52 protein-coding genes and 1 pseudogene (1 of these 53 running past the window's edge) are annotated in these 56184 nt (G+C 66.8%); 29 read left to right on the top strand and 24 right to left on the bottom strand.

Going from position 1 to position 56184, the window contains the following annotated elements; translation table 11 throughout:
• The 3 genes from V3B64_RS01215 to V3B64_RS01205 form a co-directional block, all read left to right on the top strand.
• Window positions 1-535 carry the 3' portion of a response regulator gene (locus V3B64_RS01215; protein WP_253143204.1) on the top strand. The gene continues 179 nt to the left of window position 1, outside the view, so 535 of the gene's 714 nt are visible here — the last part of the coding sequence; the start codon falls outside the window, past its left edge; its stop codon occupies window positions 533-535.
• Window positions 536-538: 3 nt separating this feature from the next.
• Window positions 539-1615: an ATP-binding protein gene (locus V3B64_RS01210; protein ID WP_121503630.1), complete on the top strand. Its 1077-nt coding sequence runs from the start codon at window positions 539-541 to the stop codon at window positions 1613-1615.
• A 189-nt stretch (window positions 1616-1804) separates the two neighbouring features.
• Entirely contained in the window at window positions 1805-2731 is a 927-nt protein-coding gene (locus V3B64_RS01205) for an ABC transporter six-transmembrane domain-containing protein (RefSeq protein ID WP_329913416.1), read from the top strand.
• Between the two features lie 761 nt (window positions 2732-3492).
• Here V3B64_RS01205 and V3B64_RS01200 read toward each other — a convergent pair.
• A complete protein-coding gene (locus V3B64_RS01200) occupies window positions 3493-4101 on the bottom strand; it encodes a TetR/AcrR family transcriptional regulator (protein WP_329913415.1) in 609 nt (202 codons plus the stop codon).
• Window positions 4102-4271: 170 nt separating this feature from the next.
• On the opposite strand from V3B64_RS01200, the gene V3B64_RS01195 reads away from it, so the two are divergent.
• The 5 genes from V3B64_RS01195 (at window position 4272) to V3B64_RS01175 (ending at window position 9715) form a co-directional block, all read left to right on the top strand.
• Window positions 4272-5108, top strand: coding sequence for a siderophore-interacting protein (locus V3B64_RS01195; protein WP_329913414.1), 837 nt, complete (start codon window positions 4272-4274; stop codon window positions 5106-5108).
• 195 nt (window positions 5109-5303) lie between these two features.
• Window positions 5304-7481 (top strand): TonB-dependent siderophore receptor, encoded by a 2178-nt coding sequence (locus tag V3B64_RS01190; protein ID WP_329913413.1) that lies wholly within the window; start codon window positions 5304-5306, stop codon window positions 7479-7481.
• A gap of 52 nt (window positions 7482-7533) precedes the next feature.
• A complete protein-coding gene (locus tag V3B64_RS01185; protein WP_032129500.1) occupies window positions 7534-7833 on the top strand; it encodes a DUF3649 domain-containing protein in 300 nt (99 codons plus the stop codon).
• The gene (locus tag V3B64_RS01180) at window positions 7830-9440 is read left to right on the top strand and encodes a PepSY-associated TM helix domain-containing protein (protein ID WP_329913412.1); all 1611 of its coding nucleotides are present in this window, start codon (window positions 7830-7832) and stop codon (window positions 9438-9440) included. Before V3B64_RS01185 ends, V3B64_RS01180 begins: the two co-directional genes overlap by 4 nt.
• Window positions 9437-9715 (top strand): DUF3325 domain-containing protein, encoded by a 279-nt coding sequence (locus tag V3B64_RS01175; RefSeq protein WP_248857725.1) that lies wholly within the window; start codon window positions 9437-9439, stop codon window positions 9713-9715. Before V3B64_RS01180 ends, V3B64_RS01175 begins: the two co-directional genes overlap by 4 nt.
• 350 nt (window positions 9716-10065) lie before the next feature.
• Here V3B64_RS01175 and V3B64_RS01170 read toward each other — a convergent pair whose 3' ends face one another.
• Window positions 10066-11178 (bottom strand): crosslink repair DNA glycosylase YcaQ family protein, encoded by a 1113-nt coding sequence (locus tag V3B64_RS01170; RefSeq protein ID WP_329913411.1) that lies wholly within the window; start codon window positions 11176-11178, stop codon window positions 10066-10068.
• 53 nt (window positions 11179-11231) lie between these two features.
• Entirely contained in the window at window positions 11232-11816 is a 585-nt protein-coding gene (locus V3B64_RS01165; RefSeq protein WP_329913410.1) for a TetR/AcrR family transcriptional regulator, read from the bottom strand.
• Window positions 11817-12055: 239 nt separating this feature from the next.
• On the opposite strand from V3B64_RS01165, the gene V3B64_RS01160 reads away from it, so the two are divergent.
• The gene (locus V3B64_RS01160; protein ID WP_329913409.1) at window positions 12056-14251 is read left to right on the top strand and encodes a TonB-dependent siderophore receptor; all 2196 of its coding nucleotides are present in this window, start codon (window positions 12056-12058) and stop codon (window positions 14249-14251) included.
• A gap of 115 nt (window positions 14252-14366) precedes the next feature.
• On the opposite strand, the gene V3B64_RS01155 is transcribed toward V3B64_RS01160, so the two are convergent.
• Both V3B64_RS01155 and V3B64_RS01150 read right to left on the bottom strand, forming a co-directional pair.
• A complete protein-coding gene (locus V3B64_RS01155) occupies window positions 14367-14723 on the bottom strand; it encodes a hypothetical protein (RefSeq protein ID WP_329913408.1) in 357 nt (118 codons plus the stop codon).
• A 463-nt stretch (window positions 14724-15186) separates the two neighbouring features.
• Window positions 15187-15852, bottom strand: coding sequence for a TraX family protein (locus V3B64_RS01150; RefSeq protein ID WP_329913407.1), 666 nt, complete (start codon window positions 15850-15852; stop codon window positions 15187-15189).
• 114 nt (window positions 15853-15966) lie between these two features.
• On the opposite strand from V3B64_RS01150, the gene pip reads away from it, so the two are divergent.
• A complete protein-coding gene (gene pip / locus V3B64_RS01145) occupies window positions 15967-16914 on the top strand; it encodes a prolyl aminopeptidase (RefSeq protein ID WP_329913406.1) in 948 nt (315 codons plus the stop codon).
• A 153-nt stretch (window positions 16915-17067) separates the two neighbouring features.
• Here pip and V3B64_RS01140 read toward each other — a convergent pair whose 3' ends face one another.
• The 4 genes from V3B64_RS01140 to V3B64_RS01125 all read right to left on the bottom strand — a co-directional run bounded on the left by V3B64_RS01140 (window position 17068) and on the right by V3B64_RS01125 (window position 22181).
• Window positions 17068-18255 (bottom strand): hypothetical protein, encoded by a 1188-nt coding sequence (locus V3B64_RS01140; RefSeq protein WP_329913405.1) that lies wholly within the window; start codon window positions 18253-18255, stop codon window positions 17068-17070.
• Window positions 18252-20792 (bottom strand): TcfC E-set like domain-containing protein, encoded by a 2541-nt coding sequence (locus V3B64_RS01135; RefSeq protein ID WP_329913404.1) that lies wholly within the window; start codon window positions 20790-20792, stop codon window positions 18252-18254. The genes V3B64_RS01140 and V3B64_RS01135 overlap by 4 nt, the downstream gene beginning before the upstream one ends.
• Before the next feature lie 67 nt (window positions 20793-20859).
• Window positions 20860-21354: a CS1 type fimbrial major subunit gene (locus V3B64_RS01130; RefSeq protein WP_329913403.1), complete on the bottom strand. Its 495-nt coding sequence runs from the start codon at window positions 21352-21354 to the stop codon at window positions 20860-20862.
• 110 nt (window positions 21355-21464) lie between these two features.
• Window positions 21465-22181, bottom strand: coding sequence for a CS1 fimbrial subunit B flags: Precursor (locus V3B64_RS01125; RefSeq protein ID WP_329913402.1), 717 nt, complete (start codon window positions 22179-22181; stop codon window positions 21465-21467).
• Between the two features lie 291 nt (window positions 22182-22472).
• Between V3B64_RS01125 and V3B64_RS01120 the strand changes: the two genes are divergently transcribed.
• The 7 genes from V3B64_RS01120 to V3B64_RS01090 all read left to right on the top strand — a co-directional run bounded on the left by V3B64_RS01120 (window position 22473) and on the right by V3B64_RS01090 (window position 29354).
• Window positions 22473-22775 (top strand): hypothetical protein, encoded by a 303-nt coding sequence (locus tag V3B64_RS01120; protein ID WP_329913401.1) that lies wholly within the window; start codon window positions 22473-22475, stop codon window positions 22773-22775.
• A gap of 283 nt (window positions 22776-23058) precedes the next feature.
• The gene (locus V3B64_RS01115; RefSeq protein ID WP_006447714.1) at window positions 23059-23358 is read left to right on the top strand and encodes a hypothetical protein; all 300 of its coding nucleotides are present in this window, start codon (window positions 23059-23061) and stop codon (window positions 23356-23358) included.
• A gap of 62 nt (window positions 23359-23420) precedes the next feature.
• Window positions 23421-26180, top strand: coding sequence for a magnesium-translocating P-type ATPase (mgtA, locus tag V3B64_RS01110; RefSeq protein ID WP_329913400.1), 2760 nt, complete (start codon window positions 23421-23423; stop codon window positions 26178-26180).
• Window positions 26181-26211: 31 nt separating this feature from the next.
• A complete protein-coding gene (locus tag V3B64_RS01105; protein ID WP_088026119.1) occupies window positions 26212-26949 on the top strand; it encodes an MgtC/SapB family protein in 738 nt (245 codons plus the stop codon).
• 173 nt (window positions 26950-27122) lie between these two features.
• Window positions 27123-28178 carry an ATP-binding protein gene (locus tag V3B64_RS01100; RefSeq protein ID WP_329913399.1) on the top strand — a complete coding sequence of 352 codons (1056 nt, stop codon included), beginning with the start codon at window positions 27123-27125 and terminating at the stop codon, window positions 28176-28178.
• On the top strand, window positions 28171-28812 hold the full coding sequence (locus V3B64_RS01095) for a response regulator (RefSeq protein ID WP_329913398.1): 642 nt from the start codon (window positions 28171-28173) through the stop codon (window positions 28810-28812). Before V3B64_RS01100 ends, V3B64_RS01095 begins: the two co-directional genes overlap by 8 nt.
• Complete coding sequence (locus tag V3B64_RS01090; protein ID WP_329913397.1) at window positions 28809-29354, top strand: DUF1697 domain-containing protein; 546 nt, start codon at window positions 28809-28811, stop codon at window positions 29352-29354. The genes V3B64_RS01095 and V3B64_RS01090 overlap by 4 nt, the downstream gene beginning before the upstream one ends.
• Window positions 29355-29465: 111 nt before the next feature.
• Here V3B64_RS01090 and V3B64_RS01085 read toward each other — a convergent pair whose 3' ends face one another.
• Window positions 29466-30638: a low temperature requirement protein A gene (locus V3B64_RS01085; RefSeq protein ID WP_329913396.1), complete on the bottom strand. Its 1173-nt coding sequence runs from the start codon at window positions 30636-30638 to the stop codon at window positions 29466-29468.
• A gap of 9 nt (window positions 30639-30647) precedes the next feature.
• Window positions 30648-30914, bottom strand: a complete 267-nt coding sequence (locus tag V3B64_RS01080; RefSeq protein ID WP_006369821.1) for a hypothetical protein — start codon at window positions 30912-30914, stop codon at window positions 30648-30650.
• Between the two features lie 203 nt (window positions 30915-31117).
• On the opposite strand from V3B64_RS01080, the gene V3B64_RS01075 reads away from it, so the two are divergent.
• The 4 genes from V3B64_RS01075 (at window position 31118) to blaL1 (ending at window position 35959) form a co-directional block, all read left to right on the top strand.
• Window positions 31118-31642, top strand: coding sequence for an RNA polymerase sigma factor (locus V3B64_RS01075; RefSeq protein WP_049401449.1), 525 nt, complete (start codon window positions 31118-31120; stop codon window positions 31640-31642).
• Window positions 31639-32490 (top strand): FecR domain-containing protein, encoded by an 852-nt coding sequence (locus V3B64_RS01070; RefSeq protein ID WP_149908524.1) that lies wholly within the window; start codon window positions 31639-31641, stop codon window positions 32488-32490. The genes V3B64_RS01075 and V3B64_RS01070 overlap by 4 nt, the downstream gene beginning before the upstream one ends.
• 71 nt (window positions 32491-32561) lie before the next feature.
• On the top strand, window positions 32562-34991 hold the full coding sequence (locus V3B64_RS01065; RefSeq protein WP_329913395.1) for a TonB-dependent receptor: 2430 nt from the start codon (window positions 32562-32564) through the stop codon (window positions 34989-34991).
• A gap of 95 nt (window positions 34992-35086) precedes the next feature.
• Window positions 35087-35959: a L1 family subclass B3 metallo-beta-lactamase gene (blaL1, locus tag V3B64_RS01060; RefSeq protein WP_329913394.1), complete on the top strand. Its 873-nt coding sequence runs from the start codon at window positions 35087-35089 to the stop codon at window positions 35957-35959.
• Between the two features lie 139 nt (window positions 35960-36098).
• Here blaL1 and V3B64_RS01055 read toward each other — a convergent pair whose 3' ends face one another.
• The 3 genes and pseudogenes from V3B64_RS01055 to V3B64_RS01045 form a co-directional block, all read right to left on the bottom strand.
• Window positions 36099-36638 carry a DUF411 domain-containing protein gene (locus V3B64_RS01055; protein WP_329913393.1) on the bottom strand — a complete coding sequence of 180 codons (540 nt, stop codon included), beginning with the start codon at window positions 36636-36638 and terminating at the stop codon, window positions 36099-36101.
• A 116-nt stretch (window positions 36639-36754) separates the two neighbouring features.
• Window positions 36755-37090 carry a hypothetical protein gene (locus tag V3B64_RS01050; protein WP_080355387.1) on the bottom strand — a complete coding sequence of 112 codons (336 nt, stop codon included), beginning with the start codon at window positions 37088-37090 and terminating at the stop codon, window positions 36755-36757.
• A gap of 25 nt (window positions 37091-37115) precedes the next feature.
• Window positions 37116-39400: pseudogene (locus V3B64_RS01045) on the bottom strand (FdhF/YdeP family oxidoreductase).
• A gap of 243 nt (window positions 39401-39643) precedes the next feature.
• Here V3B64_RS01045 and fdhD point away from each other — a divergent pair.
• Complete coding sequence (gene fdhD / locus V3B64_RS01040) at window positions 39644-40483, top strand: formate dehydrogenase accessory sulfurtransferase FdhD (protein ID WP_329913392.1); 840 nt, start codon at window positions 39644-39646, stop codon at window positions 40481-40483.
• Between the two features lie 70 nt (window positions 40484-40553).
• Here fdhD and V3B64_RS01035 read toward each other — a convergent pair whose 3' ends face one another.
• Window positions 40554-41090, bottom strand: a complete 537-nt coding sequence (locus V3B64_RS01035; protein WP_329913391.1) for a peroxidase-related enzyme — start codon at window positions 41088-41090, stop codon at window positions 40554-40556.
• Window positions 41091-41196: 106 nt separating this feature from the next.
• Here V3B64_RS01035 and V3B64_RS01030 point away from each other — a divergent pair, with 106 nt between their 5' ends.
• A complete protein-coding gene (locus V3B64_RS01030; RefSeq protein WP_329913390.1) occupies window positions 41197-42078 on the top strand; it encodes an AraC family transcriptional regulator in 882 nt (293 codons plus the stop codon).
• A 94-nt stretch (window positions 42079-42172) separates the two neighbouring features.
• Here the strand turns inward: V3B64_RS01030 and V3B64_RS01025 are convergent, their stop codons facing one another.
• From V3B64_RS01025 to V3B64_RS00990, 8 genes are all read right to left on the bottom strand, one after another.
• Entirely contained in the window at window positions 42173-42733 is a 561-nt protein-coding gene (locus tag V3B64_RS01025) for a TetR family transcriptional regulator (RefSeq protein ID WP_110712473.1), read from the bottom strand.
• A 4-nt stretch (window positions 42734-42737) separates the two neighbouring features.
• Entirely contained in the window at window positions 42738-44270 is a 1533-nt protein-coding gene (locus tag V3B64_RS01020) for an MFS transporter (RefSeq protein ID WP_329913389.1), read from the bottom strand.
• A 152-nt stretch (window positions 44271-44422) separates the two neighbouring features.
• Complete coding sequence (locus tag V3B64_RS01015) at window positions 44423-45169, bottom strand: hypothetical protein (protein ID WP_329913388.1); 747 nt, start codon at window positions 45167-45169, stop codon at window positions 44423-44425.
• Window positions 45169-45789, bottom strand: a complete 621-nt coding sequence (locus V3B64_RS01010) for a DUF3299 domain-containing protein (RefSeq protein ID WP_329913387.1) — start codon at window positions 45787-45789, stop codon at window positions 45169-45171. Before V3B64_RS01010 ends, V3B64_RS01015 begins: the two co-directional genes overlap by 1 nt.
• Window positions 45779-46330, bottom strand: coding sequence for a DUF3299 domain-containing protein (locus tag V3B64_RS01005; RefSeq protein ID WP_032129459.1), 552 nt, complete (start codon window positions 46328-46330; stop codon window positions 45779-45781). The genes V3B64_RS01010 and V3B64_RS01005 overlap by 11 nt, the downstream gene beginning before the upstream one ends.
• A gap of 2 nt (window positions 46331-46332) precedes the next feature.
• Window positions 46333-47586, bottom strand: a complete 1254-nt coding sequence (locus tag V3B64_RS01000) for an ABC transporter permease (protein WP_329913386.1) — start codon at window positions 47584-47586, stop codon at window positions 46333-46335.
• On the bottom strand, window positions 47579-48274 hold the full coding sequence (locus tag V3B64_RS00995; RefSeq protein WP_329913385.1) for an ATP-binding cassette domain-containing protein: 696 nt from the start codon (window positions 48272-48274) through the stop codon (window positions 47579-47581). The genes V3B64_RS01000 and V3B64_RS00995 overlap by 8 nt, the downstream gene beginning before the upstream one ends.
• The gene (locus tag V3B64_RS00990) at window positions 48271-48804 is read right to left on the bottom strand and encodes a DUF2796 domain-containing protein (protein ID WP_121503409.1); all 534 of its coding nucleotides are present in this window, start codon (window positions 48802-48804) and stop codon (window positions 48271-48273) included. Before V3B64_RS00990 ends, V3B64_RS00995 begins: the two co-directional genes overlap by 4 nt.
• Window positions 48805-48836: 32 nt before the next feature.
• Between V3B64_RS00990 and V3B64_RS00985 the strand changes: the two genes are divergently transcribed.
• Window positions 48837-49313, top strand: a complete 477-nt coding sequence (locus V3B64_RS00985; RefSeq protein WP_182266165.1) for a MerC domain-containing protein — start codon at window positions 48837-48839, stop codon at window positions 49311-49313.
• 114 nt (window positions 49314-49427) lie between these two features.
• On the opposite strand, the gene V3B64_RS00980 is transcribed toward V3B64_RS00985, so the two are convergent.
• Window positions 49428-51560 (bottom strand): TonB-dependent receptor, encoded by a 2133-nt coding sequence (locus V3B64_RS00980; RefSeq protein WP_329913384.1) that lies wholly within the window; start codon window positions 51558-51560, stop codon window positions 49428-49430.
• Between the two features lie 188 nt (window positions 51561-51748).
• On the opposite strand from V3B64_RS00980, the gene V3B64_RS00975 reads away from it, so the two are divergent.
• The 5 genes from V3B64_RS00975 (at window position 51749) to V3B64_RS00955 (ending at window position 56094) form a co-directional block, all read left to right on the top strand.
• Window positions 51749-52603, top strand: coding sequence for an AraC family transcriptional regulator (locus V3B64_RS00975; RefSeq protein WP_329913383.1), 855 nt, complete (start codon window positions 51749-51751; stop codon window positions 52601-52603).
• A gap of 110 nt (window positions 52604-52713) precedes the next feature.
• Window positions 52714-53091 (top strand): copper homeostasis periplasmic binding protein CopC, encoded by a 378-nt coding sequence (gene copC, locus V3B64_RS00970; RefSeq protein ID WP_329913382.1) that lies wholly within the window; start codon window positions 52714-52716, stop codon window positions 53089-53091.
• A gap of 10 nt (window positions 53092-53101) precedes the next feature.
• Window positions 53102-53986: a copper homeostasis membrane protein CopD gene (gene copD / locus V3B64_RS00965; RefSeq protein WP_279912154.1), complete on the top strand. Its 885-nt coding sequence runs from the start codon at window positions 53102-53104 to the stop codon at window positions 53984-53986.
• 45 nt (window positions 53987-54031) lie between these two features.
• Window positions 54032-54730 (top strand): heavy metal response regulator transcription factor, encoded by a 699-nt coding sequence (locus V3B64_RS00960; protein ID WP_277778327.1) that lies wholly within the window; start codon window positions 54032-54034, stop codon window positions 54728-54730.
• The gene (locus V3B64_RS00955; protein ID WP_329913381.1) at window positions 54727-56094 is read left to right on the top strand and encodes a heavy metal sensor histidine kinase; all 1368 of its coding nucleotides are present in this window, start codon (window positions 54727-54729) and stop codon (window positions 56092-56094) included. Before V3B64_RS00960 ends, V3B64_RS00955 begins: the two co-directional genes overlap by 4 nt.
• Window positions 56095-56184 lie beyond the last annotated feature (90 nt).

Here is a 56184-nt window from a genome sequence, read left to right as displayed (position 1 = left end):
TGTGCAGATGCCAAAACTGGATGGCTGGCAGGTGCTGAGCGAACTGCGACGGATCGGCAACACCCCGGTCATCATGCTCACTGCGCTCGACCAGGACGTGGACAAGCTGACCGGCCTGCGCGTGGGCGCCGACGACTACGTGGCCAAGCCATTCAATCCGGCCGAGATCGTCGCCCGCATCCAGGCCGTGCTGCGCCGGAGTTCCCGGACCGTGGTCGAAGCGCCCAACGGGTTGATCCGCCAAGGGCCCTTCGAGATCGACCTGCGCAGCCACGAGGTGACCGTGCGCCATGGCGAGCAGGTGCACGAGCTGAACTTCACCCTCACCGAGTTCCGGCTGCTGGTGCATATGGCACGCGCGCCGCGGCAGGTGCATGCGCGGGCCGATCTCCTGCATGCCTGCCTGCCCGAAGGCGATGCGCAGGAACGCACCGTCGACAGCCATGTCAGCAAACTGCGGCGCAAGCTGGAGGATGTCGGCGTGATCGGCATTCCCGCCACCATCCGCGGCGTCGGCTACCGCTTCCTGGACTGAATGATGAACCCCAAAGGCAAGAGCATCGGACGCCAGATCACGCTGTCCATCACGGTGGCCTCGCTGTGTTCGACGGTGCTGTCGATCAGCGGCTTCTACCTGTTCTATTACCTCATGGAGGTGTTCTATCCGCGCTGGTACGACGAGCCGGAAACGATCATGCCATCCGGGCTGGAATGGCTGTGGATCGGATTGACCGCCACCGTGGTCGTCATCTTCGCCACGCTGGTCGCCTCGCGCCTGACCCGGCGCATCATCACGCCGTTGAACTCGGTGGCCGAAAGCCTGCGCCGGGTCGCCAGTGGCGATCTGGAAGCGCGTGCACGCGGTGGTGATACCACGATGGCCGAAGCGGCCACGCTGGTCAGCGATTTCAACTCCATGGCAGAACGGCTGAGCCGGATGTCCGAGAACCGGGTGTTCTGGAACGCGGCGATCGCGCATGAACTGCGCACGCCGATGACCATCCTGCGCGGCCGCTTGCAGGGCATCGCCGAAGGCGTGTTCGAGCCGGGCCCGGAGCAGTTCAACAGCATGCTCACCCAACTGGAAGGCCTGACCCGCATCATCGAGGACCTGCGCGTGGTCAGCCTGGCCGAGAGTGGCCACCTGGATCTGCGCCTGCAGCGCAGCGATGTCAGTGTGCAGGTGGCCGCGGTGGTTGAAGCGATGTCCGAGGCACTGACCGAGAGTGGTTTCTCGGTGACATTGGACGCACGACCTTCGCTGGCCGACTGCGATCCTGCACGCATCCGCCAGGCAGTACTGGCACTGTTGGAGAATGCACGACGCCATGCCATTCCCTGCCCGCTGCGGGTGTACGTGACGCTGGCAGAAGGCCATTGCACCGTCACGGTGGAAGATGGCGGCCCCGGTGTGCCGGACGACCTTCGCGACAGCATCTTCGAAGCCTTCCAGCGCACGGATGTCTCGCGTTCGCGGCAGAGTGGTGGCTCCGGGCTTGGCCTGGCCGTGGTGCGTGCGATTGCCGTGGCCCATCACGGAACAGCGCTATGCCGGGCCACCGAACGTGGTGGCAGTGCCTTCGAAATCCGCTGGCCGGTGCATGCCCGCCGTTGAGGCGGTAGACACTGCCCTGGTAGCGGCCCACCTTGGTGGGCATTCGCATCGCTGAACGGCGCCGGTTCCTCCACGCAATCTCCATCGTCCCTCCATGCCCGCTCCAAAGGGCTGCAGATACTGGGCGTGACCAGGGAGGCGGCAGGTATCCAGCCCCCTGCCCTGTCTCCACCTTGCCCAGGCATCCCCATGAAACACCCCCACGATCCGGCGGCCGCCGCCGGTAGCATCGGCCAGCAGAACGCGGCCGCCACCCTCAAGGCCATCCTGCGCACCTACCCGTGGCAGCTCACCGGCACGTTCTCGCTGGTGGCGCTGGAGAACGCGCTGCTGCTGGCGTATCCGCTGTTTGCCGGCTTCGCGGTGGACGCGATCATCCGCGGCGACATCGGCCACGCCATCTCCTACGCCGGCGTGGTGCTGTTGTTCTGGCTGGTCGGTGCCGCCCGCCGTGCGGTCGATACCCGTACCTTCACCCGCATCTATGCCGACCTTGCGGTGAATGTGGTGCAGGCACAGCGCAGGCTGGGCCACGCCACCTCCACCTCGGCCGCACGCGTGGTGCTGGCCCGCGAGTTCGTCGACTTCTTCGAAAAGCACGTGCCGATCATCGCCACCGCGCTGGTATCGATGTTCGGTGCGGCGGTGATGCTGCTGGTGATCGAACCGCTGGTGGGCGCCGCGAGCCTGATCGCCCTGCTCGGAGCGGTGTTGCTGATGCCGTCGTTCGCACGCCGCAACGAGCAGCTGCATGGGCGCCTGAACAACCGGCTGGAACATGAAATCCGCCTGGTTGACCGGGTCAGCCCCTCGGTGCTGCGTCGCCACTACACCACGCTGTCGCGGCTGCGTATCCTGCTGTCTGATCGCGAAGCCGGTGCCTTCGTGGTGGTGGGTGCGGCAGCAGCGGTGTTGTTCGCGCTGACCATCGGCCGACTCGCCACCACCGACGGTGTGACGCCGGGTCATGTGTACGCGGTGATGACCTATCTGTGGACCTTCGTCGGCAGCCTGGACGATGCACCATCGATGGTGGATCAGCTCGCGCGCCTGAAGGACATCGGCCGCCGCGTCAGCCCGGGGATGGAGGATGCGGAGCGCAAGGACGACGCGTAACCGGTAGATGCCCGCCTTGGTGGGCAACGATGTATCGCTGCGCCAACCAAGGTTGGCGACTACCGGGGCAGCGGTGCCAACCAGGATTGGCAATTACCTCGCTGAAGGACATCGGCCGCCGCGTCAGCCCCGGCATGGAGGATGCTGAGCACAAGGATGCCGCGTGACCGGTAGATGCCCACCTTGGTGGGCAACGATATATCGCGGCGCCAACCAAGGTTGGCGACTACCGGGGCAACGGTGCCAACCAGGATTGGCAATTACCTCGCTGAAGGACATCGGCCGCCGCGTCAGCCCCGGCATGGAGGATGCTGAGCGCACGGACGCCGCTTGACCGGTAGATGCCCACCTTGGTGGGCACCGATGTGTCGCGGCGCCAACCAAGGTTGGCGACTACCGGCGCAACGGTGCCAACCAGGATTGGCGGTTACCTCGCGGAAGGACATCGGCCGCCGCGTCAGCCCCGGCAAGGAAGATGCGGAGCACAAGGATGCCGCGTGACCGGTAGATGCCCACCTTGGTGGGCAACGATGTATCGCGGCGCCAACCAAGGTTGGCGACTACCGGGGCAACGGTGCCAACCAGGATTGGCCGTTACCTCGCGGAAGGACATCGGCCGCCGCGTCAGCCCCGGCATGGAGGATGCTGAGCGCAAGGACGCCGCTTGACCGGTAGACGCCCACCTTGGTGGGCAACGATGTATCGCGGCGCCAACCAAGGTTGGCGACTACCGGGGCAACGGTGCCAACCAAGGTTGGCGACTACGTTGCCGTGCGCCCGCACATCGCCAATGCACCGATGATCAACGCTTCCATGCTGCGGTCGAACTCGGCCTCCTGCGCCTTCCGATCCAGCGGGCGTCGCGTGGTATCCACCACCGCATGGCGTGAGTACACTGTGTCGGCCAACGCCACGGCGTGATAGGCCACGGTGGACAACAGCCACGCCGCCTGCTCCAGCGGCAGGCCATGCACGCGGCTGAATTCGGCATGGTGGCGCTGGATGCGCGCCAGCATCTCCGGTGTCTTCGCGCCGTGGCTGACCAGGAACGGCGCCAGGCCCGGATTCCCGTCCACCAGCGTCCGCAGTGAACGTTGGAACGCACGCAGATCCTCCTCGATGCTGCGCCGGCCAGCGGCATCCAGTGCCGGTGCCTGCCAACGCTCGAAGATCGCCTCGGCCACCAGCTCGCGCAGTGCCGCCAGATTCGCCACATGCTTGTACAGCGCGATGTGGCTGACCCCCAGCGCCGCCGCCACGCCCACGAAGCTCAGCCCCGGCAGCGTCATGACAATGCCGGCGTCGGCGATGCGCTCGCGGGTGATGGTGGGCGGCCGCCCACGGGCAGCGGTCTTTTTCGGTGCAGCCATGCGGTAACGGTTCCTGCGCGGTGCGCGGGCAAGGGCTGTCATGGTGGTCCGCAGCGACGCCGCGGTCAACGCGTCGCTGCGGTCCGTGGACAGCCCCCGGTTGCGGCACGATCAATTTAGTTTACTATGATGTAACTAATTCGCATTTGCAGTGTCCAGGATCGTTGTCGATGTCCGCGTCCCCCACTTCAATCACCCCGGCCGGGCCGCTGCGCGGCGCCGACCATGATCGCGGCCTGCAGGCGCTGCAGGTCCAGGTGGTCGCGGTTGCACAGCCGTGCGCCAGCCTGCTGCGCCTCGTGGTCCAGCTGCCGGAACATGCAGAACTCGCGCCCTGGCAGCGTGCCAACACCGCCGTGCGCATCCAGCTCGGCGCCACGTTCGGCGATGTGTCACGGATCTACACCGTGCGCAGCCTCGATCCCAACACCCGCCAGTTCACCCTGGACGTAGTGCTGCACGAGGCGCCGGGGCCGATGCTGGCCTGGGTACGTGCGCTGCGCCCCGGTGATGCCTTCGATCTGACCGGACCGCGCCCCCATCTGCACGTACCGCAGCGCGAGGGCACCTGCGCCCTCCTGTTCGCCGACCCAAGCGCCATCCCTGCCCTGTTTGCATTGCTGCAGCAGTGGCCGGCCGACCTGCGCGCAGAGGCCTGGATCGCCTCGGATGATGCATTCCCGGTAGACGAACTGCCCGCCATTGAAGGTGTCCGCGTGCTCCGCCTCGCCACCGGTGACGCGCCGTTGCTGCAGCAGGCGCGCCAACTGCGGCCGGAACCCGGCAGCACGGTCTGGGCGGCCGGCGAGCGCGAGGAAATGCGTGCCCTGCGCCGCCACTTCATCGAAACGGTCGGCCTGCCACCCAGCGACGTTGCCGTGGCCGGCTACTGGAAACGTGGCGAGACCACCACCGAGACCGACCAGCGTCGCCGCCGCAACTACGAGCGCGTGCTGGCACGCGGCGGTGGCCTGCAGGACCTCGACGACCTCGCCGACGATATCTGATCCACCCCGCAGTATCCGCGCCCCGCGCTTCGTTCCACCCAGCCACAGATCGCCCACGCACCTCGCGTGCAGCACTGCCACAGCGGCAGTGCCGTGCCCTCTGCCAGCCATTCCACAGCCCGCGTCGTCCTGCCCCTGCAGGTCACAGACGGCGCCGTGCTGGCCGATCGCACGACCCACCACACGAGAACCGCCATGTCCCTCCCCCTGCGAACCCTGCCCCTCCCACGCCGCTCGGCGCTTTCCCTGGCCGCACGTGCGGCGTTGCTGCCCACCCTGCTGATCGCCACGGCCGCACACGCCAACGATGCACCCGATGGCGCCCGCCAGTTGCCCACCGTGAACGTGCGCGCCGACAAGACCGCACCCACCGATACCTACGCCGGCGGCCAGGTCACGCGCGGCAGCGGCGTCGGCCTGCTCGGCGAGCTCGACTTCATGGACACGCCGTTCAACACCACCCGCTACACCGCCGAATTCATCGACAACATCCAGGCGCCGGACCTGGTGCGGGTCATCGCACTGACCGACCCCAGTGTCTACAACAGTGGCTCCAGCGGTGGCATCACCGACTACTTCAACATCCGCGGTTTCGGTGTCGCCTCGTCGGATATCGGCTTTGGTGGCCTGTACGGGCTGATCCCCTACTACCGCGTCACTCCCGAACTGGCCGAGAGCATCGAAGTGCTGAAGGGCCCGTCCGCGCTGCTCAACGGCATGCCGCCCGGTGGCTCGGTGGGCGGTGCGGTTAACGTGGTACCCAAGCGTGCAGGCGACACGCCGCTGACCCGCTTCACCGCCAGCTACGGCAGCGACGCGCAGTGGGGCGGTCACCTGGATGTCGGCCGCCGCTTCGGCGCGGACAAGCAGTTCGGCGTGCGCCTCAATGCCGTGCACCGCGACGGCGACACCGCCACCAACCACCAGCAGCACAAGACGCAGCTCGCATCGCTCGGCCTGGACTGGCGTGGTGAGCGCTCGCAGGTGTCGCTGGACCTGTTCAGCAGCCGCGACCATGTGGATGGCCTCAACCGTGGCGTCTCGCTGGCGCCCGGCCTGGCCGTGCCCCGCCCGCCGAAAGAAAGCACCCTGTTTGCACCGGACTGGACCTTCAGCACCGTCAAGGACCAGGCCGCCGCACTGCGCTGGTCGTTCGACATCAATGACTACCTGCAGGCGCATGCCAGCTACGGCCACGGCCATACCGATTTCGACTCCATCGCCAGTGCCACCACGCTGATCACCAACACCGCCGGCGACTTCCGCAACAACTTCGCCCACCAACGCTTCATCTACAGCAAGGACACCGCCGAAGCCGGATTGTCGGCGCGTTTCCGCACCGGCGCGGTCGATCACGCGCTGGCCATCAGTGCAGCCTGGTACCAGCACGACCAGAAGTTCGGCTTCAAGCGCAACCTGCTGGCCCGCGATTGGGTAACCAATATCTACAACCCGCAGTGGGGCCCTGCCATCGACCGCAGCTTCAGTGATGCGTCGCTGCCAAAGACCGCGGAAGTGCGCACCACCAGCTTCGGCATCGCCGATACGCTGTCCTTCATCGATGATCGTGTGCAGCTGACCGTGGGCATCCGCCACCAGACCGTGCTCAGCGATACCTTCGACGGCAACACCGGAAAACGCACCGCACGCTACGACGCCAGCGCCAACACCCCGGCCGGTGCACTGCTGTTCAAGGCCAGCGACCGCCTGTCACTGTATGCCAACTACATCGAAGGCCTGAGCCAGGGCAGTACCGCCCCGGCCACCGCCGCCAACGCGGGCGACGTGTTCCCGCCGTTCAAGACCCGCCAGCGCGAGGTCGGTGCCAAGTTCGACTTCGGCCGCTTGGCCAGCGCATTTAGCGTGTACGAGATCGAAAAGCCCAGCTCCTACACCGACCCGACCACCAATGTGTTCTCGTTCGGCGGCCAGCAACGCAACCGGGGCGTGGAATGGACCGTGTTCGGCCAGGCCACCGAACAGCTGCGCGTGCTCGGCGGCATCGGCTGGCTGCAGCCGAAGCTCACCCGTACCCAGGGCGGTATCAACGAAGGCCGGCTGGCGACGGCCACACCGCAGTGGCAGGGCAAGCTGGGCGTGGAATGGGACGTGCCGGCCGTGGCCGGTCTCACCCTCACCAGCAATGCGGTCAGTATGTCCAAGGGCTATATCACTGCTGACAACAGCCAGTGGGTGGCGGGCCGCACCGTGTTCGATCTCGGTGCCCGCTATGCGACGCAAGCGGCTGGCCATCCGCTGGTACTGCGTGCCACCGTGCAGAACCTGACCAACAAGGCGTACTGGGCGGGCAGCCTCGGCTCGGGGCTGGGTACGCCACGCACCGCCCTGCTGTCGGCCACCATCGATTTCTGATCCTCGTTTCAAGGGCGCCACGCCATTGCGCGTGGTGCCCTGGAGAAGTGCTTTGACCGTTTCCCGTACCGCCTCCGTGCTGACCTGGCTGCCCCTGGTCTCACGCATCATCGCCGCGTTGTTCGGCGGCTATGTGCTGGCCGCACTGTGCAGCATCGCGGCACTGGCGCTGCCCATCGATGGTCGCCAGGCCGTGTTCACTGGCATGCTGGCCAGCTTCCTGCTGTACGCCGGCGCCGTGGTCTGGGTGTTCGCGGTGCGCTCGGCGTGGCGCGCGTGGCTGGGCCTGCTCCTCGTCGCGTTGCCCTTGTGGTTGATCGCACAGACGGTCGGCAACGGAGGCGCAGCATGAGCAAGGTCGATCGCACTCCGAAGCCACGCGGCATCCGCCAGACCATGTCCGACCTGCATATCTGGGTGGGGCTGCTGGCCGGATGGATCCTGTACGCGATGTTCCTCACCGGCACCGCCAGCTACTTCCGCGACGAGCTCTCGCGCTACACCCGCCCGGAAATCGCCACACCGTCCGTGTTGCCGAACGCCGCTGTGGTTGCGCAGCGTACCGTCACGGCGATCATGGCCGACACGCCTGCGGCCAGCCAGATCAACCTCAGCCTGCCGAGCACGCGCATGCCGTGGGTGTCGGCGATGTGGGCCAGCCCGGGCGGGCGTGGCCGGCATGGCTTCGACTCGGGCCTGTTCGACGCCAGCACCGGTGCACCGCTGCAGGCACGTGACACCGGCGGCGGCGACTTCTTCTATGCCTTCCACTTCAACCTGCACTACATGCCGGCGATGTGGGGCCGCTGGATCGTCGGCCTGTGCGCGATGTTCATGCTGGTCGCCATCGTCAGCGGCGTAATCACCCACAAGAAGATCTTCGCCGACTTCTTCACTTTCCGCTGGGGCAAGGGCCAGCGCTCGTGGCTGGATGGACACGCGGCGCTGTCGGTACTCGGCCTGCCGTTCCACTTCATGATCACCTGGAGCGGCCTGGTGATGCTGGCGGTACTGTACATGCCGTGGGGCCTGGCCAAGCTGCCGGACAAGCGCCAGCAGGCCGAGGTCGTCAGCGAGATGCGCCTGTTCCTGCCACCGCAGAAGGCCGCCGGCCACCCTGCTCCGCTCACCAACGTCGGTGCACTGGTGCAGCAGGCCGAGCAGCGCTGGGGAGCCGGCGCGGTGGGCAGCGTGCAGGTGCAGAATCCCGGCGACGAGAACGCACGCGTGGCCGTGGTGCGTGCGCAGTCCAGCCGTGTTTCGACCACCCCGAACTATCTGCTGTTCGACGGCAGCGGTGGGCAGCTGCTGCAGCTCAAGGAACACTCGGGCGTTGCCGCCGATACCCAGGGCGTGCTGTATGGCCTGCACCTGGGCCGCTTCGCCGATGCCGCTCTGCGCTGGCTGTACTTCATCGTCAGCCTGGCCGGCACCGCCATGGTCGGCACCGGGCTGGTGCTATGGACGGTCAAGCGCCGCGCGCAGCTGCCCGATCCGCAGCGCCCCTACTTCGGCTTCCGCCTGGTCGAGCGTCTCAACATCGCCACCGTCGCCGGCCTGTCGGTGGCGATGGCGGCCTATCTATGGGCCAACCGCCTGCTGCCCATCACCATGGACGGGCGCGCGGCGTGGGAGGTGCATGTGTTCTTCCTGGCCTGGGCGGCCATGTTCGTGCACGCCACGCTGCGCACACCGAAGCGTGCATGGATCGAACAGTTCCTGCTGGCGGCGTTGCTGCTGGCGCTGCTGCCGGTGCTGACTGCAATGACCACGCTGCATCCGCTGTGGCGCACGCTGGCCGCGGGCGATTGGGCGTTTGCCGGCACCGACCTGACCCTGCTGGCATTGGCCGCCCTGCACACGCTGCTGGCCTGGCGCACCTGGCGGCATGCGCCGAAGGTGAAGCGTGCACGGCCGTCTGCCGCGTCACGCACTGCGGCACCGGAGGCCAGCGCATGATCCACGTCATTCTGTTCGTGTTGTCGCTGGCCGCGTTCGCCTGCCTGGCACTGGCGATGGAGCGTCATCAGCGGGACGTATTGCGTCGTGTGCTGAGCGCGCAGGCAACCCAGCAGCTGCGCGCGATTGGCTGGGCACTGCTGGTGTTCAGTGCCGTGTTTGCCATGCGCGGGTTGGGCGTGGGTTTCGGTCTGGCTGCGCTGTCCGGTCACACCAGCGTTGCCGCGGGCGTGGTGGTGTTGGCGATGGTGGTGCATGGGCGGTGGAATCGGTAGATGCCCACCTTGGTGGGCACCGATGGAAACCAGCGCCAACCAAGGTTGGCGACTACCGGGCCTGAGCGGTGTTGCTTTGGTAGATGCCCACCTTGGTGGGCACCGATGCATCGCGGCGCCAACCAAGGTTGGCGACTACCGGGCCTGCGCGGCGCTGCTTTGGTAGCTGCCCACCTTGGTGGGCACCGATGGAAGCCAGCGCCAACCAAGGTTGGCGACTACCGGGCCTGCGCGGCGTTGCTTTGGTAGATGCCCACCTTGGTGGGCACCGGTGGAAGTCAGCGCCAACCAAGGTTGGCGGCTACCGGGCGCGATGAACGTTGCTTCGAACAGCCGAGCATGGCTCGGCTCTACAGGAACGCGGCCATGCGCTGCAGTTCGTCTTCAAGCGCGCCACGAAACACCTTGTCGCGGGCCAGTGACTTGCCGGCGTAGCCCACGCTGGACGCCAGTTCACCGTCGCGCACGCTGAGATTGGCCCAGCCCACCACCTGGTCGTGCCACAGCACGGGCAGTGCGTAGTAGCCGTACTGGCGCTTCGGCGCAGGCGTGTAGGCCTCGAACTTGTAGACCCAGCCCCACAGCAGCTCGAAGCGGCGGCGGTCCCACACCACCGGGTCGAACGGTGCCAGCAGGCGCACCTGCTCATCCGGTGCGTGACGGCGCGAGCGCGGATTCTCGTCGGCCGGCCAGTACCAGGTGGTGCCGTCCAGCGTGCAGCTGGCCAGCTGTTGCTTGGCCAGCATCAACGCCTGCCGGGTCTGTTCGGCCAGATGCGGAGCACCGTATCCCAGCAGGCGCACCAGGTAGGTCAGGCTGGCCGACGGCAGCGGCGCGTACTTGCGTACCACCAGGTCGATCAGGGCCGCGGCGCGTTCGATCTGCGCCTGCTCGCTGGCATCCGCCTCGGCGTGGTCGGCCACCGCGTAGATGCGGGTGCCACTGTCGCGCCGTTGCACGCGCAGCAGGCCGCGGTAGTGCATGCCGTCCAGCAGGTGCGTGCTGGCATTGCTGGTGCCGCCCCAGTAGTTGGTCACCCGGCCATGCGCGAACGCCTGATCAACCTCGCGCGGATGCACGCTGCCACGTTCGCGCACGAAGGCCAGCACATCTTCCGCGCGGCGCCGGGTCTCGGCATCCCATGCGCGCTTGGACACGCGCGGGTGCATCAGTGCCAGATGCTCACGCGGCAGGAAGCCGTAGTTCACCAGGCAATCTTCTTCCACCGGCAGGCGCGTATAGCGCCGCTCCAGATCACCGGCGCGGTAGTCCTTTACCCGGTGGCGCAGGGTCAGGTCCTGCGCGCGTGCCGGTGCGCGGATCGGGTCGGCCTGCACGAAGCCCAGGCGCCGGATCGCGGTCAGCAGCGTGGTGGGCTTGAACAGCGTGCGCGCCACCGCATGGCGGCGCAGATCATCGAGGGTGGGCGTGGCAGGCATGGCCGCATTGTAGATCCACGCCATGCGTGGATGGGGCCGTGGCGAACCGTGTAACGGCATCCACGCATCGCGTGGTTCTACCGAAGTTCCAACACCTCCAGCGAACCGATCACCAGCGCACGCATGCCCTGCTTGAACTCAGTGATCACCTGGCCCTCTTCGTCGTCGGCAATCCCATAGACCGTATCCGCACCGGCAATGCAGTAGAACGCGATCGTGGCCAGCAGCCAGCGCGCCTTGTCCAGCGGCAGGCCGAACACCTCGGCCACATGCGCCTGGTGCGAGGCGATCTTGTCCAGCATCGGCGCGGTCGCCACCGAACGGCGCAGCAGGTACGGCGGTAGTCCGGGGTGTGCTTTCACCACCTCGCACAGCGAATCGACGAACCCCAGCAGGTACGCCTGCAGCCCACCCGGCGCATCGGCCGAGGCGCGCGGAATCTGCCAGCGCTGGAACACCGTATCGGCCACCAGCCGCTTCAAGGCCTCCAGGTTGGCCACGCGCTTGTAGAGCGCGGCCTGGGTCACTGCCAGTTCGGCGGCCACGTTGGCCATGGTCAGGTTCGGCAGGCCCAATTTGATGCCGATGTCGGCCAGGCGATCGGGGGTGATGGTGGGCGGACGGCCGCGGGCCGACGCCGGGATATCAGGGTGCATGTTCATACCGTAGCGAGGGTGCCAGCAAAGGGACCCTCTTGTCCGCTTCATATGGTTTAGTTTAATTTACTCAACTAATTCGGAAGGCGTGTGGTTCGCAACCCCGCCGCCGTCCGCGATCGAGCCCATGGCTCACTTCCCGCCAGGTCCCCACCCAGCCGACAACCCTGCGCTGCGCCCTCCCCCGTGCTTGCCGTCGGCAGCGCGCCAGGCGCGTTCGCACCTGCGATTCACAGGAACCTGGCATGACCGTGTACCACCTTTCCTCTCCGCTGCAGCCCGCAGCGGCCGCCGCGAGCCGCGTGCAGATGCATCCGCCGATGGCCCGGCGCTACCGGGTGTCGGCCCTGGCACTGGGGCTGCTGGCCTCGTTTGCCGCACTCGCAGAATCCGCGCCGTCCACCCTGCCCTCGGTGCAGGTGCAGGAACAGCGCCGGGTGACCGGTGACTATGCCGGCGGCCAGGTGGCTTCCGGTAGCCGGGTCGGCCTGCTCGGCGACAAGGACTTCATGGACACCCCGTTCAGTACGGTCAGCTACACCGAGTCCTTCATCCGTGATCGCCAGGCCAAGGACCTGACCGACGTCATCGCCGCCACCGACCCCACGGTGTTCAGCAATGGCGTCACCGGCTCCTGGAGTGAGAACTACGCGATACGTGGCTTCGCCTCCAACACCAGCGATACCACCTTCAATGGCCTCAGTGGCATGGCGCCGTACTACCGCACCTCGCCGGAAATGTTCGAGCGCATCGAGGTGCTGAAGGGCCCGTCCGCCCTGCTCAACGGCATGCCGCCCGGCGGCTCGGTCGGTGGCAGCGTCAACCTGGTGCCCAAGCGCGCGGGCGAGCAACCGCTGCTGCGGGTCAGCGCCAACTTCGCCTCCGATGCGCAGTTCGGCACCCATGTGGATGTGGGTCGTCGGCTGGGTACCGACAAGCAGTTCGGCATCCGCTTCAACGGCGCGTACCGTGATGGCGACGGTGCGGTCGGCAAGCAGAGCAAGAAGGTGCAACTGGGTTCGCTGGCGCTGGACTGGCGCGGCGAGCGCGCCCGCCTCTCCGCTGATCTGTACAGCGCCGACGACCGCGTCGATGGCCCCGCCCGTGGTGTCGGCCTGGCACCGGGCGTGGCGATTCCGCGGCCGCCGCGTGGCGACACCCTGATCAACCCGGACTGGGCCTACGTGGACAGCCAGGACAAGGGCGCAATGCTGCGCGGCGAGCTGGACATCAACGAACACCTGATGGCCTACCTGGCCTACGGCACCAGCAAGACCGACTACCGCTACAACGGTTCGATCAGCGCGCAGATCCTCAACCCGGCCGGTGACTTCACTACGGTGATGGGCCAGCTGGCGTTCGACATCAAGAAGCAATCCGGTGATGCCGGCCTGCGCGGCAGCTTCCGTACCGGCAGCGTGAGCCACCAGTGGGCCGCCAACGTGACCCACTACCAGCACACCCAGAACGACTACGGCCGCCGCAGCGTGCCGGGCTGGGACTGGACCACCAACCTGTACAACCCGGTGTGGGGCCCGGCCGCGCCGTTCATCGCACCGCATATCTCGCACACCGAACTGCGGCTGGACAGCATCGGCTTCGCCGACACCCTATCCTTCGCCAATGACCGCGTGCAGCTGACACTAGGCGTGCGTCGCCAGCAGGTGGTCAGCGAGACCTTCAATGTGACGAGCGGTGCGCGCACCTCGCGCTATGACGAGAGCGCCACCACCCCGGCCGCCGCGCTGCTGGTGAAGGCCACCGACACGATCTCGGTCTACACCAACTACATCGAAGGTCTCAGCCAGGGCGCCACCGCGCCGATGACCGCGGCCAATGCTGGCGATGTGTTCGCACCGTTCCGCACCAAGCAGAAGGAGCTGGGCCTGAAGCTGGACCTGGGCAGCTTCGCGCACACCTTCAGCGTGTACGAGATCAAGCGTCCAAGCAGCTACACCGACCCGGTCACGAATATCTTCTCGTTCGGCGGCGAACAACGGAACCGTGGCGTGGAATGGGGCTTCTTCGGCTCACCGCTGGATGGCGTGCGCCTGCTAGGCGGCGTGGCCTACGTGCAGCCGAAGCTGACCCGCACGGCAGGTGGCGTGAATGAAGGCCGCATGGCCACGGCCGTTGCGCAGCGGCAGGCGAAGCTGGGCGTGGAATGGGATGTGCCTGCGCTGGAGGGCTTGACCCTGACCGGCAATGCCACCGCGATGTCGAAGCAGTACATCAGTGCCGACAATCGCCTGTCGGTGCCGGGGCGCACGTTGTTTGATGTGGGTGCGCGCTACAGCACCACGATGGCGGGGCGACCGCTTGCCCTGCGCGCCAGCGTGAACAACGTGACCAACAAGGCGTACTGGGGCATGCCGTTGTTGTCGAGCCTGGCGCTGGGGGCGCCGAGAACGGTGTTGTTGTCGGCCACGATGGATTTCTGAAAGGCATCCACGCATGGCGTGGATCTACTGGAAATGCATCAGTAGAGCCAGGCCATGCCTGGCTGATGCCATGGTGATCCGCCAACAGCATCCACGCATGGCGTGGATCTACGTTTCATTCCGGGTGCAGGCGATAGATGGCATGACTGGTCAACGCCAATGCCGCCAGCTTCAGGCCTTCCATCACGCGATCGCCCACGTACTGATCCGGGCCACCATTCTGGCGGGCGCGTTCGGCCGCCAGCAGGATTTCCTGCAGGATACGCAGCCCGGCCAGCGCACCGTCGGCGTCGGCCAACGCCAGGCAGCGGCCCGGCAGCTGATGGCGCTCGGGCCAGGGCTGGCCGTCGGCGGCCGCGCCCAACCCGATGCGATGCAGCAGGGCCATCAGGCTGTTGGGATCAGTTGCGATGTCGTGCCCTTCATCGGCATTGGCCGAGGCGTGCTGATGAGGGAACTCCGATGCGTTCATGGCAGGTCTCCGTGTAAGGCATGCGGGACCACCGCCCTTAACAATCAAGGCGGCGGACGGTACGTGGCTGGAAATCCCGTGAGTCAGTGCTATACCCGGGCGGTGGGCTTGCGCCCACCTCCACGCACCGCCCGCCATGGAACGCGAACGGAATGCCAGCCGACGCCGCGCAAGGCGACGCCGGCTGGCAAGCGTAAACAGCACTTACTCAACGGGGTTTCCAGGCCCCGGCCACCCTTATTCGGTGGCACCCCATCATGTGCACAACGGGATGGCAGGCGCCAACAACCCACGTGCAAAGACAGCGACGTTTACGCAGCGATGGCATTGTCGCATATCGTCAATTGATCCAAATATTCAACAACTTGCGCCATACCATCTGCGGCATTCCCCACCAGCATTGGCACCGCGCATTCCTTGACTGCATCCGGCATTCGAGACATGCGAGATGCCAGTTCCGACATTACGCAAGCAGATGGGCAATCAACGCCAGCACCGCCAGATGCCCCACGTAGTACCCGTAGAACACCCAGCGCCAGCGCGGCAGTTCCCACGTCATCCGCGCCGCCAGCAGCACTATCGGAATGGCCAGCAGCGCCCAGCCGTTGTGGTTGGCCCAGCACACCGCTGCAAGCGCGGCCAGCAACAACCACCAGGCCCGATGCCGGAACGCGATCCAGGCCAGCAGTACGCTGCCCACACCGGCCCACTGATAGTCCACCAGCATCGGCAGCAGACCTGCGGCCAGCAACAGCTGCACCGGCCGATTGTTCGCCAACGCATGCACGGCCACCGCGGCCAGAGCGAAGGTCAACAGGATGTTGAGCGGCAGCCAGGAACCGAACGCGAGTGCGTGCAATGGCTGCGCGATCAGCCCCCATAGCGCGAGCCGGCGTATCGATTTACGCGGGTCGGCTCCGGGCTGGGCCAGGTTGCAGGCCATCACCAGCGCGAACAGCGGGAACGCGATACGCCCCAGTTCGCTGACCACCGGCAGGTAGCCGCCGAAGACCACCTTGGCCACATGGTCGCCGGTCATGGTCAGCAGTGCGATCCACTTCAACAGCTCGCGCGCGCCGCTGCCGAGAGTGAGGTTGAAGGTGGACGTCCCGGTCGTGGTCGCTTGCATCGCGGAAGCTTATGCGCATCGGCCAGCCCATTTCCAGCGTCGCGCAGGAGCCGGCCGCTGCAAGCCGCAGGCGGCGGCGCTATGCTGGCCGCCCCTGCTTGTGAGACGCCCGCCATGCGCACCCTGTACCCCGCCATCGAGCCCTACCGCGAGTTCACCCTGCCGGTGAGCGATCTGCACACCCTGCATATCGAAGAGTGCGGCACGCCCGAGGGCATCCCGGTGGTGTACCTGCATGGCGGCCCGGGCGCCGGCATCTCACCGACCCATCGCCGCTTCTTCGACCCGGCGCGCTACCGCATCGTGCTGATCGACCAGCGCGGCAGCGGCCGCTCCAAGCCGTTCGGCGAGCTTCGCGACAACACCACGCAGGATCTGGTGGCCGACATCGAGAAGGTGCGCGAGCACCTGGGCATCGAACGCTGGCTGGTCTATGGCGGCTCCTGGGGCTCAACCCTGTCGCTGGCCTACGCGCAGGCGCACCCTGAGCGCGCCACCGGCCTGATCGTGCGTGGCGTGTTCCTGGGCCGCGAGATGGAGAACCGCTGGTTCGCCGAGGCCAACGGCGGTGCACGCTGGATCTTCCCGGAGCGCTGGGACCGCTACGAGGCCTATATCCCGGAAGGCGAACGCAGCGACATGATTGCGGCCTACTGGACGCGCATGGACAGCGCCGATGAGGCCACCCGCATCGCCGCCGCGCAGGCCTGGCTGGGCTGGGAGGACAACGCCGCCACCCTGCAGCACGACGTGGATGCGGTTTCCACGGATGACCCGCTGGATACCCTGGCCAAGGCCCGCATCGAGGCCCACTACTTCCGCAATGGCATCTTCCTGGAGCCGAACCAGCTGCTGCGCGATGTCGATCGCATCCGCCACCTGCCGTGCGTGATCGTGCAGGGCCGCTACGACATCATCTGCCCGCCGCGCAGCGCCTGGGACCTGGCCAAGGCCTGGCCGGAAGCCACGCTGGAGATGGTGACCTCGGGGCATAGCGCGAACGAGCCGGCAACGGTGGATGCGCTGGTGCGCGCCACGGACGCGTTCGCCGACCACTTCTGAAGACGTGGGGTAGTGCCGGCCGCTGGCTGGCATCCCAGCAATCGAGGGTAGAGTCGACTGTTAGTCGACTATCGCGCGCAGCGCGAGGTTTTCAGTTTCCTGCCGAGAGCAGTCGACTATCAGTCGACTCTACCCAGACAGGCTGTCGGCTCGTCACGGATTGGCATCAAACACGACCGTCATGTTGCCCTGCCAATGCGAGCCGGGCGACTTCAGCATCTCCGTCACCGCTTCGCGGCCAGCTGTGAAGCGCAGCGTCGATCGCCGCTGCATCAGATAGCCGTCCGGTGTGAAACGTGGCGCCCGCGCATCATCCGGCAGCAAGGGGGTGTCCTGCGCGGGTTGTCCATCACGGACGTTGCTCATGCCCGGGATCGTCACGCCCACGTCTACCGGCACCACCGTGCCGTCGGCGGCCTTTCTGATCCCACATCGATCACCTGCATCATGCTCACACCGCAGCTTCATGCTGAAGTCCATCGAAGAGGTGAGTACAAAAGGCAGCTCCTGATGCAGTCTCTTGGGCGCCAGACCGTGATCGGTCCATTGTGACCAGCCTCCATCAGGCGCAAGTCGTGCGGTGGGAGACTCGCTGGAGAACCTCACCTCAAAGTCATGAATCACGTCGAACACGAAGTTCATTCGGATGCTGCTGGTGCCGGTGATGTTGTCACCGAGGTCGATGTCAGCTTCTGAACCACCTGTCGACCAGCTTTCGGATGCGACGTAACGTCCATTCAACAGCGTGGTCGCGCGTGGCAACTCCACATTGATGCCAAGGCCAACATTTCGGTATCTGTAGTTGCGCGAGTTCCGCGGCCTGTTGCTGAAGCACTCCTTCGGATCAGAGGGGTCACGCACAGCCCATCCTCCAAGAGACCAGCCCAGTCCACCGCCCCCACGAATTGCAGTGCAACCACCACCGACACCCCAGTACCAAGGGTCTGGGCCATTGGTAAAGTCAAGTCGCAGCGCGATGGCTACGAAGCTGATCTTCGCGGAAAATGAACGGCCACTGGTCTCTTCGGTCAGCGTTATGACGCGCGGCTTTGGGAAGCGGACGTACGTAGTGTCACGACGCGAGTCGTTATCTCCATCTCCAGACTTCCTCCACAGTTCACCACCTCCTACGCTGAAGATATATGCGCCCTTCTTCTCACATTCCGCGGGTCTCCAGCTGCAATAGCTGTCCTTGGGGGTTGTGTTCTCGAACTCGGTGTTGCCCGGATTCAGCGCGCTCGGCCTGAATACCCCGGTTACCTTAACCTCGGCGACCTGCCCCAAGGCGTCCCCTGAAACCAGAAGTATCAGCAGCACGAAGCACAATCTAATCAGGATCATTCTCTCTCTCCTACTGCACGCGGGACCAGCATTGCGCGCGATACCACCGACGCAGGGCAGCCGATCTCTCCCACCATCAGCAAGTCCCCCTCTCGCGGATACTGCCCCTCCTCCATCGTCAGCACACAGCTCACCAGGTTGGGGTAGCGCAGCTCCACCACCGGAGCACGTGCACTCAGTTCCAGCGTGAAGAACCCCTCTTCCTGGCTGACGCTGCGCCCGGCGTGGTTGATCACCTGCACACCCCGCACGCCGTTGCCGTCGGCATCGAGCACCTGGCCCATCACGGTGAACGTGCGCAGCACATCCACGGTGGCGTGCATCACCCCGCCCTTGTTGAGGTGGTAGCTGACGGTGGACGGCTGCAGAGTGGCAGCGGGCGCGTGCCGCCCCTGGAAATCAAACTGCACGTGGCCCGCGCGGTAGGCAGTCACCGGCACGAAGTTGCGCCCCGGCTTCAACTCCACACCGCCGCCCCGGCTGTCGTCGGCACGCAGGGCAACATCGGGATAGTCACTGCGTACGTCGACGATGATGCCGGTGTCCACGCTGCCGCTGCGCCCCTGGCCAAGCACCGCGGCATGGCCACCGCCGATCACCAGCGTGCTGTCCAGATTGGCGCTGCCACTGACGTGGCCCGAGCCCGCGCCGCGGTACAGCTGCACATCACCTTCCAGCAGCGAACTCTGCAGGTAGGCACCGGCGCCTGCGCTATCGCCGCCGCGCTCGGCGCTGATCATGCCGTTCACGCTCTGCACAAGCTTGCCATCCACGCGCTGCGTCGCTGCCGCGCTGACATAGGTGTCGCGCAGGCCGGCTTCGCCAGTGCGGCTGCCCAGGCTGCCGCTGTAGCTGCGACGCTCGCTGCCCAGCGATACGCTTACCGTCAGGTCAACGCCGCGTTGCCGCCGGTAGTGCGTGAAGTGGCTACCGGGGCGGTCGTAGGCCGAAATCCGCCAATTCACATCGTGCTTGCCGAACAGGGTCTCGCGGCGCCCATAGGACACATCGATGCCGGTGCCTTTGGTGAAGCCCGAGGTGCGCGCCACCCGCAGGCTGGCGTTGTCGCGATGGCTGAAACGATGGGTGATCGACACGGCAGTCGTGTCCTGCCAGCCCCCGCGGGTTACCCAACGCGGTGCGGAGCCGTCACCGGGCAGGACGCGCTGGCGCTGCTCGGCCCAGCTGCGCGCATGATTGACCACCAGCGAGCCGGTGCGGTAGCGGTACAACCCCTGCAGGTCGACGCCGCGCCCGGCATCACTGGAGGTGTAGACATTGGTGTAGGTGCTGAAGCGGTCACTGGCCTGCCAGTCCATCGACAGACCGGCCGCGTGGCGCGTGCCGATCTGCTGCACCGTGGCACCGGCAACCGCCCGCGGATGCACCAGATAATTGACCACCGCACCCGCAGCCAGCCTGCCCTCCTGCAGTGCGCGACCGCTATCGAGCAGGCCACGCTGTTGGCCGGCGAACACGCTGTAGCGCCAGCGGCGGCTGGAGTCGCTCCATCGACTTGGTTTGTGGATCGACGCGGTCTCACGCGAGGCCTCGCGGCCATCTTCGATGACACGCAGTTCCACGTCATAGATGCCGCCCGGCAGGCGCCGGGTGTCGATCTCCTGGATGCCCGGCTTGACGGCCTGCGTGGACAACAGATTGCCGTCGCGCAGGATCTCCACCACGCCTTCGCGGCTGGCAGTGACATAGACCGGGTACACACTGGGGCTGCGCGTGTCGGCCAGCAGCACGTCCGACGAGCCGAGCATGAAGCCCAGCGCGGTATCGTTCTGCGTGCCGGGTGCGCGTGGCTGGCGGATGATGCCTTCGAAGGTAGGCAGGAAGTAGCCCGCACGCACGAAATGGTCGCCCAGCTCGCGCTGGGCATACAGGGCACTGAGATACTGCTCGCGGCTGCCCGGTTGGGCATAGTACTGATAGCTGCCGACCGTGCTCCAGCGGCCAACACTGCCACGCAGTTCGGCACTGTAGCGCGCCGAGGTCTGTTGCTCCTGGCCGCCATGCACGGCCACGCTGTTGCGGACGATCAGGCCGTGGCTGCCGCGCTCCGGCAGCGCGACATGGCGCCCTTCCTTGTGCGCACCCGCTGGGGTCAGCAGGCTGAGCAGGGAATTGGACAGGCTGTAGTGCAGCGCAGCCAGGCCCCGGCATTGCTGGCTGCAGACGCCCAGCGCCATCGGCTCGGCCAGCGCCTCGGCCCAGCGCGCCCGCTCCGTCTGTGGAAGCGGGCTGTCATGGGCTTCACCGAAGCCGATCAGCTGCACGCGATTGTCTTCGTGCAGCAGCACCTCGGCGTCACCCAGATAGCGCCCGTCCAGTTCCACCCGCACGGTGAGCGGATTGCCGAACAGATGCTCGCGGAACTCCGCAGGCATGCGCTCGCGCTGCTCCAGCAGGCTGGGCAGCTCACCCAGCGCAAGACCGGCGGCATGGCTGGACGCGGCAAACACCACGGCGCCGATGCCAGCCGCCAATCGCGTAAGGATTGGATAGGGGGGGCGGAGGGGAAGTCTCATGGGTAGATGCCCGTGCCCTCCCGCCGCATCGATGACGCGGCAGGAAGGGCACGAAGCTGCATGATCGTCAGATGTCGCTTTCGAAGATCATGTGGAACTGGCCGCCGTAGCTGCCCTGCTTGTAGCCGTCGGTCGGCACGGTGGGGGCAATGGCAAACGCCAACGACTTGCCGGCCGCGGCCTGTGCGGCATTGGCCACCGTGATCTTGGCGGCCGAGGTGGCCGGCACCACCACGTTATCCAGCTTCACGGCCAGATCGACCACGTCGGCGGCCGAGGCCATCTGCGCCGGCGCTGACAGATAAGCGGTGATGGCCGCCGGCGACTTGATGTTGATGACACGGCCGGTCAGATCGCCCAGGGTCTGACGAGCGGTATCCCACGGCAGGTTCTGCGGCAGGCCTTCCCAGCCATCCGGGGTGGACACCTGCAGGCCAGCGGTGTTCGGCACATCAGCGGTGACGTTGACGGTGATCGACTTGGTTTCGGTCGCGGCCAGGGCAACGGCCGGGGTGATCAGCAGGGCGGTGGCCGCTGCCATCAGGGTGGTCTTCAGGGACATGGATGCACTCCAGGTTCAAGGGTGGAAATCAAGGTGCCAGGCAAGGGCAACGCCGTCCCAGCGGGCGCCTGGCAGGCCCGTTCGGAACTGATCCAAGGGTGGAAGTGGGCTTAACGGCGTGAGTCGATGCTGCGTTGACTGTCGCCTTCGCGAAGCTCGAAACGCAGGAACTGGTGTTCGGCGGCCTGCATCGCGTAGCTGTTGCCGGGACGCACATGGGCGATGATTCCCGGCGTGCAGGTATCGGGGCGGTCGCGCTCGCACTGGCGCAGGTTGTCCAGCACCACGGTGGCGTTGCCGCGATTGCGTACCTGCTGTTGCTCGATGAGCGTGTCGTAGTGCGGGTTCTCCGGCGCGACGAAGAAGATCGTGCCGTAGCCGGTGAAAACGCGGATGGCGGACGTAAGCTCCGCTGCCTCCCGGGCCTGGTCTTCGCTGAGCGAGAATTCCTCGGCCGTCGGCGCCACCGGGATGAAGCGCAACCGGTAGTAGCGCTCCTGGTCACGCGCACCGCGATACACCAGGCGTGTGGCCTGCTGCCCATTGCCTGCGATGATCAGGCGGCTGGGACTGGCGATGACACCTCGGGCTTCCGGCGCATTGCGGACCAGCGCGGTGGTATCCACCGGCGTTTCGCTGGCCTTTCCCTCCGCATCGAAGTGCATCTGGGTGACTTCCACCCGCACATAGGCCGTGGCGTCGCCGGTGTTGCGGATGCGCTTGAGTAGATTGCTATGCGTGGGCTGCAGGTAATCGAACAGCACGCCGACGCTGATCTGTGGTGTGGATGCCTGCGCGCTACCAGACAGGATGACCAACAGAATCAAAGAGAGAAGACGATGCATGGCGAGCCCGCAGGGAATGGCGAGCGCGAATTTTCACGACTCCATCACAACCTTGATATACAAAAAGTTGCAAAAGTCGGACTTGCCCTACAGGTTTGAAACGATTCCTAGTCTGCCGATCCTGGCCTGCGGGACCGGCGCACTCACAGTGAACGGCAACCCACTCGCATGGACGCTTGCCTGCATTCTTCGCAACCCGCTTACAGTCCCGCGCAGAAGATCCGGCCGTGACCACCACAGCGGTGGCCTGCATCCCTACCTCTGGAGCCTGCCATGACCGGTGTTCGCTTTCTCCCCGTTGCCCTCGCCCTTTGCGCGGGCCTGCTTCTCGGTGCGTGTTCCAAGACCCAGGAAGCCAGCAAGGCCACCGCGGCCGAGGACGTAACCGAAGTGAAGCTGATTCCAGCCTATGAATCGCTGGACAAGGACAAGGACGGCATCGTCACCCTCGCCGAAGTCGATGCGGTTGCGCCGGGCTGGGCAGAACGAATGCACGCCTGCGACACCGACCACGACAAGACGCTTACACGCGGCGAATATGACGTCTGCAAGCAGACCACACCTGCTGCCCACTGATCCGCGCCTTGGCACATCGCCGGGCCTGGCTATACCAAGGTATAGCCGGGCTAACCCACGAGCCTCTAGGACTACCCCATTCAGGGGCGGACAATAGCGCCACTGACCAGGGCAACCCTGGCTGGCCCACTCCCCTCATGGAGACGCAGATGGACCCCGACCCTGCCGGGCGCACCGCGCCCCGGATGCCCGCTTGTTGCCTGTTCCTGGCGCCTGCCCGCCGGTCCCTGCCTGCCTGAGCGACGGGGGATCGCCAGGTGCCGCCTGCCTGGAGATCGCCCCCATGTCCTACAAGATCCTCTACATCACCCTGCGCCGCCTGATCGGTGAGCGCGATGTTGCCGCCCTGCGCAGCCAGCTGCTGCAGCATGGCCCGGTCATGTTCGCCCGTTCGCTGTCGCTCGGCTCGCCACGCGTGGTGGCCGACGCGCTGTCGCTGCTGCCGATCAGCGAGCGCATCAACGTGCTGCGCCACCTGCCCTACCCGCTGCGCGATGCGATGAAGCCGCTGTGCATCGGTGGCAGCCAGCGCCTGCACATGCAGCCGTGGTCGCCCGCGGTGCTGGCGATGCGCCACGCCTGACCTGTTCCATCCGTTCCGTTCGTGTTCCGGCCCCGGCCGGCTCTGACATTCGAGGAGTTCCCATGAGCCTGCTCAACGCCTGGTTCAACGCCTTCCTGCGCAGCCGTCGCGCAGGCAACCTGTTCCGCCGCCGCGCGATGCCCGAGGCCGGCTTCGGCCCGGGCAGCGCCGAGGCCGCGCCGTTCGCGCTCACCACCGGCCTGGTCACCCTTGCCCAGCAGGATGAAGCCCAGCTGCTGGCCACGCTGGAATCGCATGCCGATGGCCTCAGCCCGCATGAGGCCGAGGAGCGGCTGGCCACGCTCGGCCCCAACGAGGTCGATCACGAAAAGCCGCTGCCGTGGTGGCGGCACCTGTGGCAGTGCTACCGCAATCCGTTCAACCTGCTGTTGACCGTGCTGGCGGCGGTGTCCTGGCTGACCGAGGACATCAAGGCCACGATCGTGATCGGCGCGATGGTGCTGCTGTCCACGTTGATCCGCTTCGTGCAGGAGGGTCGCTCGAACCGTGCCGCCGAACGGCTGAAGGCACTGGTCGGCAACACCGCACGTGTGCTGCGCCGCAACCCGGGTACCGAGGCGGCCGATGTGGCCGACCAGTACTTCGGTGCGCACCTGCACAGCCGTCGCCCTGCGCGGTTGCTGGATCTGCCGATCCGTGAGCTGGTGCCCGGTGATCACATCGTGCTGTCGGCCGGTGACATGATTCCGGCCGACTGCCGCGTGCTGACCGCCAAGGACCTGTTCGTCGCGCAGGCCGCGATGACCGGTGAGTCGCTGCCGGTGGAGAAGTTCGCGCACCCGGGCGATGGCCTGGCCGGTCTGCTGGAGCAGCACAACCTGTTGTTCATGGGCACCAATGTGGTGTCCGGCACCGCCACCGCCGTGGTGCTGGCCACCGGCAACCGTACCTACTTCGGCACCCTGGCCCAGCGCAGCACCGCCACCGACCGCGCGCCGACCGCGTTCCAGGCCGGCGTCAACAGTGTCAGCTGGCTGCTGATCCGTTTCGCGCTGGTGATGGTGCCGTTCGTGCTGCTGATCAACGGCTGGACCAAGGGCGACTGGACCGAGGCGTTCCTGTTCGCGCTGTCGGTGGCGGTGGGCCTGACCCCGGAAATGCTGCCGATGATTGTCACCTCCACCCTGGCCAAGGGTGCGGTGCTGCTGTCGCGGCGCAAGGTGATCGTCAAGCGCCTGGACGCGATCCAGAACTTCGGCGCGATGGAAGTGCTGTGCACCGACAAGACCGGCACCCTCACCCAGGACAAGATCGCGCTGGAACGGCACACCGACGTGTTCGGTCACGATTCGGAGGATGTGCTGAAGTTCGCCTACCTCAACAGCCATTTCCAGACCGGCCTGATCAACCTGCTGGACCGTGCGGTGCTGGAGCACGTTGAGCTGCAGAGCTCACTGCGGCTGTCGCAGGACTACCACATGGTGGATGAGATTCCGTTCGACTTCGAGCGCCGCCGCATGTCGGTGGTGGTGTCCGAACGTGAGGACCACCATGAGCTGATCTGCAAGGGTGCGGTTGAGGAGATGCTGGCGGTATGCAGCACCGTGCGCGAGAACGGCGAGGACAAGCCGTTGGATGAGCAGCGGCTGGCGCGCGTGCGGCAGACCACCGAGGAACTGAACGAACAGGGCCTTCGCGTGGTGGCAGTGGCGATGAAGGAAACTGCTGCCAGCCAGACCGTGTATTCGCAGGCTGACGAGTGCGGCCTGACCCTGGTCGGCTACGTGGCCTTCCTGGACCCGCCGAAGGAATCGGCTGCACAGGCGCTGCAGGCGCTGGCCGCGCATGGCGTGGAGGTGAAGGTATTCACCGGCGACAACGAGCTGGTCACCGCCCGCGTCTGTGCCCAGGTCGGGCTGGAGGCGGACACCATCCTGACCGGTCCGCAGATCGAGCGCATGGATGACGGCGCGCTGTCGCGCGCATTGCACCACCACCGTGTGTTCGCCCGATTGACGCCACTACACAAGGAGCGCCTGGTGCGCGAGCTGCGCGCACAGGGCAAGGTGGTCGGTTTCCTCGGCGATGGCATCAACGATGCACCGGCGCTGCGTGCTGCGGACATCGGCATCAGCGTGGACAGCGCGGTGGACATCGCCAAGGAGGCCGCCGACATCATCCTGCTGGAAAAGAACCTGATGGTGCTGGAGGAAGGTGTCATCCAGGGCCGGCGCACGTTCAACAACATGCTGAAGTACATCCGCATGACTGCCAGCTCCAACTTCGGCAACGTGTTCTCGGTGCTGGTGGCCTCGGCCTTCCTGCCGTTCCTGCCGATGCTGCCACTGCAGCTGCTGGTACAGAACCTGCTGTACGACATCTCGCAGATCGCCATTCCGTTCGACAACGTGGACGAGGAGCTGGTGCGCAAGCCGCTGAAGTGGAACCCGGCAGACATTGGACGCTTCATGGTGTTCTTCGGGCCGATCAGCTCGATCTTCGACCTGAGCTGCTTCGCGCTGATGTGGTACGTGTTCGATGCGCGCACACCGGCCGACCAGGGCCTGTTCCAGTCCGGCTGGTTCGTGGTGGGTCTGCTGACCCAGACCCTGATCGTGCACATGATCCGTACACCGAAGGTGCCGTTCCTGCAGAGCATCGCTGCGCCGCCGCTGCTGGTGATGACCGGCCTGATCATGGCCATTGGCGTGGCCCTGCCGATGAGCCCGCTGGCTGGCTACTTCAAGCTGCAGGCCCTGCCGACCGGCTACTGGCCGTTCCTGGTGGCGATCCTGTTCGGCTACGCGGTGCTGACAACCGTGCTGAAGAAGATCTACATCCGTCGTTACGGCTGGCAGTAAGCGCCCGCCGCCTGGTCCAGGGAGAAACACAATGGACATCAATCCGAACCTGCCGGCGTTCAACGCCGGCGCAACCCTGAGCTCGCTGATCAGCCTGTCGGTGGCGTTCGTGCTTGGCACCGTCATCGGCCTGGAGCGGCAGCTGCGCCAACGCACCGCCGGCCTGCGTACCAATACGCTGGTGGCAGTGGGGGCGGCGGTGTTCGTCGACCTGGCCGTGCGCTTCCATGACCTGTATGGCGGCCCGCCCTCACCGCTGCATGTGGTGGCCTATGTGATCTCCGGCGTCGGTTTCCTCGGCGCCGGCGCGATCATGAAGGACGGTGCGCAGGTGTCCGGCCTGAACACCGCCGCCACCCTGTGGGGCTCGGCGGCGGTCGGTGCCTGTGCGGGCATCAAGCTGCTGCCGGAGGCGGTGATGGCGGCGGTGTTCGTGCTGGCCGCCAACACCCTGCTGCGGCCAGTGGTGAACCGCATCCAGCGGCAGCCGCTGCCGGAGGCGTTCAGCGAGGCGACCTATGCGATCAACGTGGTCTGCCAGCGCGAGCAGCAGGCCGAGGTGCTGGACCAGCTGTTGCTGCTGCTGGAACAGGCGCACTACCCGGTACGCGCGGTGGACCAGCGCCCGTTCGGCGAGCGCGACGTGGAGATCGAAGCGGTGCTGTATGCCACCACGGTGGATGCCGGTGAACTGGATGCGGTGCTGGCCACGCTGGCGACCACCCCCGGCGTGCTGCAGGGGTTCTGGAACGCCAGCCTGGAGGAGTAGTGCCGGCCGCTGGCCGGCAACATCGTGCACCGCTTGGTAGGTGCCGACCTTGGTCGGCACAATCCTGAAGATGCCGGCCAGCGGCCGGCACTACCGGGCATCGCTTTGGTGGGTGTCAGCATCTACCAAATCCGCTTTGCTATCCTTTCCCCCCACGCCAGGGAGCCGCCCCGATGCCATCGCTGTCGCCCCGTCGCCCGCTGGTGCTGCTGGCCCTGATCGTCGTGATGGCGGCGATTTTCCTGATCGACACCGTCACCGATTACGCGGTCGCCGCCGCCTGCTTCTACGCAGCGGTCATCCTCGCCGCATCGCGCGTACTCGCCGCGCGCGGGCTGATCAGCCTGGCCATCGCCTGCATCGCACTCACCGCCCTGAGCTTCTTCCTCACCCGCTTCGGCACCTACCGCATCGGCCTGGTCAACTCGGTGATCGGCATGCTGGTGATCGGCATCACCACCTACCTCGCGTTGAAGATGGAGGCGGCCAAGGCCGCGGTGCAGGAAGCTCAGGGCCGCCTGCTGCGAGTGGCGCGCGCATCGACCGTGGGCGAGCTGACCACCTCCATCGCACATGAAGTGAACCAGCCGCTGGCGGCCATCGCCAGCAGCGCCGAAGCCTGCCAGCGCTGGCTGGCACAGGACCCACCGAACGTGGACAAGGCCCGCCAGACCGTGGCCCGCATCCTGGCCGATGCGCATCGCGCCGGTGACGTGATCGCCCGCATCCGCGGCCTGACCCAGGGTGCAGCGCCGGAACGACGCGCGTTCGACCTGAACCAGGCGGTGGAGGAAATGCTGGCGCTGTCGCGCAGCGAGCTGGACCAACACGGCGTGGCCGTGGCCCTGCTGCTCGATGCCGACCTGCCGCTGGTGCAGGCCGATCGCGTGCAGGTGCAGCAGGTGATCGGCAACCTGATCCTCAATGCGGTGGACGCGATGGAAGCAGTGCCGGCTGCTGACCGCCGCCTGTCCCTGTTGACCCAACGCGACGGACAGCGGATCAGCCTCAGCGTGCGTGACCGCGGTGTCGGCCTGCCCGCCGATCATCCCGAGCGTGTGTTCGATGCGTTCTGGACCACCAAATCACACGGACTCGGGCTGGGATTGAGCCTGAGCCGGTCGATGATCGAGGCCAACGAAGGCAGGATCCGAGCCGAGCGCCCCAGCGGCGGAGGTGCCTGCTTTGTGTTTGACCTGCCCGTTGCCACGGAAGTCCCCCATGCATAAGCCCGCTGCACCCGCCGCCGATCCAGCGTCCATCGTCTACGTGATCGACGACGATCCGTCGGTGCGCGCCGCGCTGGAAGACCTGCTCGCCTCGATGGGCCTGCAGGTACGGGCCTTCGCCTCCACCCAGGCGTTCCTCGAACACGAACTGGAAGATGCACCGGCCTGCCTGGTGCTGGACGTGCGCATGCCCGGCCAGAGCGGGCTGGAGTTCCATCGCACGATGGGCAGCCACGGCCTGCAGCTGCCGGTGGTGTTCATCACCGGCCACGGCGATATCGCGATGGGCGTCAACGCGATCAAGGACGGTGCCATCGAATTCCTGACCAAGCCGTTCCGTGACCAGGAACTGCTGGATGCGATCCACAAGGGCATCGAGATCGACCGCCAGCGCCGTCGCGACGGCGAGGCACTCGATGCCCTGCAGCAGCGCTGGAATACGCTCAACGCGGGCGAGCGCGAGGTGGTCGATGGCGTGGTGCGCGGCCGTCTCAACAAACAGATCGCCGGCGACCTGGGGGTCAGCGAGATCACCGTGAAGGTGCGCCGCGCGCAGGTGATGCGCAAGATGGGCGCGCGTACGCTGGTCGACCTGGTGCGCATGTACGACCGCTTGCAGGCAGGTTCCCCATGAGCGTGCATGTCGCACTGCTGCGAGCAGTCAATGTCGGAGGTACCGGCAAGCTGCCGATGGTTGAACTGGTGGCGATGTGCGAAGACGCCGGCTTCACCGACGTCCGCACCTATATCGCCAGCGGCAACGTGGTGTTCCGCAGCGGACTTGACGAAGCCGGCGTGCGGAAAGCCCTTGGCCAACGGCTGCAGGCCTATGCAGGAAAACCGGTGGGTGTGCTGGTGCGCTCGGCAGCCGAGATCGCGGCGGTTGCCGCCGGCCATCCGTTCCCGCATGCCGCCGGCAATCGCGTGGTCGCGCTGTTCGTGGATGAGGTACTGCCTACCGATCCCTTGACCGGGGTGACCGGCCTGCGCGATGAGCAGCTGGCGCTGGGTACCCGCGAGATCTTCGTCCACTATGGCGACGGCATGGCCGACTCACGCCTGCGGATTCCCTATGCCCAGCAAGGCACCGCCCGCAACCTCAACACGGTCGGCAAGCTTGCGGCAATGGCCGCCGCGCTCGGCCAGGCCACCTCAGGCGGTAGAGGGCGGCGGTAGAGTCGACTGTCAGTCGACTATCGCGCGCAGCGCGGGATTTTCCACAACCTTGTGGAAGAGCAGTCGACCAACAGTCGACTCTACCCGGCACGGGCTGGATACCGGACAAGATCACGCCCGTTGCAGGCGGTGCTTCAACCGCGTATCCATCAATCCCACCGCCAGCAGCACCGCGCTGGTCAACCAGCCAGCGGTCAGCAGATGGGTCTGCGGCAATACGAAACCCATCACACCCAGTGCCACTGCACCGATCAGATGCGAGTACGGTGCGCGCCCGTACACCACCCGCTTGTACAGCGCGCTGCCCAGCAGGTAGATCAACGGGCCGGCCACCAGCACGGCCGCATACACCGGCGTCACCACAGCGTGCGGGTGGTCCATGACCAGGTCATTGCCCACCGCCGTAGCGATGATCCCTGCGATCAGCAACGCGTGCACATAGTGGAAGTTGGCCCCCATCCGGCCCGGGTCTTCGGCATGGCTGATGGCCTCGGTGGCGTCGCGGCTGGAGATGCCGAAGTACAGCCACCACATGGCGATCGTGCCGGCGAAGGTGGAGAGCACTGCGGACACCACCGCCCCACTCCACTGTTCGACCTCGCTGAGCACGCCACCGGTGGCCAGCAACGTCTCGCCCAGTGCGACGATGACGAACAGCTGGCAGCGCTCGGCCAGGTGCCCGCCCTCGATGGTCCACTCGCGGGTGTGCGAACGGCCCATGCCCGGGAATGCAAAGCCGAACATCGGTGAGATGTATTCGCACGCCACCGCCACCGCCCACAGCGCCAACCGCGTATTGCCCTCGGCTGCCGCACCTGCCAGCCAGAAGCAGGCCGACACGCTCACCCAGGCCAGCATGCGACGGAAGTTCGGTGCCAGTGGGTGCGTGCGACCGACCTCCAGCAGCACGAAGGCGGTGCGCCCGACCTGCATGGTGGCGTAGGCCCCGGCAAACACCCAGGCACGGTCGCCGAAGGCCTCGGGAATGGACGAGGACATCAACAAGGCCAGCAGCATGGTGGCGAACAGCAGTCCGCGGATGCGCGGCGCTTCCGGATCGAACCAGTTGCTGATCCAGCAGGCGTACTGCCAGCCCAGCCACACCGCAAACCACAGCACCAGCGTCTGCAGCACGCCGGCCAGATCCAGGTGATGCAGCAGGTGGTGACTGAGCTGGGTGACCGCGAACACGTAGACCAGGTCGAAGAACAGCTCTTCGTAGGTCACGCGCGCATGGTGGCCGTCGCGCTGGCGCAGGGCCGGCAATCGCAGTCGTGTACTCATGGCTTTCCTTCAGCGCGCCAGGCGCCAGTAGAGCAGACCGGCCAGCAGGGCCGGCACCGCGAACACCAGCAGCAGGATCGGCAGTTCTTCGCGCATCCCGTAGCCGGCCTTGCTGACGCCCACCCACAGGTTGGCCACCGTCACCAGCAGCCAGGTGGCAATGAACGCGATCAGGGCCGTGGGCAGCTGTGAGGTGCCTACGCTCCACAGCCGTCCGAACAACAGGAACACTCCCAACAGCACAATGCCGCCCACCATCACCAGAAGCACATGCATGGTCCACCTCCTTGAGCCTGCAGGCAGGCTAGCCGTGGGCGATTCTGCGCTCCAGCCGATGATCGTGGATTCACTTTCCAGACGCGGCGAACAATCGCCCTGGCGATCGCGGCATGGCAAACGAGAACAGTTCCCATTAGTATTGCGTCATTACGCAGGGATGACCTCCCGGCACCCGCCTTTCACCCTTGCTGCCCGTCCGGATGTCCCAGCCGACACTTCCCCGCCCACCTGCGCTGCCGCTGGTGACCTCGCTGGTGCGCCACTACGAGGAACTGGTGGACTACCTGCATCGCCGGTTCCGCTCGCCCGGGCTGGCCCGCGAAGTGGTGCACGATGTCTGTGTGCGCCTGCTGGAACGCCCGGCCGCGCATGACGCCCGCCAACCGATCGCGCTGCTGCGCAGGATCGCCCACGATGCGGCGGTCGACCGCTGCCGCGCCGAGGACCTGCGCCGGCACTGGGTGGAGCCCCGCGCCGAGCTTCCCGAAGGCGCCTGTGAGCGCCCCGGACCCGAGCGCCAGGCGCAGGGCCAGCAGGCGCTGCAGCGGCTGACCGCCAGCATCGAGCGCATGCCCTGCCGGCGGCAGCAGGTGTTCATCCTGCACAAGATCCACGAGCTGCCCCAGGCCGAGGTGGCGCAGCGGATGGGCATCGGCCTGAAGGCGGTGGAACGTCATCTGCGCCTGGCCATGGCCGACTGCCGGCTGCACGGTGCGCTGCGGTGAGTCCTGCATCACCCGATCCGGCACCGCCGTCGCAGCCCACCGAACCGTCCGCCGAGGACACGCTCGATCAGCACCGGGAGGCACTGAAGGAGCGTTTCCCGTTGCCAGGCCCGGAACAGCTGCAGCGGCGCCGCGGCGGATCTGGCGCGAAACGGGTACTGCCGGTGCTGTTGCTGGCGGCCGCCGCGCTGCTGCTGGCCGACCCGGCCTGGCAGGTGCGTGACTACCAGACCGCCGTCGGCGAGCGCCGCGACATCGAGCTGCCGGACGGCAGCCGTGTGCTGCTCGACGCAGGAACCCACCTGCAGGTCCGTCGCCATCTGCGTTCGCGGCAGGTGCTGCTGGCGCAGGGCCATGCGCGCTTCGAGGTGCAGCATTCAGCGTGGCGCCGCTTCCAGGTCGATGCTGGGCCGGTACAGGTACGCAACTACGGCACGGTGTTCGATGTTGACCGCCAGGGCGATCTCAGTGAGGTCACGCTGTGGCGCGGCGAGGTCGGTGTCAGCGTGGATGGCGGCGGCACCGAGCAGCGGCTGAAGCCGGGGCAGCGCCTGCTGGCCCAGCCGGGCTCGCTGTCTCCGCCGGAAGCCGTGGATCCGGACCGGGCCGACTGGACCACCGGTCGGCTGCAGTTCGACCGCATGCCACTGAGCGAGGTGCTGCGCATCCTGCAGCGCTATCACGACCGTCCGATCGTGCTGGACGACCCGGCACTGGGCCCGCTGCAGGTGTCGGGCGTGTTCGATGCCGATCGTGCCGAGACGGCGGTCGCGCTGCTGCCGGAGATCCTGCCAGTCCAGGTGCATACCGCCGCCGACGGCAGCCTGCATCTGCGCGCCCGCGATTGATTGCCACGCCGAGGGTGGGTTGCGCGCCGTCCCATCCGGCAAGTGCTTGAACCCTTCCGAAGGACCCCCGCATGACCCGCCCTGTTCCGCCCGCCGCGCTGCGCCGGCTGGCCCCCACCCTGCTCGCTGCCTGCCTGTGTGCGGCGCTGCCCGCCACCGCGCAGACCGCTGCGTCCGCACCCGTCGAACTGCACCTGCCGGCCGGCCCGCTGCAGGCTTCGCTCAACTCGCTGGCGCGGCAGAGTGGCATCCAGCTGCTGTTCGCGGCCGACAGCGTGAGCGGCCGCAACGCGCCCGCCCTCGACGGCCGCTACACCCCGCACGACGCCCTGCAGCGCCTGCTGGCCGGGCAAGGCCTGGCGATGCAGGAGCGCTCGCCGGGGGTGTTCGTGGTGAGTGCCACGCCGGCATCGCCCAAGCCCCGCGCTCCGGCCCGGGCCGCGTCATCGGCAGCGTCCCCTGCCACGACCACTTCGCTGGCCCGCGTCACGGTATCGGCCTCGACCGCGCGCATGCCGCAGGGCGAGACCGCGATGCCCAACACCATCACCGTGCTGACCCGCGAGGACATCGCGCAGCAGCTGGCGCTGGGCTCGGATGTCTCGCGGGTGCTGTCGGCGCAGATCCCGGCGTTTGCCCCGGCGCGCGAGAAGATGTCCAACTACGGCGAAACCATGCGTGGCCGCGGCATCCTGTACATGGTCGACGGCGTGCCACAGTCGACGCCGCTGCGCGATGGCTCACGTGATTCGCACACCATCGATCCGGCGATGATCGAACGCATCGAGGTCATCCACGGTGCCAACGCACTGCAGGGCATCGGCGGTACCGGTGGCATCGTCAACATCATCACCCGCAGCGCGCCCAGCGAGCCCGGTGCCTTCCTGCTCGACACCAACGTCAGCTACAGCTCGGCGCTGCCCAGCCGCCGTGATGACAACGGCCAGCGCGGCTCGGCACTGGTCGGCGTGCGCGGCGAGCAGTTCGATCTGGTGGCCGGCCTGGCCTATGAGAAGCAGGGCCTGTACCACGACGGCGAGGGCCGTTCGATCGGTACCAACGCGCAGGGCGAACTGATGGATTCGACCTCGTCGAACGTGTTCGCCAAGCTGGGCTGGAACATTGCCGAGGGCCACCGCCTGCAGCTGATGGCCAACCGTTACGAGCTGCGCGGGCTGGACAACTACCTGGCGGTGAACGGTGATTACCGCACCGGCCGCCCGACCATTTCGGTGCCCGGCGATACGCCGCTGGATCCACCGATGAACCGCTCGCGTTCGTTGACGCTGGACTACAGCGCCGCCGACCTGCTCGGTGGCCGCTTCCAGGCGCAGGCCTTCGCGGTGGACTTCGAAGGCCGCTATGGCGCCAGCCAGTGGGATCCGTGGGGCAACACCGGCGCCAACGCCGCCTGGGACCAGACCCAGAACGAATCGGACAAGCGGGGCTTCAAGCTGACCCAGAGCTGGACCCGCATTGCCGACACCACGCTGGACGTGACCCTGGGCCTGGACGGCCTGCGCGACCGCACCCACCAGGTGCTGCTGGCCAGTGGCATGAACTGGGTGCCGCAGACCACCTACCAGAGCCTGTCGCCACTGCTGCAGCTGCACTGGTGGCCAACCGACCACCTGATGCTGTCCGGCGGCCTGCGCTACGAAAAGGGCGAGCTGGAAGTAGGCGACTACACCACCCTGCCCCGCTACGGCGCACGCAAGGTGGCTGGCGGCAAGCCGACCATGAGCGAGACCCTGCCCAACTTCGGCGCGGTCTGGTACATCAACGATCGCCTCAATGCCTACGCCTCGTATTCGGAAGGCTACACCGTGGCCGACGTCGGTCGCGTACTGCGCGCGATCAACCGCGACGGCCAGCGCGTTGACAATCTGATTGACCTGTCACCGGTGGTGTCGGACAACCGCGAGATCGGCCTGGAGTACGACGATGGTCGTTTCAGCGGTGACATCGCCTACTACACCTCCGAATCCAAGCTGGGCTCGGTGCTGATCTACGATCCGGGCATCGACGCCTATGCGGTGCAGCGCCAGGCCACCCGCGTGGAGGGCTTCGAAAGCAACCTGCGCCTGCGCCTGGGCGACAGCCGGCTGGGCCTGGGTTATGCACGCGCCAACGGCCGCTACGATGCCGACGTCGACGGCCGCCTCGACAGCGACCTGGCCGGCGTCAACATCGCGCCGAACCGGCTGACCGCATTCTGGGAGCAGAGCTGGACACCACAGCTGAGCACCCGCCTGCAGGCCAGCCACGCCTTCGACCGCGACTTCGACCTGCGTGGCGCGCGGGTGGCGGAGTTCAAGGGTTACACCACGGTGGACCTTGTGGCCCGCTACGTGCTGGACAAGCACGCCTTCACGCTGGGCGTGCAGAACCTGGCGAACAAGCAGTACATCAGCTACTACTCGCAGACCACGCCGTCGAACCCGAGCTATTTCTCGGGCCGTGGCCGGGTGGTGACGCTGGGGTGGCAGTACCGGTACTGATCCATGGCGCCCTTATGGGAGCCATGAAATCTATGTGCGACGCGATGAAGGAGGCCCATGCTAGTTTCTGGGCCTCCTTCAAACGGACGTGAACCATGCGTTTTTCCCCGCTCGCCTTCGCCCTGGTCACTGCTCTCCCGATCGCGCACGCCAGTGGCGCCGAGACACCACTGCCGCAGCTGCGGGCCTACACCGTGGATGCTTCCTGGCTGCAGCCGATGGCACCGCTGCAGATTGCTGACCACACCTGGCAGATCGGCACCGAGAACCTGACCGCATTGCTGGTGCAGACCTCCGAGGGCGCCGTGCTGCTGGACGGTGGCATGCCACAGATGGCCGGCCACCTGCTGGACAACATGAAGGCGCGCGGCGTGGCCCCGCAGGACCTGCGGTTGATCCTGCTCAGCCACGCACACGCCGACCATGCCGGGCCGGTGGCGGAGCTGAAGCGCCGTACGGGCGCCAAAGTAGCGGCCAACGCGGAATCGGCGGTGCTGCTGGCGCGCGGTGGCAGCGACGATCTGCACTTCGGCGATGGCATCACCTACCCGCCTGCCAGTGCAGACCGCATCGTGATGGATGGCGAGGTGGTCGAGGTGGGCGGCATCGAATTCACAGCGCACTTCATGCCCGGGCACACCCCGGGCAGCACCGCGTGGACCTGGAGCGATACCCGCGAGGGCAAGCCGGTGCGCATCGCCTATGCCGACAGCCTGAGTGCACCGGGCTACCAGCTGCAGGGCAATGCGCGCTATCCGCGCCTGGTCGATGACTACAAACGCAGCTTCGCGACGGTGCGGGCGTTGCCCTGCGACGTGTTGCTGACCCCGCATCCGGGCGCCAGCAACTGGGACTACGCTGCGGGTGCCAGGGCCGGCGCCAAGGCACTGACCTGCAAGGCCTACGCGGATGCGGCCGAACAGAAGTTCGACGCACAGCTGGCCAAGGAAACAGCCGGGGCCCGCTGATTCTGTAGAGTCGAGCTTGCTCGACTGAAGCAGAGCAGTCGAGCATGGCTCGACTCTACAAAGAGCAGCCGAGCGTGGGCTCGGCTCTACACGGGGCGCACCGAAGGGTGCCGGTCAGGACGACCGGCACCGTCGCCTGTCAGCCGCCCTGCCCGTGCTGGGCAAACGGCTCGGTGGTGCCATCGTTGCGCACCAGTTCAACGGTGTACGGCTGGACGTAGCCATCCGGCATTTCCATGCCCGGCGAACCGGCCGGCATGCCCGGCAACACCAGCCCACGCGCGGCCGGCCGCTCGGCCAGCAGTCGCTTGATGTCCTCGGCCGGGATGTGGCCTTCAACCACGTAACCACCGATCTCGGCGGTGTGGCAGGAGGCCTTGCCGACCGGCACACCCAGCCGGACCTTGATCGGGTTCATGTCATCGGTATTGCGCACATCCACCTGGAAGCCTTCGGCCTTCAGGTGGTCGACCCATATGCCGCAGCAGCCACAGCTGGCGGTCTTGTGCACGATGGCGATGGGCAGTGCCGGATCCACCTGCGACGGGCTGGCCTTGCTCGGTGCCGCCGGGGCTTCGCTGGCAACCGGCGCAGCAGGCGATTCTTCGGCAGCACGCGCGCAGGCGGTGGTGGCCAGCACGGTGCCCAGCAGCAGGCCGAGGGAGAGAGAACGGTTCATGGTGTTGATTCCTTTGCAGATGCGGGCAACGCGGCCCGCTGCCTGCGCATCGAAGGCACAGGCAGAGTCGAGAATGAGTCGAGTAGCTACGGCAGGCGCTTGAGGCCTGCAGGAAATCACACGATGGGCGGCCGTAACGGATCCGGCAACGGCGGCGGTGCGCGTTGCTGGGCGCTGGCTGGCAAAGGCGCCTCACGCCAGGGTGACGCTGGCGTTCCGCTCAGGGTGGCCAGCATGCCGAGGCTGGCCGGCGGGCATTCGCACTCATTGCTCTGGCAGACCGTTGATGCTGCCTCGTCGCAGCATCCGGCCATGGCCGCCGAATGCGGTGCGGCGCAATGGTCCGCGCTGGACTGCGCCGCGTACGAGGATGAGGCAATCGCAAGCGCCGGTGCGTTCAGCACCAGGGCAAGGAGGAGCATCCATCGCAGCAGCAGGCCAGGCAGGTTCACCGGACGATGATAGCCGATGAACGCATCACGCAATCGCCTCGGCCATCGCCCGCATCCTTACCGGAATCGACTTGGCCGCTGGGGTACCGCTGACCCGGTCGTAGTAGTCCAGCGGCAACAACGGGTTCAGTTCCGGGTAGTAACCGGCCAGGGCGCCGCGCGGCATCGGGTAGTCCAGCACGGTCAGGCCTTCGATGCGCCGCTGCACGCCATCGCCGCTGATCGTCTCCAGGCAGACCAACGCCTCCTTCTCCAGCCCGCGCGCCAGCCGGTCCTCGATGTTCATGAACAGCACCATGCGATCGTTGTACACGCCACGATAGCGGTCGTTGTAGCTGTAGATGGTGGTGTTGTACTGATCGTGCGAGCGCACCGTGGCCAACCGCAGCATGTCCGGGTCATGTACGGGATCGTCCACGTCCAGGCCTGGCATCACCAGGATGTTGGCCTTGCCGTTGGGCGTGGGCCACACCCGGCGGCGCGGTGGAATGTCCAGATGGAAGCCGTGCGGTTGCTGGATGCGCTCGTTGAAGCCGGTGTAGATCTCCGGGTACACCGCCGCGATCAGCTCGCGGATGGGTGCGTAGTCATGCATGCACCCGGCCCAGTCGACCTTGCTGTGCGGCAATGTAGCCATCGCCATGCGGCAGACGATCTCGACCTCCGGCAGCACGTCCGTGCTGACCGGCTCGAGCACGCCGCGCGAAGCGGTCACGTTCGACATCGCGTCTTCGATGGTGACGAACTGCTCGCCGGCAGGCGTAACGATGCGCTCCGAACGCGCGACCACCGGCAGGATCAAGGCATCGCGGCCATGCACCAGGTGACCCCGATTGAGTTTGGTGGCGATGCCCACCGTCAGCTCCAGGCCGCGCATGGCCTCGTACGCGCGCGGCGTATCGGGCACGGCGTGGATGAAGTTGCCGCCCATACCGATGAACACCTTGGCGCTGCCGTCCAGCATCGCCTCGATCGATTCGACCACGTGATGACCGTGCTCGCGCGGCGGATCGAAGCCGAACACCTGCTGCACGCGGTCCAGATAGGCCGGCTTGGGTTTCTCGTCGATGCCGACGGTACGGTCGCCCTGCACGTTGGAATGGCCACGGATCGGCCCGATGCCGGCACCGGGCTTGCCGAAGTTGCCACGCAGCAACAGCAGGTTGGCCACCTGCTGCAGCAGGGTCGAACCATACTGATGCTGGGTCAGGCCCATGCCATAGCAGATCACCGTGGCCTTGGAGCGGATGTAGATCTCGGCGCAGCGGCGGATCTGCGCCTGGGTGATGCCGGAGACCTCCACGATCTCGTCCCAGTCCTGCGCCAGCACGTCTTCGCGTAGCGCCTCCAGGCCCACCGTGTGTTCTGACAGGAACTCATGGTCAAGCACGCGCTCGCCCTGCGCTTCGCGCTCGAACATCACCTTCATCATGCCCTTGATCAGGGCCAGGTCGCCGCCGATGCGGATGTGCACGAACTCACTGGTGATCTCGGTCGACCGAACGTGGCCATCTGCACCATGTCCTGCGGTTCGGCGAAACGGATCAGCGCACGCTCGGGCATCGGGTTGACCGCCACGATCGGGATGCCGCGTTTGCGCGCCTCGACCAGGTTGCTCATCATCCGCGGCGAGTTGGTGCCAGTGTTCTGGCCGATCACGAAGATCGCCTCGGCGTGCTCGAAATCCTGCAGCACGATGGTGCCCTTGCCCACGCCGATGGCCGGCGGCAGGCCGCGACTGGTCGGCTCGTGGCACATGTTCGAGCAGTCCGGGAAATTGTTGGTGCCGAACTCGCGCACGAAGATCGAATACAGGAACGCGGCTTCGTTGGGCGTGCGGCCGGAGGTGTAGAACTCAGCCTGGTGCGGGCTGTCCAGCGCCTGCAGATGACGGCCAATCAAGGCAAACGCCTCGTCCCAGCTGCACGGCACGTAATGATCGGTGGACGCGTCGTAGCGCATCGGCTCGGTCAGCCGGCCCTGCATCTCAAGCCAGTAGTCGGTCTGCGCCATCAGCTCGGTGACCGTGTGCTGGGCGAACAGCTCGCGGCCGGCACGGAACTGGGTGGCTTCCCAGGCCAACGCCTTGGCACCGTTCTCGCAGAATTCCAGCTTCTTGCGTTCGTCGGCATCGGGGAACGCACAGCTGGGGCACTTGAAGCCACCGGGCTGGTTCATTGCCAGCAGCGCCTTCGAGCCCTTGCCGATCACACTCTGCTGCAACAGCACCTTGGCCGTGGCACCGGCGGCACCCCAGCCACCGGCCGGCTGGTTGTAGGGCTTGTAACGCGGCGGCTTCTGCTCGGACATGTTCGGGAACCTGGCGGGAGGAACACAACAATCAACGGCGCGAGACGGGCCGAATGCGGCTTCTGCAGCGCGGCCAGCCCCGCAGTCAAGCACGGACAAGGCCGCTTCGCCAGAGGCAAACGCTGTTTTCAGCGCAGCCTGCCATGACAACGGTTACACCCGCGTCAGCGCCCGGCCACTGCGCTATTCTCGAAGCCGTGGGTGGTCCACCACCTGCGTATTTCCCTTGCCCGGACGCGCTGCATGCCTGACTCGACCCCGCCGCACACCCCGCCTGCCGGCACGGCCCAGCGCCCGTTGCAGCGCTGGCGCAGCGAGGGGCACCAGCAGCAGGTCGACGTGGTGGCCGAGGAAGTACCGGTTGCACTGCGCTACAACGGGGCCGCCTTCGCAGTGATGATGGCCACGCCCTGCGACCTGGAAGACTTCGCGCTGGGTTTCTCGCTCAGCGAGGGGCTGATCACTACGCCCTCGCAACTGCTGTCGATCGAGGTCCGCCCGCAGCTGGAGGGCATCGAACTGCAGATGACCGTTTCCGAAGACGCACCCGGTGCCGATCTGGATCCGGCCAATGGCCGCCTGCTGCCCGGTCGCGGTGGCTGCGGCCTGTGCGGCACGCGCCAGCTGGAGGATGTGCTGCGCCCGCTGCCGCAGATCCGCGAGCGCCGCACCTATCCGCATGCCGCATTGCAGCGGGCGCTGGCCACGCTGGCGCAGCATCAGCCGATGAATGCGGCGAGTGGATCGACGCACGCCGCGGCCTGGGCCGATGCCAGCGGGCGGATTGGCTGGGTGCGCGAGGATGTGGGCCGTCACAATGCGTTGGACAAACTGATCGGCGCCCTCCATCACAACGAGCACGCCATCGACGGTGGGTTGCTGGTGATTTCCAGCCGCGCCAGCTATGAGATGGTCAGCAAGGCGATACGTGCGGGTGCCAGCGTGCTGGCAGCGGTGTCTGCGCCGACCGCGCTGGCGATCGACCTGGCCCGCAGTGCCGGACTGTGCCTGGTCGGATTCGCGCGGGAGAGCGGGTTCAATGTGTATACGCACCCCGAGCGGCTGCAGGCGGACGACAGGTAGCGCCGACCACCCCGTCTGCTCCATTTCGACCGGCCCGGGCGGCCCATTGCCACCCGGGCCAGACCGTACCTCAGCGCAGCGCCACCTTCGGGAAGTCCACCTGCACGTCGAGCGCCACGTTGACGTAGTTGGTAAACAGGTTGAGCGCCACATGGGCAAGGATCTCGACGATCTGCTCGTCATCGAAGCCGGCTGCGCGCAACGCCTGCACATCACTGTCGGCGATCTGCGCACGTTGCTCGACCACCTTCAGCGCGAAGTCGAGCGCCGCCGAAGTGGCCGGATCGCTGGACTGGCCGATCTGCGCGGCAGCCATCTGCTCGCTGCTGGCGCCGGCCTTGCGACCCAGCGCCGTGTGCGCGGCCAGGCAGTATTCGCAGGCATTGCGGTTGGCGATGGCGACGGCGATCTGCTCGCCCAGCAGCGGCGACAGGCGACCGCCGCCCAGTGCGCCGAACGAGCCCCACATGCTCTGCAGGGCGGCCGGCGAATTGGCCACCGCGCGGAACATGGCCGGGGTGGCACCGAAGGCGGCGTGGACCTGGCCCAGCAGGGCCTGGCGGTCGGCGGTGGTGTTGGCGGCATCGATCAGGGGGACACGGGACATGGTGGATCTCCTTGGGAAAGCGCCCGGGATTGGACGACCCGCTCATCCTAGGTAGACTTATTGGACGAATCAGGCCGTATCAGCCACATCTTTTGTCCATACGTCCATGAGCATTTCCCTCGACACCACCGCGCCCGACCGCCTCTCCTCTCTGCTGGAACGCTTCCGGGTGCAGGCCGCGCTGTTCCACAGCGGTCCGCTGTGCGGGCGCCATGTCTTCGAGCCGCAGCCCGGTCGTGCGTTCCTGCACATCCTGCGCCAGGGTGAGATGGAGGTCCGCCATCCCGATGGCGATACCGCGCTGCCTCGGTTGAAGATCGACACCCCGAGCCTGCTGCTGTACCCGCAGCCACTGCACCACGTGTTCTTCAATGCGCCGCTGGATGGCCCCGACTTCACCTGCGCCACGCTCGACTTCGATGGTGGCGCGCGCAACCCTATCGTGCAGTCGCTACCGCCGGTGATGGTGGTGCCGCTGGCCGCGATCGACGAGCTGGACGACACCCTGCATCTACTGTTCACCGAGGCCGACCGCCAACGCTGCGGTTCGCGGCTGCTGACCAACCGCCTGTTCGAGGTGGCGTTGATCCAGATCCTGCGCTGGGTGGTGGATCATCCCGATGCGGCCGGGGTCAGCCACGGGCTGATGCGCGGGCTGTCCGATGCGCGGCTGGCACGTACGCTGGTGGCGATGCACCAGGCGCCGCAGGACGAATGGACGCTGCCGCGCATGGCGTCGACCGCCGGCATGTCGCGTAGCGCGTTCGCAGCCGTGTTCAAGGAGGTGATGCAGGCGACGCCGGCAAGCTATCTGCTCGACTGGCGGCTGAGCCTCGCCTGCGCGCAGCTGCGGGCGGGCGTGGCGGTCAAGCAGGTGGCGATCGAGGTGGGGTTTGCCGATACCGCGTCGTTGTCGAAGGCGTTCCGCAAGCGGTTGGGGGCTTCGCCCAGGGCGTGGTTGGCGGCGACCGCAGCACAGGCTGGGTAAATGGATGAGGGGTAGAGTCGACTGTCAGTCGGCTGTCGCGCGAAGCGCGGGGTTTTCGTGGTCGGAGCGAAGAGCAGTCGAGCATGGCTCGACTCTACAAGGGCGGTGACCCGTCGGGCTTCGCCAGCAGCCCGGCGATCCGCTCCGCCACCTGGGCGCGCACGCTTTCATCCAGCTGCCCTTCGTACATCGCCTCGTAGATCCACAGGCCATCGGCGGCCAGCCGCGCCACGAAGTTGTCGAGCGCGGCCGGGTCATTCTGTCCGGCCGACGGCGGCAACGGCGCCCAGCGCCGCACAGCCGGTCCCCACGGACGCTCATCGGCGTCCGGGTCGGCCGATTCAAGCATGAACATCAGTTCGGCACGGGTGGCGCTCTGCGCCGAGACGCGCACGAAGGTCTGGTAGCGCTCCAGCGCAGATGCTTCCTCCGCACGCTTGCCCAACAGCGTTTCCATCGACGTCTCCCAGGCCTGCACCAGATGCTCGTCGATGCCGCGCAGCAACGCTTCGCGCGACGGGAAGTGATACAGCAGGCCGCCACGGGTCAGCTTGGCCTCGGCGGCCACCGACTCGAAGGTCACCGCGCGCACGCCGTCACGATTGATCACGTTGACGGCGGCGTCGAGGATGCGGTCGCGCTTGCTGGTTCTCATCGCGTCATTTTACGCGATCGGCCGCACCCTCGCGGCCACCGACGCGCCCCCGCAGCAGGCGCGCGATGATCGCCGCACCCACTGCCAGCACCACCGTGATCACCAGCAGCACGATCTGGTAGCCGCGGTCATACGCGGCCGCAGCCAGCGCGAACCACTTGCCCTGCCCGCTTTCGCGTGCGGCATGCAGCGCCTGCGTGAAGCCCTCTCGGGCAAGCTCGGGCATGTCGGCCGAGACCGGCAGGAAGGCACCGTACATTGCCGCGCTCAGGCTGCCCAGCATCGCCACCGCCAGCAGGCCACCGAATTCGTAGGACACCTCTTCAACCGACGAGGCCATGCCTGCGCGGTGTGCCGGCACATTGTTGAGGATGGCAGTGGACGCCACCGAGATGGCCGAGCCCATGCCGAAACCGGTGATCGCCATGCCGGCCACCACCCAACCGAGGCCGTGCGGGAAGCCGAACGCCACAACACCGACACCCACGGCGCCAGCCGCCAGGCCACCACAGATCAGCGGACGCAGGCCCACGCGGTGCAGGATGCTGCCACCCAGCAGCGCACTGGGCAGGCTGCCCAGCGCCGCCACCGATACCAGCAGGCCTGCCTGCAGCGGTGTGAAGCCCGCCACCAGCTGGAAACGCTGGGTGGTAACCAGCTGCAGGCCGGCCATCGCGAACAGGGTGAACACCGCCGACAGCGTGCCGGCCAGGAACGCCGGATTGCGGAAGATCGCGAAGTCCAGCAACGGGTACGGCAACTGCTGCTGGCGACGTGCGAACGCCGCGCCGCTGATGACGGCCAGCAACAGCGCACCGGCACCCAGCGCATACGACGGCGGCGTAGCGATCAGTGACTTGATCGCCAGCACCAGGCCGGACAGCGCCGCCAATGCCAGCAACGAAGACACCAGATCCCACGGCCGCGAGGTATCGCGCTGGCCTTCCGGCGCCAGCAGCAGCGTGGCCACGAAGGCTACCACCACCACCGGCACGTTGATCAGGAACACCGAGCCCCACCAGAAGTGCTGCAGCAGCCAGCCGCCGATGATCGGACCCAGCGCTGCACCGACGATGGCCACCGAGCCCCAGATCGCGATGGCGATGTTGCGCTCTCTCTCTTCGTGGAAGCTCAGGCCGATCAACGCCAACGTGGCCGGCATCATCGCGGCCGCGCCGATCGCCAGGAACGCGCGCGCGGCAATCAGCTGCGCCGCTGTACCAGCGAACGCCGCTGCCAGCGATGCGATGCCGAACACCACCAGGCCGATCAGGAACATGCGGCGGTGGCCGATGCGGTCGCCCAGCGTGCCCGCGCCCAGCAGCAGGCCGGCCATCACCAGCGGATAGGCGTTGATGATCCACAGTGCCTGGCCGGCACTGGCCGAGAGTTCCTCGGTCAGGGTGGGTAGTGCGGTGTAGAGCACGGAGTTGTCGAGCGTAACCAGCAGCAGGCCGGCGGCGACGGTGAACAACAGCGCCCAGCGACGGGCACGCGACAGGGCCGGAGCACCGGCCAGGGGCTGGGACAAAGCCATGGGAGAACCTGGTGGGGGTGGAATACGGTCATAACTATACCGGATGTCCTGTACAGTTATGACCTTCGGAATCCACCAGTTCAGGGTCTGTAGGGGCAAGTCTGCTTGGCTGAACCGCCAGCCAGGCCTGGCCTGGCTCTACTGGTAAACGCTTATCGGCAGTCTTCCGGCAGCGCGGCAATCGCCGACACCACCGCACCCTGCATGCCCTGCCCCACGGCCATGTCCAGTTCCCCGCCCGTTCCCCCATGCTGGCGCCGCAGTTCGTCCTCGCACAGGCCGCGCACCCGCGCACGGGCATTCGCGCGCAGGCTGCTGCATCGCCAATCGGTGCCACCCAGCGGCAGCACCGAATACACCACGCTGTTGCAGGCGTTGCCTGCCCGCTGCTGCAGCGACAGTCCGCCGAAATCCCGCGGCTCGCTGCTGCGCTGCGGGTCGAAATAGCTGTCCGGGAAGGTGCGCGCGTACTGCTCGATGTCCACGGCCATGCTGCGTCCACCGGCCAGCGGCATCTGCAGCGGCTGGCCACAGCGCGTGGCGTCGGCACGATGCTGGATGTACTGGTAGATCGGCCGGTCCAACGAGGGATCCTGCTGGGTCACCGCACTGACCGCCGCCAGCACCGGCAACGATGCACGATTGGCCATGCGCGCCAGCAGCCCTGCCTGCGCCGGCTGGCAGCGGTCGCGCAGGGTGGCCGCGAGCAGGAACAGTACGTCGTTGCGAAAGGCATGGTCATCACCCAGGCGCTGTTCGATGCGCTGGCGGGCATCGGACGAAGGCGGCGGAAATGCGATCGCGGGTGGCGCGATGGGTGCAGCCTGCCGCTGCCACCACACCAGCAGCGCAACCACCACCAGCAAGGCTGCTGCAACGATGATCCAGCGCGCACGCATCAGTTGTGGATCGCCGTCAGCGTCGCCGCTGCGGCGTCGTAGGATGCGCTGGCGATATCCGCATCGAAGCGCTTGACCTGCAGGCGACCGGCCAACCGGTACGGATCCCACAGGTCGCCCAGTGCGATCGGCGTGGCCAGGGTCACATGGATGATCTGGTTCGGCGGCGGTGGCGGCACATGGATGCAGGCCCCGTAGAACGGCACGAACAACAGTTCGTCGACCAGTCCTGCGTCGTTGGTGCCCAGCGGCACCACGTAGCCATCGAGGTCAACGGCGCGGCCATCGGCAGTTTCGACCACCTGCGATGAACCGAACTGCTTGGCGCGATCGGGGCTGGAATGGTCGATCTCCTGCCCCGGTGGCGTGCCCGAGCCGGTGTCGTCGATCAGCCCGCCCACCCCGTCCATGCCATTGCGTGACAGGCCGATCTGCGGCGGCGGACGTTGGTAGGTCACTTCGTCGGGCCGCAGTGCATCCCAGCGGTCGATGGGCGCTTCGGTCGTGGCCGGCTGCGCCGCTGGCGGTGCCGCGGTGACGGTCGCGGTGCCCCCACCCGCCTGCGTACACCCCAGCAAGCCCAGGCAGCAGGTCAGTCCGATCAGGACGCTACGGTTCATACGGTCTCAGCTGCGCATCGCGCATGGTGTAGGCGGAACCGGCCAGATCATCGTCCAGCCGTTCGGCACGCAGGGTCCCGGCCAGGAAGAACGGCGAATACATGTCCGGCATCTCGATCGGGCGCGGCAGCACCACGTGCACGATCTGGTTCGGCGGTGGCGGCGGCACATGGATGCAGGCGCCGTAGTACGGCACGAACAGGAATTCGGTCAGCCGCCCGTCCTGCGCGTTGGCCAGCGGCACCACGTAACCCGGCAAGCGCACCGGCCGCTGCAATACGGTGTCAACGGTGCGGAACGTACCAAACTGCGGCATGCGCCGGTTGCCGTTGTGCTCGACCTCCGGCCCCTCGCCGCGCTCCAGCGCCGCCAGTTCTTCCTTCGGCATCATCTGCAACCAGTCCAGTTCCTGTTCCTCGGCAGCTGCCGGGGCATCGCGATCGATCACCGGCGACGGTGTCAGCGCCTGCACGCCGGTATCGACCGGGCGTTCGCAGGCGGTCAGCACGAGCAAGATTGGCAACAGCGGCAACCAGCGCATGCTCAGCCCCCGGGTGACAGGCCATCGGCCAGCGTGCGCCGATAGGCCAGCAGCGCCGGTACCAGGCCGGCCACCGCGCTGATCGCCAGCACACCCGCCACCCACGTCAGTTCGCGGCCATCCGGCCACACATGGGTGATCGACAGGCCAAAGCTGGCCAGCGCCCAGCCACGCCCGGCAATGCTGGCGGCCACCAGTGCGGCCAGTGCGAGCACGCAGGCAAGCGCGCTGGTCGCCACCGCCTCCACCACCAGCAGGCTGGCGATATAGCCCGGGCGTGCACCGATCGCACGCAGCACGGCCATCTCGCGCCGGCGCTCCTGCAGTGTCGAGACCAGCAGCGCCACCAGCGAGACCATGCCCAGCAGCACCACCATTGCACTGATCAGCTGCAGTGCCCGCTCGGCGGTGCCCAGTGACTGCCACAGCTGCTGCAACGTCACGCCGGGCAGGATCGCCAGCATCGCCTCGTCCGGGTACTCGTTGATCCTGCGCTGTACCGAGAACGTGGCGATGCGCGAATTCAGGCCGAGCATGAAGGCGGTGATGCTGGTCGGGGTCAGGTCCAGATGGCGCGCCTGCTCGGCGCTGACACTCTGGCTGCGCAGCTGCACGCCGGAGCGCCAGTCGACGTGGATCGCCTCGATGGCCGGCAGCGAGACCAGCACCGAGGAATCGACCGGCGTGCCGGTGCGCTGCAGGATGCCGGCCACGCGGAACGGTTTGTCGGCGTGCGTGGCCAGCGTGACTGCGCCGGTGCCGTGCGCCAGCACGATCTCATCGCCGATGCCGACCTTCTGTGCGTGCGCCACCTCTGCGCCGATCACGGCGTCGTACAGATCGTCGAACGGCCGCCCCTGCGCAAACGCCAGCGCATGCCCCGCGCCGTAACGATAGTGCTCGAAGTAGCCGCCACTGGTGCCGACCACCCGGTAGCCGCGCCACGAATCGCCCAGCGACAATGGCACCGCCCACTTCACCTGCGGCAGCGAGGACAGCTCCTGGTAGGACTGCCAGGACACGTTGTTGGTCGGGTCGCCGATGTGGAACACCGAATACAGCAGCAGGTTCACCGGCCCTGATCGCGCGCCGACGATCAGGTCGGTGCCTGAGACGGTGCTGGCGAAACCTTCATGCGCCTGCGCGCGCACGCGCTCGACACCGAGCAGCAGCACCACGCTGAGGGTGATCACCAGCACGGTGAGGCTGACGCTCAATGCGCGGCTGCGCAGGCTGGCCCAGGCAAGCTCAAGCATGGGTGCCACCTGCGTGGTTGATCTCGGAAAGTGAAATGGTGCGGTCGAATAACGGCTGCAGGCTTTCATCGTGGCTGACCACCAGAACCGTGGTACCGGCGGCCCGGCACTGTGCGGACATCAGCTGCAGGAAGGCGGTCGCGGCTTGGCGATCCAGCGCCGAGGTCGGCTCGTCGGCCAGCAGCACCGCCGGCCGGCCGATCAGCGCACGTGCAGCGGCCACGCGTTGCTGCTGGCCGACACTGAGCGTACCCGCGCGCCGCTGCATCAGCTCGGGATTGAGCTGCAGGGCCTGCAGCAGGCGGACGATCTCGGCATCCAGCGGCCCACTGATGCGCGCGCTGCGCAGGCGCGAAAAGCGCAGGCCCAGCGCGATGTTGTCGCGTACGCTGAGAAACTGCAGCAGATTGAACTGCTGGAAAATCACGCCCAGGTGATCGGCACGGAAACGATCCCGCGCCGCACCTCTCATGCCCTGCAACGCCTGACCGGCCACCTCGACACCGCCCTTGCCGGGCATCAGCACACCCGCCAGCAGGCCCAGCAGGGTGCTCTTGCCGCCACCACTCACTCCACGCAACAGCACGCTGCTGCCCTGCTCGATCCACAACTTCGGAATGTCCAGCACCAGCCGCATGTCGTAGCCGAACTGCACGTCTTCCAACGCAATCACCGGTGCTGCGCTCACGGAGCCAGCACCACGCGCAGATTGTCCGGGGTCAGCACACTGCGGTTCTGGCCATTTGCGGTTGCGCTGTTGACGATGACTTCGTGCAGGCCTGGGAACAGCACGGGAAGGCGTAAGACGATGGCGCGCAGCTCGGCAGGTTTGGCACAGTGGTACTGCAGCGTTGCGCTGAAACCTGCGTGCCGATGCTGCCCTGGCGGCGGCGCGGCGGCCGTCGCGTCGAAGCCCTCTGCATCGGCTTTACCGCTGGCCAGACGGCAGCCTGCCGCGGTGGGCAAAGTAACCCAGCTGCCACCCTTCAGCACTGCCGTAGCCCGTCCCAGCGCGGCCTGCTCGGCTGCATTGGCCGGCGGTCGCTCGAAATCAAGAATGCCGATACCCGGTGCCTGCACGGCGAACTCCAGCGTTCCCTGGTCGAGTGCCAGATCAACAGTGGCCTGGCCGTGCACGTGTGGCGCGTGCTGGCGGACGTCGTGTGCCTGGGCCGCGTTGGCAGCCAGCAGCAGGAAAAGAGCAGCAGGAAGCTTCATGGGGGAGACTCCAATTGTTACTATGTAACATAATGGACCACATCCCCCCGACCCCTGCAAGGGCTCTGGCCCAGCCGCCAACTTCGGCACGCTGGCATCCCCGTTTCGATCTGGCCGGCGCCTGGCTGTCGCTGGCCTGCGCCGCCCATTGCATCGCCCTGCCACTGCTGCTGGCCTTCGTGCCAGCGGCAATGATGGCGCTGCGCTCGTTCCAGCACCCCGGCCACGGTGTGATGACGCTGCTGTTGATGATGTCGCGCTGGGAATGGTTGTTTGCATTGATGGCCTCGACGCTGGCGCTGGCCAGTACCACGGCCGGGCTGTACCGGCATGGGCGCTGGCTGCCGATGCGGCTGGCCGTGGTTGGCGCGATCCTGCTGGTGTCGGCGTCGCTGTACCTGCCGTTGAAGGAATCGCTGCTCTGGCATGGCGTGGCCACCGCCTGCGGTGGCGTGCTGCTGGCATGCGCGCACATCGGCAACCGGCGGGCATTGCACCAGCACCGGTAGCGTTCCGAAGATGCCGGCCAGCGGCCGGCACTACCGTTTCGTTGGAAGCGCGGGCCGTCTGCGCCGCACCACCACCGGTAGCGCCGGCCGCTGGCCGGCGCTCGGCCCGCCTCCTCAGAAGCGGTAGCCCACTTCCGCGCCGAAGATCCGCGGGCTGTCCACCGGGCCGTAGTAGTTACCGTCGCGCCCGAAGGCCAGGTTGTCGAAGATCAGGCCGTTGATGCGGCGCTTGTTGGTCAGGTTCTGCACGAACACCCGCGCGCTCCACGGCCCGGTCTCGTAGCCCAGCTGCGCACCGAGCACGGCCACTGCGGGCTGGAACGCGCGGTTGCGTTCATCCAGTGCACTGGAGCCGGTGAACTGCGATTCCAGCCGTGCATGGATGCCGGAGTCGAACTGATAGCGCGCCGCCAGATAGCCAGTGTAGTGAGGGGTCAGCTTGACCCGCTTGCCATCCAGGTTCTGGTCCACGCTGACCCACAGCTTGGTGTACTTCGCATCGACGTAGCCCACATTCGCCATCAGGGTGAAACCCGGCAGCACTTCAAACACGCCCTCCAGCTCGGCACCACGCGAACGGATCGAGGCATCCGAACCTACGTAGTCCGACGAGATCGGGCGGCCGTTGGCATCGGTGGCCACCTGGATCTCCTGCCAGTTGTCCGAGGTGATGTGGAACAGCGCGCCGCCGATGTGGCCACGACCGCCGGCCAGGTTCATCTTGAAGCCCAGCTCATGGCTCCACATGCGCTCGGACTCGTAGCGCAGCACCTTGTCGTTGACCACATCGCTCTGCGCCGCAGCCAGATTGAAGCCACCCGGAATGTAGCCCTTGGCCGAGGCCGCGTAGAAGGACAGGTCGTCAGTGGCGTCGTAGCGCAGCGACACCCGCGGCAGCGTGGCCGAGAAGGTATGTGCCAGCGCGGCATCGCGGTACAGCACGCGGCCACCGGCGCCCAGATCCAGCGCACCGGCACGCTGTTCGGTGGAGCGCCGTGCCTGCTCATGGCGCAGGCCGGCGCTGGCCGTCAGCTTCGGCACCGCCGGGAAGGTATAGCTGGCGGTGGCGAAGGCGCTGTAGTCCTCGCCCTTGGAGGTCTGCCGCGGTGCCAGGTTGTAGCTGTCCAGCCCATGCAGCGCCGGTCCGACGAAAGTGCCGAGGATCGAATCCTTGCTGTTGCGGTAGGTCGACACACCGGCCATCCAGGTCAGCGCCTGGTCGCTGGGCGAGCTGAAGCGCGCCTCGGCCGTCCATTCCTTCTTCCTGTCGTAGATGCGGCCGGCCAATGCCGGGCTGTTGGTCATGTCGAAGTCGTAGCCCGCCGAGGTCACCTCCTCGTCCCGCCAGGAAGCGGCCACGTCCAGCGTGCCGGCCTGCAGCTGCCATTGCGCACTGAGGCCGCCCACCGTTTCGTCCTTTTCGGTGCGCTTGGGGGCATCGTTGATGTAGGTGAAGTCACCGGCACGGCGGCCGCCATTGAGCGATGTGCCGTAGGTGCGGTTGTAGAGGCCGGTATCCAGCGGCAGGTATTCATACTCGAACATGCCCGGCGCGCGGGTGCGCAGATGATAGGCCAGCGCGTTCACCGAAACGTAATCGCTCGGCCGCCAGCGCAGCTTGCCCTGCAGGTAGCCTTCGCCGACCTTGCCGCGCGCACCGGAAGGTGTGAGGTTCTTCAGGTAGGCGTCCTCATCGGAGCCCATGAACGCCACCGAGCCGGACAGGCTGCCCGTCTTGTTCAGCGGCCCTGCCAGGAAGCCATCGAGAGCGGTGCCATTGCCGTTGCCGAACCAGGTGCTGCGCACATTGATCTCGCCCTCGCGTGCATCAGCCGGGCCGCGTGTGCGCACCAGTACCAGGCCGGATTCGCTGTTGGCGCCGTACAGCGTGCCCTGCGGGCCGCGCAGCACCTCCACCGACTCCACCTGGTTGAGCACGGCATTGCTCAGTTCGCGGAACGGGATGCCGTCGATGTAGACCGAGGCGCGGTTGACCAGGAACGGATTGGACTCGATGCCGCGGATCGAGATGAACATGTTGCTGAGCTGGCCCATCGCATTGAACTTCACGTTGGGCGCGAGCTTGTCGAGGTCACGGAACTCGGTGACGCCCGCTTCTTTCAGCGCCTGCCTGTCGAGCACCGTCACCGACAGATCGCTCTTCAGGTATGGGGTATCGCGCTTGGAACCGGTGACGCGGACACCGTCGAGCGTGGCCGGGTCGGCCTGCTGGGCAAGGGCGGGCAAGGCAGGAACGAGCAGGGATGCTGCGATGAGCGCGGCAGCAGGCGTGGACGACTTCAAAGCGGGAACCTCGACGGATGGAGTGGCGGACGCGCGGGCGGCGGCAGCGCGGGACAAGAGTGTTATCCTGTAACATTCGCGTCCTGCCGCCACTCCATTTCCGGCAGCGCCGCTCCATTCCCGGATCCGTGATGCCCGCCCTCGCCGACCAGCTGCTGCAGGAAACCCGGTCGCAGGCCCCTGCGGCCTACGCCAGCCACGATGGTGCGGTGGTGCTGCTGCGCCATCGCTTCGATGCCAGCGAAGGTGAGATGGGACATCCGCAGCAACTGCGCCTGGGCCTGGCCGTGGGCGGCGGCGGTCGGCTGCAGCAGCACACCCTCAGCGGTCTTCTGCAGGCGCCGTGGCGGCCCGGCCAGTTCAATCTGGTGCTGCCGGGAGACACCGGCACCTATGCCAGCCCCGCGGTCGATCTGCTCGGCATCGCCATCGATACCCACCTGCATCCGCAGGATCCGCAGCAGTTGCAACAGCTGCAGCCGCTGGCGGCGCGGCTGCACCACGACCCGGTGATTACTTCGGTGCTGCAGGCGCTGTGGTGCAGCGCGCAGGCTGATGTTTGCCTGCCCGGCTTCCTCGAGCATGGCGCGCAGGTGCTGCTGCACCGCCTGGGTCAGCTTGCCGGTCAGCCGCGCCAGGCGCGTGGCACGGTGTCCCCACTGTCGGCACGACGGTTGCGGCAACTGGAGGCCTACATCGATGCGCAACACGGCCAGGCGCTGACCGTTCCACAGCTGGCCGCTGCAGTGCAGATGGAGGCCGCGACGTTCGGCCGCGCGCTGCGTGCGGCCACTGGCCTGCCGCCCTTTGCCTTCCTGACCCAGCACCGCATGCAGCGGGCGCGCGCCGAACTCGCGCAGGGCCGGCGTGTCACCGACGTTGCCCTGGCCAGCGGATATGCCAATCCCAGCAAGTTCAGCGCGGCGTTCCGGCGTGTGGTCGGTTGTTCGCCGTCAGCATGGATCGCGCAGTCACGGGCCCGGTAGTGCCGGCCGCTGGCCGGCCGCCAACATTACAAACTGGTAATGTCCAGGTCAGGGCCTCGAAAGGCGGTGGACGTCACCCTGCAGGCCACTTCCTCATCGGTGATCCGCATATGACCCGCTCCCTGTTCCGCGTCGCCCCGCTCGCCCTGCTGCTGTCCGGCCTTTCGGCCCCGCCGCTGGCGCTGGCCCATCCCAGCCTGGTGCGTTCGACGCCAGCGGCCGATGCCACCGTGGCCCCGGCCAGCCAGATCGAGCTGCAGTTCAGTGAGAAGGTGATGCCGCGTGCCACCCGCATCGAACTGAGCATGGACCACGGCCGCATGAAGATGGCGATGCCAACCACGGCGCAGGAGATCTCCGAGGACGGCCACACCCTGCGCGCGCGCTTTGCCAAGCCGCTGCCCGCCGGCAGTTACGCGCTGCAGTGGCGCGCGGTCGGCCAGGACAGCCATCCGATCACCGGCACCTACCGCTTCACCGTGAAGTAAGGCCGCTGCTGTGGCCGAGCTTTCGCCGTATGCGCTGCGGCTGGCGCTGTATCTGGCCCTGATGCTGCTGTTCGGGCGGATGCTGTTCGTCCGCCCCGGACTGCCGCGCAGCGTCTCGCTGGCCCTCGTTCTGGTGGCACTGGTGCTGGTCGGCATCGATGTGGTCACCCGTTTGTCCGGCGTACTTGGCATATCACCGGTCGACATCGATGGCGAGACAGCGCGCTGGTTTCTTACCGGTACGCCGGTGGGCGAGGCGGGACTGCTGCGCATCCTGGCCCTGCTGGCAATGCTGCCGCTGCTGGCAGTCAATCGCCCGGTACAGGGCCTGCGCCGCCCCGCACTGCTGGCACTCTCGACGGTGACCCTGGCCAGCCTCGCCTGGAACGGCCACGCCGCTGCTGGCGATGGGGTCGCTGGCCGGCTGCGTCTTGCTGCCGGCATCGTGCACCTGCTGGCGGCCGGTGCCTGGATCGGTGCGATCGCCGCCATCGTACAGTTGGCACTGCGGCGGCAAGGGCCGAGCCTGCGCGAGCGCACCCACGAACTATGGCAGGCCGCGCACGGCTTCGCCCTGCCCGGCACGATCATCGTCGCCCTGCTGGCGATGACCGGCACCTATACCTATGTCGATCTCGGCGGTTCCATACAGACCCTGACCGGCGCCGCGCATGGACGCTGGCTGCTGCTCAAGCTGGCACTGGTGGGTGGCATGCTGGGCCTGGCCGCGCTGCATCGCTGGCGGCTGGTGCCGGCGCTGGCGGTCTCCATCCGGGGTGGCTGGCAGCCCAGGCCGCTGCGTTCACTGCGCCACAGCCTGGCCTGCGAATCGGTACTGGCGCTGCTGGTGCTGGCCTGTGTCGCGATTCTCGGCACGCTGGATCCGCTGGCATGAGACTGCGCAGCCAGCCCACGCCCAAGCTGCGATGATGGGCGCACCATGAAACTGCTGATCGTCGAAGACGAACCCAAGACCGGCAACTACCTGCGCCAGGGCCTGATCGAGGCCGGCTACGTGGTCGATCTCGCCTGCAACGGCGTCGACGGGCTGCACCTGGCCGGTAGCGGCGAGTACCAGCTGGTCATCCTCGATGTGATGCTGCCCGGCCTGGATGGCTGGAATGTGCTGTCGCGGCTGCGCGAGGCCGGCTGGCAGGTGCCGGTACTGTTCCTGACCGCGCGCAGCAGCATCGCCGACCGCGTGCAGGGCCTGGAGCTTGGGGCCGATGATTACCTGGGCAAGCCGTTCGCCTTCGCCGAACTGCTGGCACGCGTGCGCACGCTGCTGCGCCGTGGCCAGGCGCTGCCGCAGGCCGAACGCATCGTCATCGCCGACCTGGTGGTGGATACCCAGCGCCGCCGGGTGGAGCGTGGCGGCCAGCGCATCGCGCTCAGCCAGAAGGAGTACACCCTGCTGGAACTTCTGGCGCGGCGGCGCGGTGAAGTACTGCCGCGCTCGTTGATCGCCTCGCAGGTGTGGGACATGAACTTCGACAGCGACACCAATGTGATCGACGTGGCGATCCGCCGCCTGCGCGCGAAGATCGACGATGACTTCGACGCCAAGCTCATCGTCACCGTGCGCGGCATGGGCTACGTGCTCGAAGCTCCAGACGACGGCGCTGTAAGCAACGGATGAGCCTGCGCCGTTCCATCGCGGTGCGGCTGACGCTGCTGTTCGCCATCGTGGCCACGCTGGTGCTGGCCGCATTGGGCGTGGCCATCTATGTCAGCGCCCGCCATGACCTTGTTGCCCAGGGCTTCATCGAACTGGAGAACAAGGTTGCGTTGATCCGCGATATTGCTGGCAATGGGCCCGCCGCCGCACGCGGCCCGCGGTTGGCAGAGGCGCTCAGCCATCATCCCGATATCGCCTTCCACATCGTCAATGGCCACGGAGCCGTGCTGTTCTCGACCGCACCTGCACTGCTGCGCGAGCACGCACGCAGCCAGCCCATCGATACCACCCCGCGTCGGCACGACTGGATTCTCGATGATGGTCGCTGCATGCATGCCCTGCACCTGCGGCAGACCCTGGCCGACGGCAGCCAGCTGGTCACCCTGCTGGCCATCAATGACGACCGCCATGCCGATTTCCTGCAGCGCTTCCGCCATCTTCTGGCGATCGCCATCATCGGCGCCGCCGTGGCCAGCAGCCTGCTCGGCGGCTACGTAGTGCGACGCACGCTGCGACCGCTGCGCACGTTGGCCGATGAAGCCCGGCAGATCACCGCCGGTCGATTGCAGCGGCGTCTGAGCGCGCGCACGGCACCGGCCGAACTGGAACAGCTGGCACAGACACTCAACGGCATGCTGGCGCGCCTGCAGCAGGACTTCGCGCGCCTGACCGAGTTCTCTGGTGATCTGGCCCATGAGCTGCGCACGCCGATCACCAACATGCTGACCCAGGTACAGGTGGTGCTGGCCCACCCGCGCAGCAACGAGGCCTACCGCGAGACGCTGGCGTCGTGTGCCGAGGAGCTGCAGCAGCTGGCGCAGACCGTAGGCGACCTGCTGTACCTGGCGCAGGCCGAAGCGCCGGGGGCACTGCCTTCGCGTGAGCCGGTAGCGCTGGATGCGGTGGTGGATTCGCTGCTGGAGTTCTATGACCTGCTGGCCGAGGACCGGCACTTGACCCTGCGCAGCGACGGCGTGGCGAGCGTGGAAGGCAACCGTCTGATGCTGCACCGGGCGATCGCCAATCTGCTGTCGAATGCGTTGAAGCACGCAGCCGTGGGCAGCGAGGTGCGGGTGCAGCTGGTCGAGCGCGATGGCGTGTGCAGGGTCAGCGTGCACAACCTCGGCCCGCCGATTGCCGAAGCAGCACTGCCGCGCCTGTTCGATCGCTTCTATCGCGGCGAGCGTGGCCGCCACGAAGGTGCCGGACTGGGCCTGGCGATCACCCGTGCGATTGCACAGGCGCATGGCGGAACGGTAAGCGTGACCTCCGATGAAACCGGCACCGTGTTCGAGCTGGTGCTGCCAAGCGCATCAGCCCGGTAGTGGGGGGGGGGGGGGGGGGGGGGGGGGGGGGGGGCGGGCGGGGGGGGGGGGGGGGGGGGGGGGGGGGGCGGGGCGCGGGGGGGGCGGCGG

Origin of the sequence: Stenotrophomonas sp. SMYL86 (assembly GCF_036320025.1) — a bacterium.
GTDB classification, from domain to species: Bacteria; Pseudomonadota; Gammaproteobacteria; order Xanthomonadales; family Xanthomonadaceae; genus Stenotrophomonas; species Stenotrophomonas maltophilia_A.
This window is presented reverse-complemented; position numbering and strand designations above follow the sequence as displayed.

Excerpts from the sequence above, each read along its gene's own strand:
- V3B64_RS01210 (WP_121503630.1), top strand. The coding sequence starts at position 539 with ATGAACCCCAAAGGCAAGAGCATCGGACGCCAGATCACGCTGTCCATC.
- V3B64_RS01205 (WP_329913416.1), top strand. The coding sequence starts at position 1,805 with ATGAAACACCCCCACGATCCGGCGGCCGCCGCCGGTAGCATCGGCCAG.
- V3B64_RS01200 (WP_329913415.1), bottom strand. The coding sequence starts at position 4,101 with ATGGCTGCACCGAAAAAGACCGCTGCCCGTGGGCGGCCGCCCACCATC.
- V3B64_RS01195 (WP_329913414.1), top strand. The coding sequence starts at position 4,272 with ATGTCCGCGTCCCCCACTTCAATCACCCCGGCCGGGCCGCTGCGCGGC.
- V3B64_RS01190 (WP_329913413.1), top strand. The coding sequence starts at position 5,304 with ATGTCCCTCCCCCTGCGAACCCTGCCCCTCCCACGCCGCTCGGCGCTT.
- V3B64_RS01180 (WP_329913412.1), top strand. The coding sequence starts at position 7,830 with ATGAGCAAGGTCGATCGCACTCCGAAGCCACGCGGCATCCGCCAGACC.
- V3B64_RS01175 (WP_248857725.1), top strand. The coding sequence starts at position 9,437 with ATGATCCACGTCATTCTGTTCGTGTTGTCGCTGGCCGCGTTCGCCTGC.
- V3B64_RS01170 (WP_329913411.1), bottom strand. The coding sequence starts at position 11,178 with ATGGCGTGGATCTACAATGCGGCCATGCCTGCCACGCCCACCCTCGAT.
- V3B64_RS01165 (WP_329913410.1), bottom strand. The coding sequence starts at position 11,816 with ATGAACATGCACCCTGATATCCCGGCGTCGGCCCGCGGCCGTCCGCCC.
- V3B64_RS01160 (WP_329913409.1), top strand. The coding sequence starts at position 12,056 with ATGACCGTGTACCACCTTTCCTCTCCGCTGCAGCCCGCAGCGGCCGCC.
- V3B64_RS01155 (WP_329913408.1), bottom strand. The coding sequence starts at position 14,723 with ATGAACGCATCGGAGTTCCCTCATCAGCACGCCTCGGCCAATGCCGAT.
- V3B64_RS01150 (WP_329913407.1), bottom strand. The coding sequence starts at position 15,852 with ATGCAAGCGACCACGACCGGGACGTCCACCTTCAACCTCACTCTCGGC.
- pip (WP_329913406.1), top strand. The coding sequence starts at position 15,967 with ATGCGCACCCTGTACCCCGCCATCGAGCCCTACCGCGAGTTCACCCTG.
- V3B64_RS01140 (WP_329913405.1), bottom strand. The coding sequence starts at position 18,255 with ATGATCCTGATTAGATTGTGCTTCGTGCTGCTGATACTTCTGGTTTCA.
- V3B64_RS01135 (WP_329913404.1), bottom strand. The coding sequence starts at position 20,792 with ATGAGACTTCCCCTCCGCCCCCCCTATCCAATCCTTACGCGATTGGCG.
- V3B64_RS01130 (WP_329913403.1), bottom strand. The coding sequence starts at position 21,354 with ATGTCCCTGAAGACCACCCTGATGGCAGCGGCCACCGCCCTGCTGATC.
- V3B64_RS01120 (WP_329913401.1), top strand. The coding sequence starts at position 22,473 with ATGACCGGTGTTCGCTTTCTCCCCGTTGCCCTCGCCCTTTGCGCGGGC.
- V3B64_RS01115 (WP_006447714.1), top strand. The coding sequence starts at position 23,059 with ATGTCCTACAAGATCCTCTACATCACCCTGCGCCGCCTGATCGGTGAG.
- mgtA (WP_329913400.1), top strand. The coding sequence starts at position 23,421 with ATGAGCCTGCTCAACGCCTGGTTCAACGCCTTCCTGCGCAGCCGTCGC.
- V3B64_RS01105 (WP_088026119.1), top strand. The coding sequence starts at position 26,212 with ATGGACATCAATCCGAACCTGCCGGCGTTCAACGCCGGCGCAACCCTG.
- V3B64_RS01100 (WP_329913399.1), top strand. The coding sequence starts at position 27,123 with ATGCCATCGCTGTCGCCCCGTCGCCCGCTGGTGCTGCTGGCCCTGATC.
- V3B64_RS01095 (WP_329913398.1), top strand. The coding sequence starts at position 28,171 with ATGCATAAGCCCGCTGCACCCGCCGCCGATCCAGCGTCCATCGTCTAC.
- V3B64_RS01090 (WP_329913397.1), top strand. The coding sequence starts at position 28,809 with ATGAGCGTGCATGTCGCACTGCTGCGAGCAGTCAATGTCGGAGGTACC.
- V3B64_RS01085 (WP_329913396.1), bottom strand. The coding sequence starts at position 30,638 with ATGAGTACACGACTGCGATTGCCGGCCCTGCGCCAGCGCGACGGCCAC.
- V3B64_RS01080 (WP_006369821.1), bottom strand. The coding sequence starts at position 30,914 with ATGCATGTGCTTCTGGTGATGGTGGGCGGCATTGTGCTGTTGGGAGTG.
- V3B64_RS01075 (WP_049401449.1), top strand. The coding sequence starts at position 31,118 with ATGTCCCAGCCGACACTTCCCCGCCCACCTGCGCTGCCGCTGGTGACC.
- V3B64_RS01065 (WP_329913395.1), top strand. The coding sequence starts at position 32,562 with ATGACCCGCCCTGTTCCGCCCGCCGCGCTGCGCCGGCTGGCCCCCACC.
- blaL1 (WP_329913394.1), top strand. The coding sequence starts at position 35,087 with ATGCGTTTTTCCCCGCTCGCCTTCGCCCTGGTCACTGCTCTCCCGATC.
- V3B64_RS01055 (WP_329913393.1), bottom strand. The coding sequence starts at position 36,638 with ATGAACCGTTCTCTCTCCCTCGGCCTGCTGCTGGGCACCGTGCTGGCC.
- fdhD (WP_329913392.1), top strand. The coding sequence starts at position 39,644 with ATGCCTGACTCGACCCCGCCGCACACCCCGCCTGCCGGCACGGCCCAG.
- V3B64_RS01035 (WP_329913391.1), bottom strand. The coding sequence starts at position 41,090 with ATGTCCCGTGTCCCCCTGATCGATGCCGCCAACACCACCGCCGACCGC.
- V3B64_RS01030 (WP_329913390.1), top strand. The coding sequence starts at position 41,197 with ATGAGCATTTCCCTCGACACCACCGCGCCCGACCGCCTCTCCTCTCTG.
- V3B64_RS01025 (WP_110712473.1), bottom strand. The coding sequence starts at position 42,733 with ATGAGAACCAGCAAGCGCGACCGCATCCTCGACGCCGCCGTCAACGTG.
- V3B64_RS01020 (WP_329913389.1), bottom strand. The coding sequence starts at position 44,270 with ATGGCTTTGTCCCAGCCCCTGGCCGGTGCTCCGGCCCTGTCGCGTGCC.
- V3B64_RS01015 (WP_329913388.1), bottom strand. The coding sequence starts at position 45,169 with ATGCGTGCGCGCTGGATCATCGTTGCAGCAGCCTTGCTGGTGGTGGTT.
- V3B64_RS01010 (WP_329913387.1), bottom strand. The coding sequence starts at position 45,789 with ATGAACCGTAGCGTCCTGATCGGACTGACCTGCTGCCTGGGCTTGCTG.
- V3B64_RS01005 (WP_032129459.1), bottom strand. The coding sequence starts at position 46,330 with ATGCGCTGGTTGCCGCTGTTGCCAATCTTGCTCGTGCTGACCGCCTGC.
- V3B64_RS01000 (WP_329913386.1), bottom strand. The coding sequence starts at position 47,586 with ATGCTTGAGCTTGCCTGGGCCAGCCTGCGCAGCCGCGCATTGAGCGTC.
- V3B64_RS00990 (WP_121503409.1), bottom strand. The coding sequence starts at position 48,804 with ATGAAGCTTCCTGCTGCTCTTTTCCTGCTGCTGGCTGCCAACGCGGCC.
- V3B64_RS00985 (WP_182266165.1), top strand. The coding sequence starts at position 48,837 with ATGGACCACATCCCCCCGACCCCTGCAAGGGCTCTGGCCCAGCCGCCA.
- V3B64_RS00975 (WP_329913383.1), top strand. The coding sequence starts at position 51,749 with ATGCCCGCCCTCGCCGACCAGCTGCTGCAGGAAACCCGGTCGCAGGCC.
- copC (WP_329913382.1), top strand. The coding sequence starts at position 52,714 with ATGACCCGCTCCCTGTTCCGCGTCGCCCCGCTCGCCCTGCTGCTGTCC.
- V3B64_RS00960 (WP_277778327.1), top strand. The coding sequence starts at position 54,032 with ATGAAACTGCTGATCGTCGAAGACGAACCCAAGACCGGCAACTACCTG.
- V3B64_RS00955 (WP_329913381.1), top strand. The coding sequence starts at position 54,727 with ATGAGCCTGCGCCGTTCCATCGCGGTGCGGCTGACGCTGCTGTTCGCC.